The sequence below is a fragment of the Nostoc parmelioides FACHB-3921 genome, assembly GCF_014696625.1.
Taxonomy (GTDB): Bacteria; Cyanobacteriota; Cyanobacteriia; order Cyanobacteriales; family Nostocaceae; genus Trichormus; species Trichormus parmelioides.
Window position 1 is genome coordinate 1 of record NZ_JACJQL010000038.1, and the last position, 57,671, is coordinate 57,671.

At 39.8% G+C, this 57,671-nt stretch carries 44 protein-coding genes and 1 pseudogene (1 of these 45 running past the window's edge); 25 read left to right on the plus strand and 20 right to left on the minus strand.

What is annotated here, in order from left to right; all coding sequences use genetic code 11:
- The 3 genes and pseudogenes from H6G14_RS21495 to H6G14_RS21505 all read left to right on the plus strand — a co-directional run.
- Positions 1-2,220 (plus strand): annotated as a pseudogene (locus H6G14_RS21495) (hypothetical protein); the annotation flags it as partial.
- A gap of 103 nt (positions 2,221-2,323) precedes the next feature.
- Positions 2,324-2,704: a hypothetical protein gene (locus tag H6G14_RS21500; RefSeq protein ID WP_190569441.1), complete on the plus strand. Its 381-nt coding sequence runs from the start codon at positions 2,324-2,326 to the stop codon at positions 2,702-2,704.
- 317 nt (positions 2,705-3,021) lie between these two features.
- Complete coding sequence (locus H6G14_RS21505; protein ID WP_190569542.1) at positions 3,022-3,369, plus strand: hypothetical protein; 348 nt, start codon at positions 3,022-3,024, stop codon at positions 3,367-3,369.
- Positions 3,370-3,435: 66 nt separating this feature from the next.
- On the opposite strand, the gene H6G14_RS21510 is transcribed toward H6G14_RS21505, so the two are convergent.
- The 4 genes from H6G14_RS21510 to H6G14_RS21525 all read right to left on the minus strand — a co-directional run bounded on the left by H6G14_RS21510 (position 3,436) and on the right by H6G14_RS21525 (position 9,596).
- Positions 3,436-4,170: an energy transducer TonB gene (locus tag H6G14_RS21510; RefSeq protein WP_190569443.1), complete on the minus strand. Its 735-nt coding sequence runs from the start codon at positions 4,168-4,170 to the stop codon at positions 3,436-3,438.
- A gap of 416 nt (positions 4,171-4,586) precedes the next feature.
- Positions 4,587-5,594 carry an iron-siderophore ABC transporter substrate-binding protein gene (locus H6G14_RS21515; RefSeq protein ID WP_190569445.1) on the minus strand — a complete coding sequence of 336 codons (1,008 nt, stop codon included), beginning with the start codon at positions 5,592-5,594 and terminating at the stop codon, positions 4,587-4,589.
- Positions 5,595-5,626: 32 nt separating this feature from the next.
- A complete protein-coding gene (locus tag H6G14_RS21520; RefSeq protein ID WP_190569447.1) occupies positions 5,627-8,200 on the minus strand; it encodes a TonB-dependent siderophore receptor in 2,574 nt (857 codons plus the stop codon).
- Between the two features lie 352 nt (positions 8,201-8,552).
- On the minus strand, positions 8,553-9,596 hold the full coding sequence (locus H6G14_RS21525) for a helix-turn-helix transcriptional regulator (protein ID WP_190569449.1): 1,044 nt from the start codon (positions 9,594-9,596) through the stop codon (positions 8,553-8,555).
- A gap of 324 nt (positions 9,597-9,920) precedes the next feature.
- Between H6G14_RS21525 and H6G14_RS21530 the strand changes: the two genes are divergently transcribed.
- Entirely contained in the window at positions 9,921-11,702 is a 1,782-nt protein-coding gene (locus tag H6G14_RS21530; RefSeq protein WP_190569451.1) for an ABC transporter ATP-binding protein, read from the plus strand.
- Between the two features lie 129 nt (positions 11,703-11,831).
- The gene (locus tag H6G14_RS21535; protein ID WP_190569453.1) at positions 11,832-13,664 is read left to right on the plus strand and encodes an ATP-binding cassette domain-containing protein; all 1,833 of its coding nucleotides are present in this window, start codon (positions 11,832-11,834) and stop codon (positions 13,662-13,664) included.
- A 12-nt stretch (positions 13,665-13,676) separates the two neighbouring features.
- Here the strand turns inward: H6G14_RS21535 and H6G14_RS21540 are convergent, their stop codons facing one another.
- The 14 genes from H6G14_RS21540 to H6G14_RS21605 form a co-directional block, all read right to left on the minus strand.
- The gene (locus H6G14_RS21540) at positions 13,677-14,468 is read right to left on the minus strand and encodes a CPBP family glutamic-type intramembrane protease (RefSeq protein WP_190569455.1); all 792 of its coding nucleotides are present in this window, start codon (positions 14,466-14,468) and stop codon (positions 13,677-13,679) included.
- Between the two features lie 4 nt (positions 14,469-14,472).
- On the minus strand, positions 14,473-15,069 hold the full coding sequence (locus H6G14_RS21545) for a helix-turn-helix domain-containing protein (protein WP_190569456.1): 597 nt from the start codon (positions 15,067-15,069) through the stop codon (positions 14,473-14,475).
- A 110-nt stretch (positions 15,070-15,179) separates the two neighbouring features.
- Positions 15,180-16,151 carry an ABC transporter substrate-binding protein gene (locus H6G14_RS21550; RefSeq protein ID WP_190569458.1) on the minus strand — a complete coding sequence of 324 codons (972 nt, stop codon included), beginning with the start codon at positions 16,149-16,151 and terminating at the stop codon, positions 15,180-15,182.
- A gap of 29 nt (positions 16,152-16,180) precedes the next feature.
- On the minus strand, positions 16,181-18,754 hold the full coding sequence (locus H6G14_RS21555) for a TonB-dependent siderophore receptor (protein WP_190569460.1): 2,574 nt from the start codon (positions 18,752-18,754) through the stop codon (positions 16,181-16,183).
- Between the two features lie 179 nt (positions 18,755-18,933).
- Positions 18,934-19,917, minus strand: a complete 984-nt coding sequence (locus H6G14_RS21560) for a helix-turn-helix transcriptional regulator (protein WP_190569462.1) — start codon at positions 19,915-19,917, stop codon at positions 18,934-18,936.
- 211 nt (positions 19,918-20,128) lie between these two features.
- Positions 20,129-21,223, minus strand: coding sequence for an iron-siderophore ABC transporter substrate-binding protein (locus H6G14_RS21565; RefSeq protein ID WP_242053503.1), 1,095 nt, complete (start codon positions 21,221-21,223; stop codon positions 20,129-20,131).
- A gap of 23 nt (positions 21,224-21,246) precedes the next feature.
- Positions 21,247-23,847, minus strand: a complete 2,601-nt coding sequence (locus H6G14_RS21570) for a TonB-dependent siderophore receptor (protein WP_190569464.1) — start codon at positions 23,845-23,847, stop codon at positions 21,247-21,249.
- Between the two features lie 176 nt (positions 23,848-24,023).
- Complete coding sequence (locus H6G14_RS21575) at positions 24,024-25,022, minus strand: helix-turn-helix transcriptional regulator (protein ID WP_190569466.1); 999 nt, start codon at positions 25,020-25,022, stop codon at positions 24,024-24,026.
- A gap of 143 nt (positions 25,023-25,165) precedes the next feature.
- The gene (locus H6G14_RS21580; protein WP_190569468.1) at positions 25,166-25,558 is read right to left on the minus strand and encodes a DUF1636 family protein; all 393 of its coding nucleotides are present in this window, start codon (positions 25,556-25,558) and stop codon (positions 25,166-25,168) included.
- Between the two features lie 153 nt (positions 25,559-25,711).
- Complete coding sequence (locus tag H6G14_RS21585) at positions 25,712-27,016, minus strand: MFS transporter (protein WP_190569538.1); 1,305 nt, start codon at positions 27,014-27,016, stop codon at positions 25,712-25,714.
- A 68-nt stretch (positions 27,017-27,084) separates the two neighbouring features.
- A complete protein-coding gene (locus tag H6G14_RS21590) occupies positions 27,085-27,963 on the minus strand; it encodes a ferric iron reductase (protein WP_190569470.1) in 879 nt (292 codons plus the stop codon).
- Positions 27,944-28,939 (minus strand): iron-siderophore ABC transporter substrate-binding protein, encoded by a 996-nt coding sequence (locus H6G14_RS21595; protein WP_190569471.1) that lies wholly within the window; start codon positions 28,937-28,939, stop codon positions 27,944-27,946. Before H6G14_RS21595 ends, H6G14_RS21590 begins: the two co-directional genes overlap by 20 nt.
- Positions 28,940-29,059: 120 nt before the next feature.
- Entirely contained in the window at positions 29,060-31,630 is a 2,571-nt protein-coding gene (locus H6G14_RS21600) for a TonB-dependent siderophore receptor (RefSeq protein ID WP_190569473.1), read from the minus strand.
- Positions 31,631-31,837: 207 nt separating this feature from the next.
- The gene (locus H6G14_RS21605) at positions 31,838-32,857 is read right to left on the minus strand and encodes a helix-turn-helix transcriptional regulator (protein ID WP_190569474.1); all 1,020 of its coding nucleotides are present in this window, start codon (positions 32,855-32,857) and stop codon (positions 31,838-31,840) included.
- Between the two features lie 605 nt (positions 32,858-33,462).
- Between H6G14_RS21605 and H6G14_RS21610 the strand changes: the two genes are divergently transcribed.
- From H6G14_RS21610 to H6G14_RS21680, 15 genes are all read left to right on the plus strand, one after another.
- Positions 33,463-34,494 (plus strand): FecCD family ABC transporter permease, encoded by a 1,032-nt coding sequence (locus H6G14_RS21610; RefSeq protein ID WP_190569476.1) that lies wholly within the window; start codon positions 33,463-33,465, stop codon positions 34,492-34,494.
- On the plus strand, positions 34,491-35,531 hold the full coding sequence (locus tag H6G14_RS21615) for a FecCD family ABC transporter permease (protein ID WP_190569478.1): 1,041 nt from the start codon (positions 34,491-34,493) through the stop codon (positions 35,529-35,531). The genes H6G14_RS21610 and H6G14_RS21615 overlap by 4 nt, the downstream gene beginning before the upstream one ends.
- Before the next feature lie 31 nt (positions 35,532-35,562).
- A complete protein-coding gene (locus H6G14_RS21620; RefSeq protein ID WP_190569480.1) occupies positions 35,563-36,363 on the plus strand; it encodes an ABC transporter ATP-binding protein in 801 nt (266 codons plus the stop codon).
- A 16-nt stretch (positions 36,364-36,379) separates the two neighbouring features.
- Positions 36,380-37,378, plus strand: coding sequence for an AraC family transcriptional regulator (locus H6G14_RS21625; protein ID WP_190569481.1), 999 nt, complete (start codon positions 36,380-36,382; stop codon positions 37,376-37,378).
- 130 nt (positions 37,379-37,508) lie between these two features.
- A complete protein-coding gene (locus tag H6G14_RS21630; RefSeq protein WP_190569483.1) occupies positions 37,509-40,073 on the plus strand; it encodes a TonB-dependent siderophore receptor in 2,565 nt (854 codons plus the stop codon).
- Between the two features lie 14 nt (positions 40,074-40,087).
- Positions 40,088-41,041: an iron-siderophore ABC transporter substrate-binding protein gene (locus tag H6G14_RS21635; protein WP_190569485.1), complete on the plus strand. Its 954-nt coding sequence runs from the start codon at positions 40,088-40,090 to the stop codon at positions 41,039-41,041.
- An 87-nt stretch (positions 41,042-41,128) separates the two neighbouring features.
- Complete coding sequence (locus tag H6G14_RS21640) at positions 41,129-41,560, plus strand: EamA family transporter (protein ID WP_190569487.1); 432 nt, start codon at positions 41,129-41,131, stop codon at positions 41,558-41,560.
- A gap of 105 nt (positions 41,561-41,665) precedes the next feature.
- Positions 41,666-42,664, plus strand: a complete 999-nt coding sequence (locus H6G14_RS21645; protein WP_190569489.1) for a helix-turn-helix domain-containing protein — start codon at positions 41,666-41,668, stop codon at positions 42,662-42,664.
- Between the two features lie 106 nt (positions 42,665-42,770).
- Complete coding sequence (locus tag H6G14_RS21650) at positions 42,771-45,356, plus strand: TonB-dependent receptor (protein ID WP_190569491.1); 2,586 nt, start codon at positions 42,771-42,773, stop codon at positions 45,354-45,356.
- 14 nt (positions 45,357-45,370) lie between these two features.
- A complete protein-coding gene (locus H6G14_RS21655) occupies positions 45,371-46,324 on the plus strand; it encodes an ABC transporter substrate-binding protein (protein ID WP_190569493.1) in 954 nt (317 codons plus the stop codon).
- A gap of 100 nt (positions 46,325-46,424) precedes the next feature.
- Positions 46,425-46,652, plus strand: a complete 228-nt coding sequence (locus H6G14_RS21660; protein WP_242053504.1) for a transposase — start codon at positions 46,425-46,427, stop codon at positions 46,650-46,652.
- 189 nt (positions 46,653-46,841) lie between these two features.
- Complete coding sequence (locus H6G14_RS21665; RefSeq protein WP_190569495.1) at positions 46,842-47,864, plus strand: helix-turn-helix transcriptional regulator; 1,023 nt, start codon at positions 46,842-46,844, stop codon at positions 47,862-47,864.
- Between the two features lie 120 nt (positions 47,865-47,984).
- Entirely contained in the window at positions 47,985-50,621 is a 2,637-nt protein-coding gene (locus H6G14_RS21670) for a TonB-dependent siderophore receptor (protein ID WP_190569497.1), read from the plus strand.
- A gap of 129 nt (positions 50,622-50,750) precedes the next feature.
- The gene (locus tag H6G14_RS21675) at positions 50,751-51,725 is read left to right on the plus strand and encodes an iron-siderophore ABC transporter substrate-binding protein (protein WP_190569499.1); all 975 of its coding nucleotides are present in this window, start codon (positions 50,751-50,753) and stop codon (positions 51,723-51,725) included.
- A gap of 4 nt (positions 51,726-51,729) precedes the next feature.
- Positions 51,730-52,107, plus strand: coding sequence for a DUF1636 family protein (locus H6G14_RS21680; RefSeq protein ID WP_190569501.1), 378 nt, complete (start codon positions 51,730-51,732; stop codon positions 52,105-52,107).
- A 96-nt stretch (positions 52,108-52,203) separates the two neighbouring features.
- Here H6G14_RS21680 and H6G14_RS21685 read toward each other — a convergent pair whose 3' ends face one another.
- A complete protein-coding gene (locus tag H6G14_RS21685; protein ID WP_190569503.1) occupies positions 52,204-52,362 on the minus strand; it encodes a hypothetical protein in 159 nt (52 codons plus the stop codon).
- A 169-nt stretch (positions 52,363-52,531) separates the two neighbouring features.
- Between H6G14_RS21685 and H6G14_RS21690 the strand changes: the two genes are divergently transcribed.
- The 5 genes from H6G14_RS21690 to ftnA all read left to right on the plus strand — a co-directional run bounded on the left by H6G14_RS21690 (position 52,532) and on the right by ftnA (position 57,529).
- Positions 52,532-54,325 carry an ABC transporter ATP-binding protein gene (locus H6G14_RS21690; RefSeq protein ID WP_190569505.1) on the plus strand — a complete coding sequence of 598 codons (1,794 nt, stop codon included), beginning with the start codon at positions 52,532-52,534 and terminating at the stop codon, positions 54,323-54,325.
- Between the two features lie 213 nt (positions 54,326-54,538).
- On the plus strand, positions 54,539-55,159 hold the full coding sequence (locus tag H6G14_RS21695; RefSeq protein WP_190569507.1) for a FeoB small GTPase domain-containing protein: 621 nt from the start codon (positions 54,539-54,541) through the stop codon (positions 55,157-55,159).
- Between the two features lie 26 nt (positions 55,160-55,185).
- Complete coding sequence (locus tag H6G14_RS21700) at positions 55,186-56,649, plus strand: ferrous iron transporter B (protein WP_190569509.1); 1,464 nt, start codon at positions 55,186-55,188, stop codon at positions 56,647-56,649.
- 1 nt (position 56,650) lies between these two features.
- Positions 56,651-56,872, plus strand: coding sequence for a FeoA family protein (locus H6G14_RS21705; RefSeq protein WP_190569511.1), 222 nt, complete (start codon positions 56,651-56,653; stop codon positions 56,870-56,872).
- Positions 56,873-56,998: 126 nt separating this feature from the next.
- Positions 56,999-57,529 carry a non-heme ferritin gene (ftnA, locus tag H6G14_RS21710; RefSeq protein WP_190569514.1) on the plus strand — a complete coding sequence of 177 codons (531 nt, stop codon included), beginning with the start codon at positions 56,999-57,001 and terminating at the stop codon, positions 57,527-57,529.
- Positions 57,530-57,664: 135 nt separating this feature from the next.
- Here the strand turns inward: ftnA and H6G14_RS21715 are convergent, their stop codons facing one another.
- A protein-coding gene (locus tag H6G14_RS21715; protein ID WP_190569516.1) for a DUF7219 family protein crosses the window boundary here: on the minus strand, positions 57,665-57,671 show its end. 242 nt of this gene lie beyond the right edge of the window; the window shows 7 of its 249 coding nt (coding positions 243-249); the start codon falls outside the window, past its right edge; it ends in the stop codon at positions 57,665-57,667.

Consider the following 57,671-nt stretch of genomic DNA (forward strand, 5'->3'; position numbering starts at 1 on the left):
CAAATTGATAATGAACTGACAGATGATGGTAAACCTGCATATCGCAAGCTGGGGACAGTGAGTCAGCAGTCAGTGGCTGATTACAACCTCAAGCCAGGAATGGCTACCAATAATGCTCTACTTGTGGAATTGAAGCCAGAACTAAGCCGTAGTCAGACAAAGCTGATGTTTGATAAGGCAAACCAGTACGCCCAGAAGTTCCGAGAAAGTATACCATCAGAGCAGAGATTAGGAGCCGCCGCCGCCGCATGGAGTGTTGGTGCGGCAAGACAGGATGAACTGGAACGTAAAAATGATGGAGAGGAGGAAAATAAACAGTCTCAAACTGCAATCCAAAAGAAAATACCCAACTTTGTGTTTGCTGCATTTGGAGAAGAAATTGTTTCCCGACTGAGACAATTGCAATTTGATGAAATGACATTAGGGACATTGGGCAGCGAGGCGAACAATTTCAAAGATAAAGTTTGGCATCCCGACGAGAAATACCCGATTGAAATCAGGGCATCTCACCATCCAAGAGGACATGAGCGCCACGCTTCAAGATTAGTATTCGTACAGGATACTAATGGCGAGTACAAGGAATACGCATCGCTCGAACCAAGAACCGGACAGCTACCAATTGGTACTCAAGCTCTGGCTAATATTATCCCTGGTGAAACATACACAGCCAATGCCACGATTGCAGTTCCAGGAAAGCCGGAGGTAAATTTCACTATCAGAGAAATTGGCAAGTTCGCTTATGCAGGTCAAACCTTCAATGCTGAGTCGGTGAAATTAGAGATTGGCACAAAATCAGTACCTAGTCAAACGGTGAAAATCAAACTAGACGGTAAAACTCTAGGGGAATTAGATGCTGATTCAATCAAACAGCTGCAACCATTTAATCTTGTTAAAGATGGTCAACCCTTCAACCTCAAGTTAAAAACAATTTCTGACAAAGAAAATCTGGGATTTGTGCTGGCTGAATCGCCAAACGGAAATCTACTAAGAATCAATAATATTGGACAGTATGACTACAAAGGGCAAACATTTAATGATGAAAACTATCGCAAGCTGACGTTAGAAGTATCACAAACTCAGGTCAAAGATGCAGTGTTTCTCAATGGTCAGCCGTTGGGTGTGTTGTTTTTCAAAAAAGACAAGGCAGCTCTTAAAGAACTAGGCGCTTTACAACCGGGAAAGTTGACACAGGTGCAAGCAACCCTCCAAAGTAATTTCTCGACCACTGTACTCAAAGTAGACCCACAGAGTATTAAGTATCCCGAAGTTTGGACAAAAGAATCTCAGGCTTTTGACACACAAACACTCAACCAAGAACAGCAACTTCTTTTAGAGAAGACTGCACCGATATTGACCAAAATCAAAGAGCGTCCCACCATATTGTTCGCTAGTCCTGAAGATAAAATGCAAGGCATGACGCAGATGGCTGTTGATAATCACAAGGTGGAGGCTGTAACCAAGTGGTTGACCCAGAAGAATATTGCACTCACTCAGATGCCCCCAGAGGATTTTCCCCTAGAAACGAAAAAGGGACTGGCGGTATTTAACTTGGTTAATTCAACTATCCCTGAAGAAGTTAGTACGGCGATGACTAAGAAATTTGGCGCAGTGATTGAATCACTTCAAGAGTATCAGGATGTAGTGCGATCGCTGCCGAACCGCCCTGAGTCTTTACAGCCGTCACAGCCGTTTCCTCAAGTTGAACAACAGACTTCGCCAAATCCACCCGCATCCGCCACCCAAGAAGCTCACAGTCCAAGTGTCACAATTGAAGAATTGAGAAATTGGTACAACAATGCTCATAACTTAGGAAAGCCTGATGAATACAAAAAACGTATTGTGGAAATAGGCAATGATTTCAAAGCGGGAGCGCCCTTGTCAGAAAAAGCGATCGCGGCAATGCAAAAGGATAATCAAGACTTGCACAACATCAGTCGGCTCACCGAAATGGCGCAAAGGATTGGCATGGTTTGGGGACAGCCTGCCCAAGATGGTTTTACTATGGTTCGGGGCAAAGTTTACGATTTGGCTTACAACGGAGATCGCAAAGATTTAGTGATTGCCCAAAAAGATGGTGAAGTAGTTTTCAGGCTGGAATCTGGGAGAGTGCAAATTAATCAAGTTACACCACAGGTATTACAAGCTTTTGAGCAAGCGAATAATCAGGCTCAGGCAGTTTTGGCAAAGTCTAAGGTTCAAGAGACAGAAATTCAGCAGTAGTCTTTAGAACAAAATTAATTATGGCAGCAACAGATTTAGAACAAGCGCAGATTTTATAAAATCAAAATATGGAACACATTAACCCTAAAAACTTGGAGTTTGTATGAAATTATCTGATTTATCATTAGAAACTCTAGAAAAAATTAAGTCGGTTAGATGGGATAGGATTATTGAAAAGCACGAAGGCCCAGAAGATTGGGAATCTGTTTTGAAATATGAGGAGTCAGAATTTATCGAAATTGAAGGGTGTCCAGTATTATTACCTATAGATAAATCACATCATCCAAATATACGTGTATTGCGTGCAATTTGGAGCGAAGGAAAAAATTCTGTTACTTTGTTTCTCTCGGATACTACCTATGAAGATGACCCCTTTTTCTCTGGTTTTATGGCAGTATGCGATCGCTTGAAGAATGAGGAGTTTTTCATAGCGATTGTGTATCATGAATGGTTTATTATTGAAAGAGCAGAAGTTCTTCAATAGATATTCTAAAAGTGATAGGTCGATAGATAGAAGGCAGATATATTCTAGCGTGGCAAAACTAGCTAGAGCAAAAACTTAAACCTAGTAAGTTCGTTATTATTTAAAATTTTGGTTTACCTATTTACGCCTATTTCAATCATTAAAAATCTACTCTAGTAAGTTTTGCCGCTCTAGCTTATTTTGAGCGATTGGGGAGCAATAGCCCAAGCCATACAGGAAAAATCGCTATCACATCAAAAATTTAGCCACAAACTATACAAAACTCTCAAAACTGCATAGCAATAAGATAGCCCTGTCATCAGGAGGTACAAGAAGTTTTGCAACAGCTACGAGAAATACCCTGTACACCACAGTTTCGATTAAATGGGGAGATTCAGCGTACAGTTAAGCGGTACTGGGAGAATGTTCCTGGGGTGATCGCCTATCTCAAGGAGGCGATAAGAACTTGGAAGGGCATTAATTCACCGGAGGCTGTGTTTGTAGCGGCTTGTAAGGAGGGTAGGAAACCGGAGTCGGCACAGGTCAAATCTGCTGTGAAAGAATGGTTTGAGTGGGCTAGGCAGAAGCGGATTGTGATTGCGATGTCGGGTAAGGTTGTGTACACGGCGGATGGTGAGGCGGTGGCGTTGACCGAGATGATGCGGCGGTTTCCGGTGGGGGACTAATAGCACAAGGAAAGTGGAGATTGCTTCCCTAAAAAAATAACAGAAAATCAGGATAACTCAAGTTCGCTACTGCCTTCGCCTTCGATTCAAACCACGTTCTTGTAATTCGAGAGAACGGCAAGAATCCTTCAAAGTATCTTGCGTTCCTACAAAAACTCCTTGTCTACCCGTAGGTGATGGTTTTAATCTCCAAGTACGCGCTTGTCTCAAATGTTCTTCATCCACAACTCGGTTTCCGCTAGAGCGCAAAAGACGCACATTCGTAACATTGCCTTTGTCATCAGTATCAACAGCTACTTCTACTCTGCTTTCTATTGTTTGTCGTCTTGCTGCTTGTGGATTCTTAGAGCTACATTCGCCTTGAAAACAATCTGCACGACTGTTGCTTGAATGATGAATTTTTGGAGGTATTAGCTCTGTGCCTACTGACTGGCGATTTCCTGTTGTTTCATTTGTAACATTAGTGTTGCTACTTGCTGAATCTGTACTAATATTAAAAGGGCTGGAATTATTTAACTCAACCGGAATAGCGCTAACACTATTGTTTTGATTTATTCTAGAGTCTCTTACTTTCGTCAAGCATTCTACTAATTTTCTAGCATTTGTTTCTGGAGCCTGAACCTGCAAAAACTGTGTTTTAATTCCTGTTAATGGCTGAACTTGCTCAACTAGGTTGATTTGATATTTTTGAGAAGGTATTGGTAGTAAGTAAGTGTCTACTTCTGATGACAACACATTAGTCTGCAATAATATGACAGCAATAGCACCATAAGTTAAAGAAGTAACACTAGATAAGCTCATAATTTAATTTCACCTAGCTCAGGGCGCAAGTTACTAGTACAGGAAAATATTATTCCATTCACATAGACATTTGACTACAGTATTCACACAATTAATTGCCTCTAACGGAACAACACCAGGATTTTTTTTGTCCAGGTTTAAGCTCACTACAATCGCGCTCAGGATTATTTAACAAACCGACTGATCTATTCTTCAATTTTTGCAAAACGGTGGCTAGAGGCAAGAACACTGCCATAAAAGACATCAGCACTCCTTTTGAGTGGGCGCGGCAAAGGATTGTGATTGCGATGTTGGGTGAGGGCCGGATGGTGAGGCTGTGGGGTTGGCTCTGATAATGCGGCGGTTTCCGGTGCGGAAGTGACACTACAAGTTTTTCATGATAAATTATATAAATATGGATTGAATAAAACTAATCTTCAATGTGTACTAATTAGATACTTAAATAAGTCATCAATAATCGCATTTGCAGCTAAAATACCACTACCAATCCAGTAGTCTGAAACTAAATAAACTTTGTTTTCTTGCACGGCTTTTAAATTTTGCCAAAGTGGATTGGTTTTGAGTTGTTCTAATTTTTTAAGTGCCGTTTGTGTTGCTTGAGGTGTATTTTCACCTGTCCAGATGAAGATAACATCACCATCTGCTTTTTCGAGTAATTCATTACCGATAGACATTTGAATCGGATTACCGAATAACTTTGCTGCTTGTGATGCTGTAAAATTTTGAGATTCTGGGCGAGATAATCCAGCGTCTTGTAAAACTGTTCCGCAGAAAGAATCACGTAGATAAAGATTGATATTATTTGTATACACTCGCACTACAGAAATTTTCAGTTTTGATAAATCATTGCCCATTTTCTGTTTAAATTCTTCTAGACGACGATAATATTGAGCCATAACTTGTTGAGCAACTTCTTTCTTACCTAGTGCCACACTAGTATTAGTAAATATATCTTTCCATTTACCACTGTGTTCAAAGTTAAATAATACAGTTGGTGCTATTTTGGCAGTGAGAGAATAAATTGATTGTTGAAAATCAAGCCCTAAAATAAAGTCTGGTTTAATGACGAGAATACTTTCTAAATTAGGTTCGCCACTTGTCCCCATATTTTTTATTCCTGTAAGTCGATCTTGCAAGTATGATGAAAAATTAGAAATAATACCACCAACAGGTTTAATACCTAGTGCGATCGCATTTTCCAAGGAAGCTTCATCGAGAGTCACAAGTCGCTCAAACTTTTCTGGGATACAGGTAATTCCCAGAGCGTGTTCTACATCACGACAAGCTGCGTTGGTGTTTTGATAATTAATAGGTAGAGAACCATCACGATGACAAGCTACAGCCAGAAGTAGAGTACAAAATATGACAATGCCAAATTGCACCCAGCGAGTAATAATTTTGATTTTAATTAAACTGTCATTCATGATGGAATCTCATACACTGCAACCGATTTCCCTCAAAATTCAATCGCAAACGAACCAATCAATGTTAGAGGTTCACCGTAATAAATACCTAAACGACCACCGTCAGAACCAGTAAAATAAGTATTGTCAAAGAGGTTGCGGATATTTAAAGCAGCTCTCCAGTTATCGCGCTTGTAAAATACTGACGCATCGGTACGGACAAAACTAGGAAGAATATAACTGTTGTCTAAATCTCCAAAGCGATCGCCTACAAAAAATAATCCTAATCCAAATCCTAACCCTTGCAGATTTCCTTGTTGAAATTCATAGGTAGTCCAAAAGCTTGCTGCGTGTTCTGGGATATTATCGCGCCTGCGACCTTCTAAACCAGTAGTATCTTTGCTCACGAAAGCATCAATATAAGAATAGGATGCAATCACTTTCCAACCAGGGGTAATTTCTCCAGCAATATCAAATTCAATACCTCTACTAGTCTGTTCCCCTGTTTGAATTTGGTCGTTAGGATCGGATGAATTGGGGTCATCAACAGTCACGTTTTGCTTGCGGAGGTCATACAATGCTAAAGTTGCACTCAAATTGCGGGTAATATCAGCTTTTAAACCTATCTCAAATTGTCTTCCTGTTTCCGGTTTAAATGGTTTACCGTTACCATTACGACTCGCCCCAAAACTAGGTTCAAAAGAGTTTGCATAAGATGCGTAAAGTGAAATATTTCCAGATGGTTGATAAACTATTCCTAAGCGGGGGCTAAACTTAGTATCTGATTGAGACGATTCTTGCTTTTCTTCACCTAAATTGCGGGTGCTGCGGGTTTGCTCTAAAATATCAAATCTACCGCCTAGTAATAATTTGAGTTGAGGAGTTACTTCTATTTGGTCTTGGATATAAAACCCATATTTATCGAGAGTATCATCACGGAAAAAATTTAATATTCCTGCTTTTGGATACTCTAGACGACTGTATACAGGGTTAAATATATTAATAGATGGGTAAGCTTCAAAGTCCCCGAAAGTTCCATCTTCGGTGATTTTAGTATAGTCAAATCCCAACACAAGTTGATGTTTAATCGAACCAGTTAAAAATTTTCCTACTACATCTGTTTGCACTGCATAAGCATTATCTCGCCGTTGAGAGAAATAGCTCAATCTGCTTAATTCACCTGTCTCTTCATCGAGAGAATCTCTTAGAGGATAATAACGTTCTAAATTGACAAACTGAGCGCGAAAAGCGTTTCTAATTGACCATTGATCATTAAACTTGTGGTCAAGTAAATAGCTAAAATTAGTGACATTTATTTCCACATTCTGGAACGGCTCACCTAAGAAACGTTCCCGTGGTAAATTTGCCGGGCGATCGCCTATTGCCACAGTACCATCATCTGCTGTGCGTTTTTCTTCCAGCCAAGAACCATCTATAGTTAAATTGGTATTAGCACCAAGGGCAAACTTGAATTTAGGAGCAAGAACAACCCGTTCTGAATTAACAAAGTCACGAAAACTGCCAGCATTTTCATAGAAAGTATTGAAACGATAAAGTGCGCTCCTATTACTATTTAAAGACCCCGATAAATCTATCGCGCCTCTATAGGTGCTAAAACTGCCAACAGTTCCCTCAAAAGCATAAAACGGTTCAGTTAAAGGTGGTTTAGTAATCAAATTCACCAAACCACCAGGGGGTGCATCTCCAAACAACACTGATGCTGGCCCTTTCAGAACTTCGATGCGTTCAATATCGGCTGTTTCAATCAAGCCACCATAATTTTGATAAGAACGAAGTCCATCCCGAAATACATTAGCCGGAAAACCACGTAAAGAAAGATATTCGCTAAAACCTTGGTAATAACCAGCACTTGTCGAACCACTCACATTTTGTAGTGCATCTTGGACGCGAATTGTACCTTGATCTTTGAGGACTTCACGCGGAATCACTTGAATTGATTGCGGAATATCACGAATAGGTGTGTCTGTCTTCGTTGCACTTGATGCTTGTTCTGCACGATAACTACTTTGTTCCCCCGTAACTACCAGTTCAATTGGTTGTTCTGGCTGGGTTTCGCTACTGGGTTGTGGTTCTGGCTGCGTTGGGGTTGGTTGTGTCTGTGGTGTTTGGCTAGTAGTCACACTCGCTGTAACTCCGACAACCAAACCTTCATCACCATCAAATAACTCTACTTGCGGTGCAATAGTTTCACCAGTGATTGTGACGCGAATAGTGTTTGCATCTAAATTGTTAACTGCGACTTCATTAATCCCCGTGATGGGTTTTTCCTGGCGGAATGTATTACCGTTAGGTAGGCGTAATTGAGTATTGGGAATGTCAATGATATAACTATTACCCTCAGTTTTATTTATGAGTTGTAGTTGATCTGATTGATTGGTTTCTAAAATTATCTCTATGCCTTTATCTGTGGTTTGTAACGTGACATTTGTGATCTGCACAAGAGTTTGTGCTAACCATTGTTGAATACTGGTTGCAGGTTTTTCTATCTCACTTAATTGAGAAATTTTAGATATTGGTTTTTGATTTTCTTCAGCTGACACAGGTGAATTCACCAGCACCAAGGCCAATCCTGTCATCCAAGCTAGTTTTTGCAATTGATTTGACATTACTCTACTCACACGCAAATAAGGGACTGGGGATTGGGAAATCCTATTAAGGACTTTTAAATCTGTAGGGTGCGTCAGTTAGATCATTATTCGTACTGACGCACTTGACTAACTACCCAATGCCTCATATCCAAGAGTCTTGATGTTTGTAATTAATAATTACTATAAAGAAGATTACAGGAAAGCCTTTGATTATGGATATGTGCTTTGAACGCTAGACGGAATTTTTTGAACGCTAGACGGAATTTTTGTCTTTTTCCGTGATGGAATCAGGTTACTATTGCTTGTGTGTACAGAAGTTTCTACATAAAGTTTTGATGCTAAAAATTCAGACTATTTAATCTTTCTGTTATTACCCTATTAATTCATCAATATTTATAGATGACCTGGAATTAGCTAGCAAGAACTCTTTGGGATTGATGCCAAACTTTTTTCTAAAAGCACTAGCAAAGTAGCTGCGACTAGCAAAACCAACGCTACGAGCCGCTTTAGAAATACTTGTTTCTCCTGTGACTAACAGTTTCCTAGCTTGTTCTAATCTATGATGATGTAAATAGCTAAATACCGTTGTCCCAAATACTAAACGGAATCCACGTTTGAGGGTGCAATCATTCAATCCTACTTGTCTAGATAAGTCCATTAAAGAAGGAGGATTATCTAAATTACGTAATAAAACTTCTTTGGCATAGTGAATCCGTTCCACATCATCAGGCTTGAGAGAAAAGGTGTCATGTTTACCTTGACGTGCTGCTACATCTTCCTCCACCAGCAACACCAAGAGTTCTAAAACTTTACTTTCTAAATACATCCTTTTCATCATTCCCTGATAGGGACAATTTAAAATTTGTTGTAATGCTACTTCCATTGCTGGTGTATTAGTACCAGCACGAGAGTAATATTCTTGATGGGATTGTCTAACTAAATGAGCTAATTCCTGTGGTAGCTGATTTTTTTGTTTACCCATAAACAGGTAAAATATTTCCGGTTCTATGTGGACATTGATCTCAATGATTTTTCCTGATGTCAATGATTTAACTCTGTCTTTTGGTGCTAGTCCACTTCCGAATAATATGTTTTGTCCATTACTAGCAAAACAATTTTGCTCTTGATAATATGCTGCTAAATAAAAACTGTATTCTAAAGGATGTTGTCGCTCAGGGTTTTTGATAACTAAATCTTCATGTAATTCATGTTCTGAAATTGCTAAGTGTAACCCATTCCGTAATTCTATTTCTCCCCAAAATCCTGTACCTAAATTCTGTGGGAATGGACAAAAAGTATCAAAGATATTCCAGGATTTTCCTAACATCGGGGAGAGCATCTGTACACTTGCTTCTGTTTCCGGTATCTCTACAAATAATTCCCAAAATTCTTTTTGTGAAATGGTAATTGTCATAACTATGAGCAAGATATGTCAGTCAGTTTTCAATACAAAGCTGGTATAAGCAGCATTTGTGAGCAAACACAGCAAATAACAGCTTATTGAAATTAATTAGCACTAGATTAATTAGAATAGCTCCTCATTATAACGATTTTTAGTTACTGATTATACAAATTATTTGCATAATATTCTCAATTAGTGGAGGGAAATATTTAAAATGCAATAAATAGGCATAATTCGCCGTAGAATACGAAAATTAGCTGAGAAATATTCTCTACTGACCTCTGACAGCTTCTGAAATTAGCCTCCAAAATATGGCTTGTCTATAGCTAAAGCTTTATGAAAATCGGACTACAGCAATATTGGAACTTACTTGTAGACTATCTCAAGCCGCAAAAGGGTAGAGTAGTTAAGTTTGCGATCGCACTTCTTTTCAGCATCGGCTTACAAATTCTCAACCCCCAAATTTTACGTTATTTCATTGATACGGCGGTGAGTGGGGGCGATCGCCAAAAATTGTTCCTAGCGGCGTTGTTGTTTATTGGCGTAGCCTTAATCACCCAAGCAATGTCAATTACCGCCACATTCTACGGTGAAAACGTCGCCTGGACAGCTACTAATAATTTGCGTGCAGATTTAGTAGAGCATTGTTTAACACTAGATTTATCCTTCCACAAATACCGTACACCAGGCGAATTAGTGGAACGCATAGACGGCGATGTGCAGAATTTATCAGAATTTTTCTCAAAATTTACTATTCACATCTTGGGTAATTTGCTCATGGTTTTGGGTGTGATAGTAGTGCTGTTTATAGAAGATTGGCGAGCCGGTTTAGCTATTTTATTGTTTGCTCTTATCGCCTTGTCTACTCTGATTAAGTTGCGTCGTATTTCAGTTTTCCATTGGGGAGGTTATCGCCAATTTAGTGCTGAGTTTTTTGGCTTCTTAGGTGAACAGTTAACAGGGATGGAAGACATTCGTGCTAATGGTGCAAAAAACTATGTCATGCACCGCTTCTATACAATTATTCGTAACTGGCTACCCATCTTTCATAAAGCCCGCTTTGCCGATACAATTCTTTGGGTGACAACTAACGGTATATTTACGTTAGGCAGTGTCGTTGCTCTCATCGTTGGTGCTTACCTGTGGAGTCAACAGACAATTACCATCGGTACAGTTTACCTATTGTATTACTACACCAATATTCTCAGCGAACCGATTGAACAGATTCGCAACCAATTTGAAGACCTCCAACAAGCAGATGCGAGTATTTACCGCATTACAGACTTATTGCAAGTTCAATCTCAATTGCGTACAAGCGGCGAAAAATCACTTCCCCCAGGCGCGCTTTCTATAGCTTTTGATAATGTCTCTTTTGGGTACAATGACCGGGGATCGGGGACTGGGGACTGGGGACTAGGGACTGAAGATTTAGTATTGCAAGATGTATCCTTTAATTTACCTGCGGGTCAGGTTTTGGGATTACTGGGACGCACAGGAAGCGGTAAGTCTACTTTGGCGCGATTACTTTTGAGATTGTATGACCCGCAATTGGGTTCAATTAGGTTGGGGGGTGTACCTATCGACCAAACCCCACTTCAAGAATTACCGGAGAAAGTGGGATTAGTGACTCAAGATGTGCAACTTTTTCAAACTACAGTTCGCAATAACTTAACTTTTTTCAACCCTGACATTACTAGCGATCGCATCTATGAAACAATAGAAATGTTGGGCTTGTCAGAATGGTTGCGCTCTTTACCCAACGGCTTAGAGACAAACTTAGGCCCAGATAGTAGCGGCTTGTCAGCAGGACAGGCGCAGCTATTAGCCTTTACCCGTGTGTTTCTCAAAGACCCTGGTTTAGTAATTCTCGATGAAGCCTCTTCACGTCTTGACCCAATCACAGAAAGGCTCATTGAAAAAGCTATAGATAAATTATTGATGGGACGAACCGCCATTATTATTGCCCATCGTTTAGCCACTGTAGAAAGAGCCAATCAAATCTTAATTTTAGACAAAGGTAAAGTCAGTGAATACGGTGAACGAAAAGAATTAGCAAACAATCCTAATTCACGTTTTGCCCAATTATTAAAAGCTGGTTTAACAGATTTATTAGTTTAAATAAGGGACTGGGGACTGGGTACTGGGTATTAAAAGTAGACTCCTCTTCTTATTCCTGAGTCATCACCCATACTTTTTGATCTTTCTCAATCTCCGATCCCCAATCCCCAATCCCCAATCCCTAATATTATGATTTCATCAAGCAAAAAACTTGCTGGTTGGCAATTATTATGGCAATTGATTTGCTATAAACCAAAACTCTACTTAATTGATACTTGCTTCTGGATTTTTATTATGGGCTTACCTGCTCTACCTGGATTAATTATTCGAGAATTTTTTAATAGTCTCACAGGTAAAGCTCAATTTGGTTTATCACCTTGGGCATTTATTGCAGGTTTTGTTGCTTTAAATTTAGGGCATATTTTGGTGATATTTATAGGACGCATCACCAAAACTCAGCATCGTTTCACCATGAGGTCATTACTGAGAAGAAATTTATTAGAACGTCTCTTAAATAATCCTCATGCTCAAATTAAGGTCACTCAGGATGATACTGAAAATACTGTGTCCCAAGGTGAAGTAATTAGCTACTTTCGAGATGATGCAGAACACATTGAAGATAATGTGGCATGGATATCAGAAATATTTGGAGAAGGACTATTTGCTGTTCTTTCTTTAGTCATCTTATTAAGTGTCAATATACCTATGACACTATTTGTTTTTCTCCCCTTAGTGGGAATGGTAGTAATTATTCAAAAAGCAGAAACACGTATTAAAAAATATCGCCAAGCCAGCCGTCAAGCAACTCAAGAAGTGACCGGAATTTTAGGAGAAATCTTTAGTTCTGTACAAGCGATTAAAGTAGCTGGTGCAGAACAAGATGTCCTCACTTATTTTCGCACTTTGAATGACAAGCGGCGCGAGAGGATGGTTAAAGACAGCCTATTAAAAGCTATTCTCAATTCACTATTTCAGAACATGGTGAATTTCGGCACAGGTTTGATTTTGGTGATGGCTTCTTTTTTGATGCAAAGCGGTGGTAATCAATTAACAGTAGGTGACTTTGCTTTATTTGTTTATAACCTATCATTTGTCACAGGTTTTTTTGCCTCTGTAGGCGGCTTTATGGCTTTGTATAAACAAACAGAAGTTGCTTTTGAACGTATGGCTGCTTTAATTTCTGGTGCATCAGCAGAGACTTTGGTAGCCCCAAATCAACTTTATTTGCAAGAATTGGGTAAAAGTAGAAAAAATTTACCTCGATTAGAACAACCGACAGAAAATGAAAGTCATCATTTACAATCATTAAAGCTATCAAATCTAACTTATATTTATCCTGGTACTCATCAAGGAATTGTAGATATTAACTTACAAATACAACGCGGTAGTTTGACTGTCATTACTGGACGCATCGGTGCAGGAAAAACTACATTGCTCAGAGTATTATTAGGACTATTACCCAAACAAGCAGGGGAAATATATTGGAATAATCATCTAGTTGTAGACCCAGCTAATTTTTTCGTACCACCTCGCAGTGCATATACTCCCCAAATTCCTCAACTTTTCAGCTATTCCTTACGAGAAAATATCTTGTTGGGATTGTCTAAAGATGATGCTGATATTGAGACAGCATTAAAAATGGCTGTGTTTGAGCAAGATTTAGCAGCCATGAATGAGAAGTTAGAAACCCTAGTGGGAACAAAAGGTGTGCGGCTTTCTGGTGGACAAATGCAACGTGTAGCGGCGGCGCGGATGTTTGTACGTCAGCCAGAATTACTAATATTTGATGACCTTTCTAGCGCGTTAGATGTGGAAACAGAATTAACATTATGGTCGCGGATATTTGCTAATACAACTGAACAGGGAGAAAATCCTTGGACACCAACCTGTTTAGTAGTGTCTCATCGTCGTTCTGTTTTACGACGCGCTGATCAAATTATTGTGATGAAAGCTGGTAGAGTTGTAGCTCAAGGTAAGTTTGATGAAATTTTAGCTGATGAACAAGCTGATTGGATTTTTTAGCTTTTTGGCAACTTAAATAAATTTTGTCAGCAAAGCATTCAGGGCAAAGACATAAACATGAAAGCTGGCATGGGCTATCATTGCTGCTTCAAGAGAATATTGCCAAAATAGCCATCCACAAGCAATACCTACTATACCATTCAGCAGAATGGCGTAAACGATGACCCAACCTGTAATCGGTGTAAGACTAGAGATTAGCGGCAAATGCAACAGCCCAAAAACAACTGCTGCTAAAACGATCTCACTCTGATAGACTGCATGACTAGGCAATCCTAAGCCTTGTTTGCATAACTTCCAACCTAACCAGACTAGCAGCGACATTAACCCCCAACGCGTCAAAATTTCTTCCGTAATCCCTCCGTAAAATATCCCCGCTATAGCATCCATAATACTGGGTTGGGGCTGATTAGTAGCCCTCAATGCTTCTGGTAATACAGGTTCTAGCAATAAGCGAATCGATAGGGTTATGACTGTTGCTGCTGTACCAATACCTAGACCCCATTTCACATCATTGATCCAGGATATGGGGTTGGATGGATGAAGTACCCAATATTCAATTAAATGCGATCGCAATCCTACCACCGGAGTACAAAAGATACCAATCAAAACAGCGATCGCTAATAAAACTGCGATTTGGATTGCTTGCAATAGCAGTACAATCCATAAAGGTGGCACTTCTGCGGCTATTTCTGTTGGTAAGGTAGCTAACTGCTTTTGAATTACGGAAATCAAGGACGGAATCAGCAGTACAATTCCCCAACTACCTAACGTAAATAAAATTGCAAACTGCTTTAAAACCAACATGAGATTAATCTCCTGGAATCAAGATGCTGGATAGCAAAAATCGTTTCCTCTGCTTTGAGGGTTTTTGGTGCAAAAACTTCACTAGTACCTGATTGAGAGATTGTGTTAACTCAGCCAGTTCCTCATCACTCAAATGCAGTGCTATCTGACGATAGCCAACTCCATCTTTGACAAGATCAATCTCATCCCGTTGTAAATATGCTTCAAACTCAGTCAACAAGCTAACGACAAAGGCTGTGAAATGGCGTTGATGATCTGCACCTGTTAAGGCGGCTAGTTCTTCTGGTAAAAGCTCAGTGTTTTGCTCTTGTAGACTGTAAAACTTTTCCACAGTACCCCGAATGGGATGTTCTGCTACAACGGTCAGGAGTTCTGCCTGTACAAGCTTTTGGAAATGACGATACAACGTTGCTTGAGGAATATCGGGTAGTATTTCGCACAATTGCCGTGCTGAAAGATGGCGATCGCCTACAAAAGCTTGCAGAATCTTTAATCGGACAGGATGCAGAATTAGGTCTGCTTTGCTACCACTCAAATTTTTAGAGAAATAAATGTTATTGTTAATAGTAATATTATCATTATTGATAATAATGTCAAGCAATTGTATTAGGAGTCATATTTGACTTCTGTTGGCGTAGCCTGCGCTGGCGCATCAAAACTCCTTTAAGAGTTCCCTACTTACGCAAGCTATCGCAATAAGTGCGTAAGATTTTATACTTTATTGCTTGTCAGTAAATATTTAACTAAATCATCGAGAATAGCATTAGCTGAAAGGATGCTACCATGTACCCAATAACCAGAATCAACTTGATAAACTTTTTTATTTTTCACTACATTTAATGTTTGCCATAGAGGTGTTTTCTGATATTCTTGAAATGCCTCTATTGCTCCTGGGTCTACAGCTATAAATAAAGCATCTGAATCAAGTAAGTCTAGACGTTCTAAACTAAGAATTATCAAATAATCATCAGGACTTTTAATCAATTGGCGTTGATGAGGCGGCATAGAAATTCCAACTGAATGAACAATACCACCAGGAAATGAAAATTGGGAACTAAATTCAGGAACTTTCATCCCGCCGTGAATACGGCTAACAGTAACTTCTAGTTTCCCAAATTTATTTTCTAATTGCTCTCTAATAGTTTGAAATCGCTGTTCGTATTGAGTGAGCAATTCTTCAACTTTTTCAATTTTATTGACCACTTTACCAATTTCTCTTAATGGTGTTTGCCAATCAGATTGAAAATGTTTTACTTGCACTGTAGGAGCTATTTTTGACAATAATGGATAATTTTCTGGCTGTATCCCATAAACACTAACAATTAAATCTGGATTTAATTGCAATACTTTTTCTAGATTAATTTCTCCGGTTTTTCCTATATAGCTTATCCCTGCTATTTTCTCTTTGAGAAGATTAGCTTTGCTGTCAAAGAAGACATGATTTGCTGTCCCTATGGGTTTTAAATCTAATGCCACTAAAGCTTCTAATGCTATTTGGTCAACAACAATAATGCGTTGCGGGTTGAGGGGAACACAAGTTTCTCCTAATTCATGCTTAATTAATCGACATTCTGATGCTGGTGATTTTTTATCTACTAAGTTCGGGTGTGAATGGCGATAACAAGCAGTAACTATCACCAAAGTTATGATGAGTAATAAGTAATGCAATTTACGCCAATTCACATTATTTTCCCTCTAAACAAATTGAGCAGTTAGAACTTAATAGAGAATGTTCCCAAAACAGTAAATGGTGCGCCAGGAGAGAGTAAAAAGCCAGCAGAATCATAGTAACGGGTGTCAAATAGGTTTTTAAAGTTCAAACCAATTTGATAATTGTCTCGTCGATAGAAAATAGTAGCATCTGTTCTCACAAAAGAAGGAATGGTAATGGTATTTGGTAAAGTTGCTTCTCTATCGCCTACAAAAAATAGTCCTCCACCAAAACCTAAACCCTTTAAACTACCTGTTTGAATTTGGTAGGTTGTCCATAAACTAGCACTATTCCTGGGTGCATTTGTCAATCTATCACCAACTGGGAGGCTATTATCTTCACTCACATAAGCATCGTTATGAAAATAGGAAGCAATCACATTCCAACCTGGTAAAATCTCCCCAGCTATATCTAGTTCAATACCTCGACTTTTGACTTCTCCAGCCGCAATAGTAAAATCTGGATTGTTTAAATCTGTTGTCGAGACATTGTTTTTAGTAATCTCATAAACTGCTAATGTTGCTGTCAGTCTATCATCTAAAAATTTACCTTTAATTCCTACTTCGTATTGTGTACCAGTTTCTGGTTCTAATGGCCGACCACCAAAAGCTATGGCGTATTCATTTGGTTTAAATGCACGAGTGTAACTAGCGTAAAGTGATAGATTCTCTGTTGGTTGATATACTAAACCAATTCGTGGGGAAAATTTTTCATAATAACGCTCTGTAATGTCAGTCTGAGTGCTATTGATAATATCAGGTTTATATTCGTCTCGGAAATTGACAAAATCTAATCTTCCACCCATTAATAGCTTGAAATTAGGTAGTAATACTACTTGATCTTGGAAGTAAAGACCTACTCTATATGTATTAGTATTACCCTCAAAACCTTCCTCAAAAGTAGTGGGAATAGCTGCGCCATATACTGGATTTAAAATATCCAAAGATGGGACATTATAAGAAATGAAAAATGGATAACCAAACTCACTTCTACCTAACTCAAAACCTAACAGAACTTCATGTTCAATTGAGCCTGTTTTAAATTTTCCGATTAAGTCATTCTGCCAAGAATAATCTCTAGAGTAATCACCTACTTTGTTGTATCTTCTGGCAACTGTGCGACCATCATCAGCAAATGGGTTTTCAAAATCAACTGGCTGAAAGTTGGAACGTGCTGTGTCAACCGTTTGTACAGAAACCGCACTGCGAAATCGCCAATTTTGGCTGAATCTATGATCTAAGCTAACATTTACTCTATTTCCATAGAGTTCATAACTATCGCTGGGTTCACCAAAGTTAAAGCTAATTGGTAAATCAAAGGTTCTAGTTATTGGTGGTAAACCTCTGTCATAGGACTGGTTGAGGTTAACGTATTCATATTGCAAATCGAAATTTGTGCGATCGCTTAATTTCACACTTAAGCTAGGAGCAAACGTATAAAGCTCTTTATAAGCAAAATCTCGAAATCCACCAGAGTTTTCATAGGCAGCCACAAAGCGATACAAAATATTGTTATCTGGGGTGAGTGGCCCGGAAATATCTATTTCTGGACGATAGTAACTATAGCTACCAGCAGAAAATGTTGCAGAGTAGTAAGGTTCATTAAGAGGCTTTTTAGTGATGTAGTTGACAATACCCCCAGGCTCTAGTTGTCCATAGAGTACCGAAGCTGGGCCTTTCAGAACTTCTATCCTTTCAATTGTGGCAGTGTCAGTAAATGCTGTGAAACTATCCTGCCTAAAACCATTTCTGAGATTAGCATTGGTATCAAATCCCCGAATGGTATAGCCATCAGTGCCGGCGTAATCTGTTTTGACAGTGACACCACTGACGTTACGCAACACATCTGCAACCCTTTGCACTTTTTGGTCTTCGATTACCTGTCGAGGAATTACCTGAATTGCTTGGGGAATCTCTAACAAAGGTGTATCTGTTTTAGTTGCAGTGCTGGCATCTGGAACTTTATATCCTGAATCTTGCGAACCTGTCACCACTAGTTCAATTGGTTCATTGGCTGTTGGTTCTTCTGATGGCGTTTCTGTAGTGGGTTGATTTTCCTGCGGCTGTTGTGGTTGTGTTGCCGCAGTTGTTGCAGGTGTCACACCAAATATTAAACCTGCATCACCATCAAATAGCTCATAGCTAGGACTTCCCGTTTCACCTGTAATCGTGATTCTAATAGTATTACTGTCTTTATTGATGACGGTAACTCCAGTAATTCCTGCAAATGGGTTTTCTTGACGAAATGTATTCCCGGAAGGTAAACGCAATTGAGCATTAGTAATATCGGCAATTAAGCTATTCCCTTCACTATTATTTGCTACTTGCAATTGCTCGCCTTGGCGAGTATGTAAAATTACTTCTATACCTTTATCTGTAGTATCAATCCGTACTCTATCAATCACAATTGGAGACTGGGGAGTTTGAGATAGTAAATATTTAGTAGTTCTAGCGGTATGACTTTCTTGAGATAAGGGAATATGATTTTGGCTTGTTTCATTTCCCCAAGCTGGTTGAACAGCAAAGACTACCCCTGTTAACCATAAACCGATCAATAGTTGCGGTTGTTTCCACATAATATTTATCCCACTCCACAAGCAGCTGTTAGCTACCTAAATTAAGAATCTTTTTCAAAAACGATACATGAAATTAATTTTATTTTGAAGGCTTTTGTGGATCTCAAACGGATTTTTTTGAGCCTGAAACGGATTTCTAGGGTAGTCTGATAGCAAATAACTGTCTCTTATGGAAGAGTTCAGGCTTTTATCAACAAATCATAAGATTTAGGATTTATCCCAAATTGCTTGCGAAACGCAACTGCAAAACGACTTTGGTTTGCATAACCAACAGTACGCGCTATTTGTTTCACACTCATTTTACTTTCTAGAAGTAATTGGCGTGCTTTTTCCATTCTTTGTTGCTGTAAATAGGTAAATGCAGTTGTACCAAGAACTTGACGAAAACCCAACTTGAGTTTGTAGTCGTTTAAGCCTACTTTTCGCGCTAGTTCTAGTAAGGAAGGTGGATTATCTAGATTTTGAGTTAAAATTTCTTTAGCATAATGGATTCTGGCAATATCATCCCGCTTCAGCACAATTGCTTTTGTATAGTTTTTTTCAATGTTGGTCAATTGTTCTATTTTCAAAGCAATTAGTTCTAAACATTTACTTTCTAGATAAATTTTTTGAGTTAAACCTGTAAAGGGACAATTGATAATTTGTTTCAGTGCAACAAGCATTTCTGGAGTAGTAAGGCTGATTTGACGATAGGGTTCTTCGCTTGGCTCAATAAACCTCTGCAAAGTTTTTTGGGAAATTTGTATATCATTGGTAATAAAACCACTTAATATTTCAGGAGATTCTAAATGTATATCTACTTTTAAAATTCGTCTCTGTCCTAAAACTTCTACTTTACTATCTTTATAAATACCACTACCTAGAAAAAAGTTTTGTCCACTATCAGTTGCATTCCAATATCCTAATAAATGAAAACCAAATTCTAAACATCCAATAAATGTTTCTTCTGATGTGCCATCAATAATCAAATCTTCGTCAAATTCTGCATCAATAATTAATAAACTTATATCCCGTAATTTAATCCAACGTTCATAGCCATGACCGAATTTTTGGGGGCATTGGTTGATAATATCATCTGGGTCTGAGAGGTTTGCTTGTTTAATATTTTGATTGTGTTCTGTCCACAATTCTTGATAATCTGCCAGTGAAATGGTATTCCCCATGCTTTTCCTAAACTTACTCTGAATGCTGATTGACTGCAAACATTTATAGAGAAACTTTCTCAAATATTTCTAGAAATGAGTTTATCAGCGTTGAGCAATGGTGTCTAGAGATTAACGAAGCTGAAGCAAATGAAGCAAAAAATGTCTTTCCCCTACCTCCCTATACCTTTCTAGGACAGGCTTTTTAGACTTTGACCCAACAATACTGCTTTTAGGGTGTAGGGGTGTGGGAGTGTTGTCGGCTATGTGACAGTAAAAGAGATGGCAATTGTTCTAATATCAAAGAATTAGCAATAGGTGGGCCAATTACACTGCCCCATAGGGTGTAGTCTACAAAGTAAACTCGCCCTTCTCTCCATGCTTGTGAATTGTGCAAAAGGGGATTTTTAGCCCATTTTTCCTTGAGTTCTTGGATAGGAACTTTGTAAGTAGATTCACCATTCCAGTTATCTAGCCAAGTAGTAACGATGACAATATCTGGGTTGAGTTGAGCCAGAGTTTCTAGGTTAATCTGTGGTCTTACCCCTAATTTTCGTTCTACATCTGGCAGGAATACAGGTTGAAAGCCAATTTTTTCGAGGAGTTTAATAGTATCTCCGTTATATACAACCTCTATATAGTCCATTGCCTGGCTACAAGCAATATTTAGAACTCGTGGATGGGTTTTGACGAGAGGGGCTAATTGAGTGCGGACTTTAGCAACTTGTTGCTGTTGTGAGGTAATGATTGATGAGATATTTTTCTGACTATTCAGAGCTTTGGCAATAATTTTAATGTTTTCCTGCCAGCTTTTATCATTATCTACCAAGACAGTTGGCGCGATCGCACTAAATAACTGATTGTCCTGATAATTTAACCCCAGAATCAAATCGGGTTTGAGTAGAGTCAAAGTTTCTAGGGAAGGACTGGAGCGATCGCCTAAATTAATCGGCTGACTTGTGACATACTTACCCAGGTAGGGAATTTGTTGGCTAGGGTTGTCAAATTTAGGCGATCGCACTAAATAAGCATCGGCGTAAGCAGCAGGTTGCACATCAAGAGCTAACATCAGACTCAACATCTTTGGTTCGAGAACCGCGATTTTTTGAGGTTTACCACAAATTTTGGTTTTCCCTGCTGCATGTTCTACGACTCGACAATCAGCAGAAAGCGATGGCTCACTTTTTAAACTGAGGTTTTGGGGACTACCACCATGACAAGCTGTAATTAGGATGGCTGTCACTAGAAACCAGCCAATATATTTATAGGAGAAAGCGATGGCTACTCCCGCCAAAGGCATCGCATTGCGGCAAGTTTCGCGGAACATTGTGGAATCAATAAAAATCAAGGTTAGAACTGAATCGAAAACGAGCCGATGACAGTAAAAGGTGCGCCAGGATAGATTGTATTTCTGGCTTGAGATGTTTCATAGTAAGTTTCGTTGAAAAGATTGCGGAAATTCAGTGCTAACCTCCAGTTATCCTGTTTGTAATAGATAGCTGAATCTGTTCGGAAATAGCTGGGCATAATGCTGGTATTTTCCAAATCGGCGTATCTATCTCCCACATAGTAAAGTCCCAAACCAAAGCCCAAACCTTTTAAATCACCGCTTTGCAGTTCATAGCTTGTCCATAAACTCGCCGCGTGTTCGGGTACATTATCGATGCGATTACCAACAGCAATTGTATTGTCTTTTGAGGTAATTGCATCGGTGTAAGTATAAGATGCAATGATGTTCCAACCTGGCAGAATTTCACCACTAATATCTAATTCAATACCTATACTTCTTTGTTCTCCTACCTGTATGGAGAAATTGGGATCGGGATTGTTGGGGTCGTCAGTGACAACATTAGTTTTGGTAATTTGGTAGGCTGCTAGAGTTGCCGAAAGTTTTTCGCTGATATCTGCCTTGATACCAACTTCGTACTGCGTTCCTCTTGTTGGCTTAAAGGGTTCGTTTGTTGCCGAAAGTCCGAAAAATCGATCTGGTTTAAAAGACTGAGTGTAACTCGCATAAAGGGAAATCGGTTGAATTGGTTGATAAACAATACCAACACGGGGGCTGAAAGCACTGAGAGATTCTTCAGTTGTTGTTTCTGCAAAACCTGTTTCTTCTCTTTGGAAGGCATCAAAGCGACCACCAATCAAGACCTTGAGATTATCTGCAAAAGTAATTTGATCTTGGATATAAATCCCTAGAGTATCTCTACGAGTTGTGTAAGAGAAAGTTTGTTCATCAGGTATATCAGGTAAATCAACATCATAATTAGGATTGAAAATATCTAGCTGTATGAGGTCTGCCACATCGAATGAGGTATATTCCCAGGTGTTGCGTCTTAATTCCACCCCGATTAAAGGTTGATGGACAATCGTTCCTGTCTTAAACCGTCCGACTAATTCTGTTTGTAGGGTATAGATTTTTCGTGAGAAACTATCACGTCCTATAAATATTGGGGCAAATTGGTCATCAACTAGGTCATTACCACCAATGGCATAATCACCTGCTAATCGACCAGATACAAAAGAAAAGGCATTACGAAGTTGCCAATCCTGACTAAATTCATGCTCTAGTCTATAGCCAACCCGTAAATTGCTATCCTCATAAACACTTTGCGGCAGACCAATGAAGCGACTAATGGGGATGGGTGCGGGTCTATCTCCAATAGAAGGAAGTCCGCGATCAAACAGGTAACTATTGTTTAGATATTCTAGGTCGAATGTTAAGGTCGTGCGATCGCTAATATTCCAGGTAATTACAGGCGCAACAAATACACGTTCTGTAAAGTTATAATCTCGAAAACTCCCAGCGTTTTGATAAGCCACATTCAGCCGATATAACACTGAACCATCATCTGTGAGCGGCCCAGAAATATCAAAACTGGGGCGATAAAACCCATAATTGCCGATATTAAATTCAGCTGAATAATAAGGAGTACTAAGGGGTTGTTTTGTGACAATATTGACAATTCCTCCCGGTTCAGCCTGACCAAATAGAACAGAAGCCGGGCCTTTGAGAACCTCAATGCGATCGATATTTGCTGTGTCTACCGAAGAGTAAAAGTCATTATCATTAAAACCATTACGGAAGTTGCCATCTTGATCGAAACCACGAATTTTATATCCACCGGCATCTGAGCCGCCTAAGTTACCTTGTTTGCGTACACCACTAATATTCTCTAATGCCTCTTGTATGCGCGTCGTCTTTTGGTCTTCTAAGATTCGACGCGGGATCACTTGAATCGAACCCGGAATATCTCGCAAAGGTGTATCAGTTTTGGTTGCAGTGGTTGCAGTCGGTACGCGATATCCGTCTTGCTCTGCCGTCACCACCAATTCAATCGGTTCATCCTGCTGCGCTGCGGGTTCTTCTGGAGGTGTCTGAGTTGCTGGTTGTTCCGCCGTTGGTGGTGTTTCTGGTGGTTGTGCTGCTGTGGTTGTAGATGCAACAGCTAAAATCAACCCTGCATCATCATCAAATAACTCAACCGCAGGTAACGCTTTTTCCCCGACTATCGTCACCCGCACAGTATTTGCGTCAATATTCGCAACTGTTATCTCAGTAATTCCCTCTGTAGGTTTTTCCGAGCGGTATGTAAAACCATCTCCATTAGGCAACTTTAACTGCCCACCAGTAATATCTGCAATAAAATTATTACCAGTACTACGATTATTAACTTGCACTTGATCCCCTTGCTTGGTTTCTAAAATCACCTCCAACCCTTTCTCTGTGGAAGTTGCTTTTACTCCTGTAATGAGAATAATATTCTGTTTGCTGGGGGCTGGCGTTTGTGCCAAAATGCGAACATTGGTCACAGGAACTTTGATTTTATCCTCTCCCAGTGTCTCAGCTTTTGTGGGAGTAGCGACTAAAATAGCGATACCAGCAAAGCTGGTTGCCAAAGGTATTCCACTTGTCAACAGCAAGCTTGGAAATAGTTTATCTAACTTCATTGATCTCCCCACACAAAATAAAACTACTCGTCTTTAACTCAAATGGACGATTAATGCAGAAATAATTTTTTGAATTACTAGCTAAAAGATTATTAGTAACTATTCTCAGTAATCTTACGGCAAGTATGAGAAAAGCTGAAGTTAGGGATGTTCTCCAAACGGAATTTTTCTGTTCTTTAAACGGAATTTTTGCGGGAATAAACGCTAGGACTTTCGCCAAACTTTTTACAAAAAGCTGTCATAAAAGCACTGCGGCTAGCATAACCTACATATTGGGCTACTTGATTGACAGTTAACGTTGCATCCAAGAGTAATTCTTTTGCTTGTTCCATACGGTAGTTATGTAAGTAACCGAAAACGGTTGTACCGAATATTTGTTGAAAACCTTTTTTGAGAGTACAATCATTGAGATTTACTTGCCGTGCTAACCCTATTAATGTTGGTGGATCAGTAAAGTTATGAATGAGAATATCTCTAGCTTGATAAATGCTATCTATTTGTATTGGCTTGAGAGTAATAGTTGCATCTAAGCGAAGCGAATCTTGCAAATCTTCCAAACGAAGTGCTAATAATTCTAATACTTTAGCCTCTAAATAAAGTTGCTTTGTTAAATCTTGATATGGACAATTTAAAACTTGTTGCAATATAGTTTGCATTTTGGGTGTTGTCCTGCCAACTTGCCAGTAATCTACCTCTTCGCTCTTAGCGTTATCAATGATGTCTCGAAACTTAGTAGGAAGTTGAGCTAAATGAGCAAATATCAAACTTTTAAATAAAGTATATTCAATATGAATATCTAATTTTAAAACTCTTTCCTGTGCTTGCCATTCCTTCCAACTTTCTTCACCACTATCTAGCGCCAGTTGGATAAAATTTTGCCCTGTTTTAAAATCTATACTATGGTCATAACCAAAAAGATTAAAACCTAATTCTAAACAAGTACAAGGTTGATTTGTTGAATTTTTGACAACTAAGTTTTCTTGCAGATAGTAGTCTTCTAGCAAAAGAGAAATTCCTGGGCGCAAGTGAAACCAACGCCTATAACCATGACTCATCCCCTTGGGATCATGTAGCTGAAATTCGTAAGTTTTTGGCTGAAAATGACAATTATTATCCAGTTGAGTTGACGGCAATAAATGATAACAATCTGCTGGTTCTTGTAAAACAAGGGTCATGGAATTTGGGATTTAGTATTTTGAATTTATTAAATATATAGATGAGAAATAATATCATCAATTTTCTTAAGAAATGAGTAACAAGAGTTACAAATATTTTTTGAGTAAGTAAGCAACACCAAGCTTGATGCTGCAAATAATACTTAATCTTCAGGTTTCGTCAGTAAAGAAGGAATACTCGCAAAAATGGCAGATTCCAACTCTTTAGGGAGCTTTTCCCACATAAACGCCCCTTTGCGATTATTGATGTACATCTGTGTAAATTCGAGTAATGCTGAGGCATTTTCTGCATCTGGAGGTAGATCCACAAGCAGATAGGTTGGTTTTTCCGGGCTAGAAATCGCCACAACACAGCCACGGCTACAAGCCCACAAACATCCTACAGGCTGAATTTCTAGTTCTTCTATTGCAAATTTTTCTGAAAATAAACTGGTGATTTTGTCAAGTAAAACACTGCCATCAGAAAGCTGATTTTCTGCTAATTCTGCGGATGAACGGTGACAAGATTTGCAAACGAATAGGGTATGTTTGGTCATGGGTTCAATGTGTGTCCGTTAACATAAGAAATTGTGGCATTCTGCGGATTCTTGCAGAATATATAGTCATCTGAGTTAGGAAAAGCAAAAAGTTTATTGAGAAATAATATCATTTTCCTAGTAGCTATGAACATTGGATTAAACTGCGATTTATTACTTCAACTGGCTATGCTCCGCATCATGGTCGGGGATAATGTCTTCTACATCCCGCAGCACACGCACAAAAAAACCCAGCCCACCAACTAACAACATACACAACGCGCAGATCACATATAGCAATGCTATCCCTGCGCCAGTGCCAGTCCCAAATAATCCGCCGAGAATACCAACCAGAACACCGCCTGATTGCAAGGCTGGTGTAAAAACACGATCTGCCAATGGCCCGGCTATTAAATAGCCTATCGCAGAAGCGATTTGCAAAAAGAGCGATCGCGCCGCAAAAACCCTTCCTTGCACATTAGGAGGTACTTTCGCTAACCAAATAGCACTATCCGAACTGCCATTCAAAGGGAAATTAAAAGAAGAACAAAATTGCGCCGGAATCCAAACCCAAGGTGTTCTACCCAAACCAAAAACAATTTTACTTATACCTGCACCCATCATTCCCAATAAAAGACCTTTGATTTTCCGCTTAAAACCGCCCCAAGTGCTAACAACAATCGCCCCCGTTACACCACCAAAACCAGCCGCAGCAGCCAAGCTACCTAGCACTAAAGTATTATTATTAGTGCGCGATAAAATCATGGGCGAGTAAAGGGAATCTCCAATATCATGGGGTAGCCAAAATAATAAATTAACTATTAACAATGCCAGTAAACCTTTGTGAGCAGTAATATAACGCCAACCCAATCCCAAATCTTGCCAAATATTAACTATGTTTTCGTTTTTTGTGGTTGGTATTGGTTGAGGAATACTCACAAATAATAAGCTTCCAATTGCTATAAGAAACGTCGAAATATCAATCAACCAAATTCCTAAAAAACCGATGATTGTGTAAAGATACCCCGCCAAAGCAGGTGCAATAATATTACTACCATAACCAGATAAAAATTCTAAACTACTAGCGCGGGTATAGTGCTGTTTAGGAATCATCAGTGATACTGATGCTGAGTACGCCAAAGATTGAAATTGGTTGAAAGTTCCGATAATCGCGCCTGTTAAATAAAAGTGCCAGATTTGTAAATTATTGGTGAGATGCAACAACAAAATTACAATTGTGCTGAGAACTGCAACTGTATCACCCACCATCATTAAAAATTTGCGGTTAAATCGGTCTACAATTACACCGCTAATGGGGGTAATAATAATACTTGGTAGTAAACTAAAAAAACCTACCAGAGTCAGGGTTGTAGCTTTCCCTGTAATTTCCCATGCCCAAATTTCAATCGCAAAGCCGGTCATGTTACTACCAATGGTAGAAACTAATTGACCAAGCCAAACGATAAAAAAATTACGCATACTGGCTGGATTTGGTTGTTGCATTTTTATATGAAGGGAATGGGTAATTTTTCGGTATTAGTATGATCTCACTCAACTTCTTTCATATATTCCTTGATTTGGGCAATTCGTTCCTGCGGTTTTAATAAAGGACAGTTTGTACACTTTTCATCAAATGGAGGAATGAAAGCATATAAACAACAGGTAAGACGTACTGTGGTTGTAGCTGGTAAACTGGGTTCATTAAGTTGTTCGGTGCGTAATAAGTTGTAAAGGGGATTGCGTCCGGGCATAACTGAACTGTAGGGTTGTTCATATAAGACGGAATAATCTGTTTGTATTGCTTCTAGATTTGTACATTGGCTAAGTTCAGTAAACTGTCCTTCCGAAGCGTTCACCGCATTACCCCACATAGTTTTTTTGGAGAGTTTGGTTAAAATATGAACCCTGTGTATCATGAGTGCAAAATTGTGTTGGAATAAGTTAGTAAATACATTTTGGTGTAAGGCTTCCACGCTATTTACTATTTTTCCTTGATAATCTTCGGGAATGGGAATAGGTAATCTCTGAGGATAAATTACAGTACCACTCAAATCATGAAACCATAACGCCTTGGGTTCACCGTCTTCTAATACAAAACTCACATTGTCAAGCCCAGCATCTAGTCCTACACCAGCCCAAGTCATCAAAGCTAAAACACCCGGTAATGTTGTCCAGCTATAAACTTTGTTCCAGATAGATGCAGCAATGTGAATATCTTGAGTTTTTTGGTATATCTCGCTGGCTTGCAATTGAGATAAAAGTCTATCTGGTTGTAAATAATTATTTAATGAAATTACCTCAACACCATCAGGCGGCTGAGGTAAAATTATGCAGTCTGTATAGAAACTATCTAAAGTGTTTTGAGCAAGAGTAAATACTTCTTGTAAGAAATTTTGTACACTATTGTTAGTTATTAGTTGAAACATTATTTTTTATTAAGTATTTATATATGTCATCTAAAATGGTATTAGCTGATAGAATATTGCCAAATATCCAGTAACCAGAATCAACAGTATATACGCGATTACTTTTTACTACATTGAGGGTTTGCCACAGAGGACTATTTTTATATATTTGAAAATTCTCTTCTGAACCTGGGTCTAGTGCAATAAATATTGCGTCTGATTCTAACAAGTTTACACGCTCTAAACTAACATTGTTGTAACTAACACTAGCACCACTACTAACTTGCAGTTGTGCCAAGGGAATCGATAAATTTAATTCCTCTAAAATACTTACGGGAAATGATAATTTATTCAAAAATTGTGTGAATTCAAGAGTTGTATAAAATCTCATGACGGAAACTTTTTTATTGCCCAGTTTTTGAGCAAACTCCCATCTTAATTTTTCAACTCTTTGTTGATATTCGGCTAGTAGCTGTTCTGCAACCTGAGTTTTATCAACTATATTAGCAACCTTTAATAAAGGTTTTCTCCAGTTATTTTCTGTAAATTCAATAGAAACTGTTGGAGCTATCTGAGAAAATAACTTATAATTTTGAGGATTTATATAAAGACCTAAAATTAAATCTGGGTGTAATTGAACAACTTTTTCAAGATTGGGATTACCTTCCTTACCTAAATCAATAATTTCATCAAGTTTATCTTTCAGGATAAGTGTTTTATTCCCTGTTCGATTTGCTCTTGTTGTGGCTATTGGTTTTAAACCCAATGCTACTAACATTTCTAAACTATCTTGGTCGGTCACAATGATCCGTTGGGGATTGAGAGGAATACAACTTTCTCCTAATTCATGCTTAACTGTTCGACATTCTGATGTGAGCGTTTGGGATTTTGATAAATATGTTGTCTGGTTAAAAAAGCTATAACATCCCTTGATAAATATTAGAGATAGGGTAACTATCAAAAATAATTTGATGTGATCCAACCATTTACTAATCATTATATGTATGTGATTGGGTAATGAATGTGGGCTTGATACAGCCCTCAGATAATTTAAGGGCTGTAGTAATTCGTCGTAAATCGTCAGGGCAAATATCTAACTACGTGAGCAATTTGTCAATTATAATTGCCAACCCAAAGTAAATTTGACTGTGCGGGGTGCGCCAGGAAAAACGCGCAGAATGCTTTCACCTGTTTCAAAATATTCATTATCAAACAAGTTCTGCACATTCAAAGCTGCACGAAAATTATTTTTGCGATAAAATAAAGTGGCATCAGTCCTTAAATAGCTGGGTAAACTAAAGCTATTGTCTAAATCTCCTTGTCTTTCTCCTACATAAAAAAGTCCTAAACCAAAGCCTAAACCTTGCAAATTACCCTGTTGAATTTCGTAGGTACTCCATAAGCTAAATGCGTGTTCTGGGACGTTGTTAATGCGGTTTCCCGCAGGAATATCATTGTCTTGAGTAACTTGTGCATCGGTGTAAGCATAGCCACCAATTATTTTCCATCCTGGCGTAATTTCACCTGTGATATCTAATTCAATACCTCGGCTTCTTTGTTCTCCTGTCTGGATAGAAGAATTTCCACTGGGATCTCTGAGATCAGTAGTGAGAACATTTGAGCGTGTGATTTGGTATAAAGCTAGAGTCGAAGAAAGATTATTTGTCCAATCTACTTTCATGCCAATTTCATACTGAGTTCCCCGTTCTGGTTCAAATAGTCTATTCTCGAATGTTGTCCCAGTTACCTGTTTGAATGAGCGGCTATAGTTGGCGTAGAGTGAAACCGCTTGACTAGGTTGATAAACAACACCAATTCGAGGGCTAAATGCTTCATCTTGCTGAGAAGAAGTTGTTTCGCCTTGAGCATTTTCTATTTTTTGGGCGACGATATCAAATCTTCCCCCTAGAACCAATTTCAAGTGATCTGATAAGCCAATTTGGTCTTGCAAGTAAATACCTAAACCATCAGAAGTAGAAGGTTCATCAGGAAATTCTTCCAGCACTGCGCCGACACTATCACGCCGATAAATAGGGTTAAAAATGTCTATAGAACCGAGTTCTCGTAAACGTCCTATACCTTCGTTATAATAAACTTCTCTTGATAAATCTACACCAAATAAAATTTGGTGTTCAAAATTACCAGTTTTAAAATTGCCTACAATATTTGTATCTAAATTGTAAGTACGATAGGCAAATTTAGCAGTAACTAGACCTCGTTCTAATGTGCGATTGTCATCTAGTAGTTCTGAAGGAAATAGAGAATTTTGGGTGACACTCAAATAGGTGAAATTAAAGTTATTATGTAACTGCCAATTTTCGTTAAACCGATGCTCTAAATTATAACCAACTCGCAGCGATCGCCTGTTATTTTTATCAATTTCGTCAAAAGGCTCACCAATAAAACGATTACGGGGGATTTTACCATTGGGGTTAGGTAAAACTGTACCCACAGCAGGTAAACCCCGGTCATTGGGTTGTCGTTGGTCTGAATACTGAGCTTCTAAAGTTAATTTGGTGTTTTCACCCATCAGCCAAGTCAAGCTGGGAGCAACAAGATAACGCTCTCTTGTAAAAAAATCAACAAATGTATCTGTTGTGGATGCAGAGGCAATAAAGCGATATAGTAAGCTTTTGTCATCGTTTAATGGCCCTGTAAAATCTAAAGTCCCGCCGTATGTGCCGAAACTGCCAATAGTTCCCTCAACAGAATAAGACGGTGTGCTTTGGGGTTTTTTCGTGACGATATTAATCGTACCTCCAGCACCCCCTGCTCCAAATAGAACTGAGGCTGGCCCTCGTAAAACTTCTATCTGCTCAATGTTCTCCGTATTCACATTACTTGTGATGTTAGTATCATCTCTTAGTCCGTTGCGGATGATATTACGGTCACTAAAACCACGAATGGTAAATCCTTCAAAGGGAGAACGTTCTGAACCATCAGGTATTACACCTGCTGCATTTCGCAATGCTTCATTTAAATTCCTCACTTGCTGGTCTTGTAGGACTTGTCGAGGAATCACCTGAATTGCTTGGGGTACATCACGCAGGGGAGTATCTGTTTTTGTGGCGGTGCTGGCTGTAGGTATTCGATAACCATCCTGTTCACCTGTGACAACCAATTCAATAGGTTCATTAGTTTCGGCTGTTGGTGGGGTTGTTGGTTGTTCTGGTGGTGTTTCACTTGTTGGCTGTTCTGCTTGCTGCGTTGTTTCAGCTACGGCTGCAAGTGCAAAAATTAAACTTTCATCACTATCAAATAATTCTGCTGTTGGTAAACCCGCCTTACCCGTTACCGTTAGCCGTACAGTATTAGCATCAGCTTGAGTGACACTTACAGAGACAATCCCGCTTACTGGATTAGCAATACTAAAATCTTTACCTTCAGGTAGTGCTAACACCGCATTAGGGAAATCTGCAATATAATTATTCTCTGCACTTTTAATAGCAGGTTGAAGTGCTTCTGGATTAGCACTTTCTAGAATAACTTCTATACCCTTATCTGTATTATTGACTTTTACGCCTGTAACTTGCACAGATGCAACATTGCTTTGTTGCACCAGTAGTAACTTTGCCGTACTTATAGAATGATGTGATTTAGTTTCCGCAACAGCTGGTTGTACAAGCAATGATACAAATGCCAACACAATCCCGGCTGAAATAATCTCTTTCGATGGTCGAGACTCCATACTCCTCACTCCAAAAAGACAAGCTCAATATTGCAAATAATTTGCAACTGTCTGTGGAGAGAGTTTATGTAATTTACGAGGTGTAAGTCTACATAGTAGACGGAGAGTTTTGAACCATAGAGGGAGTTTATGATTAAGTTCTAACATGAACCCGCAAGTAAGCAGCCAATAGCTGATAACAAGACTTGGGAGTAGAAAGAATTTTCATTACACAGCTTTTCTCCCTAATCGACAATCTTGGGGCGTGATACCAAATTTACGTTTAAATGCGGCGGCGAAGTGACTTTGATTTGCATAACCAACTGTGTTGACTACAGTTCTCACGTTCTGCTTTTGTTCCTGTAGCAGCTTTCGCGCTATTTCTAGGCGATAGTCACGCAAATATCCAAATACTGTAGTACCAAATACTTCACGAAAACCGTACTTGAGTTTGTTGTCATTTATGCCGACTTTTTTCGCTAAGTCAATTAATGAGGGTGGGTGATCATAATTTTTGGTTAAAATATCTCTGGCATGATAAATTCTCTCAACATCACCAGCTTTGAGATTAATCAAGGGTTGTTTATCGCCCTCAGCCTCTATCAGTTGAGCAAACTGCAAAGCCAGTAATTCTAGTACCTTGCCTTCTAGATACATTTTTTGTATCATCCCTTGATAGGGTACTTTGAGAATTTGCTGTAATGCTGTCTGCATGGGAAGGCCAATCTTACCCACTGGACGGTGAAACAGAGGCGGAGAGTCACTTTCCAAGAAAGGCTGTAACTGTTTTGGTAGATGTTCTAGTCCATCGATGAAGGATTTGAGGAAGTCTATATCTATACAAATTTTAATTAAATAGATGCGATCGCCTGCAAAATATTGCTCTGTTTCCTCAATATCTGGTAGGTAAAACAAGTAGTTATTCCCTACTGTCTCTTGGTAATTTTCCTCGACTCCTGCAATACCAGGGCAAATTACATGATGGTTGCCTGATAAATAAAATTTGGCTGTTAGTGCATCTAAACCATAGTGGTCAATTTTACAACTAACTTGCTGGTAGTAACGATCATCAGAAATTTCTAGGCTTAATCCTGGACGGAATTCGACTACTTGATAAAAAGTATCATATAAACTGTTATGGAATCTCTGAATTTTGTCAAAACCTTGATTGTTATACGATATATCTAAATTTTCTAGAGTTTCCTGTTCAATTTGATTAATTTGCTCTTCCGTCAAGATATTAGTCATTTGTAACGGCAATTTTGTTAATAAATTAATTGCGATAGTTTCTTAACTAACAAACGTATAACGCTTAATTTACAACAATATTGGGAATAGTAGCAATAAAAAATTATCTCATTAGTTAGTGCTATCTGATAACTTCATCATGTTATACACGCAAACTAAGTAGAGTAGTGTCAATATTTGTAGTTGGGATAAGGTACGAAGAAAGAAGGTTTTGGCTCGATTAACCTTTCTGAACATAGCTTTGTTTTTTTCCACTTACTTACAACCAGTCAAATCCTTTATAGACGGAATGAGGATTTTTCACGCAACTCCCTAAGCGCAATAAACAGCAACTAACTAACTTTCCCAAGTATTTCATAATTATTTCTGTTTATTCATAGAACAAAGACGCAAGCAGTTGAAAAAGTCTACTAATAAGTATAAAGTAGAATCTTGGAACTTCCTGCTTACATCAGTGGGTAAATCCAGATATTTCGAGAATATATCTTGCTGAAATACTCAATAAGTGTATAAAGATTATCAATTAAGATGTTGAAATTGCAAATGTCACAGAAGGCACAACTAGCTTACTTAAATGACTATATTTATCAACTAACTACAAGATAATGACAAGAGCAACCACAGCATCACCCAAAAACTGGAATCTACCCAAAATATCGCCATTAGCGGGTTTAATTCTGGGCATACTGATTCTGCTAACTTGCTTGGTGTATAGTGTCACATTGGGTGCGGCAGAAATACCGTTAAACAAAATTCTGGAATCCTTTATCAGCTTTGATGGTTCTTATGAACATTTAGTGATTCAGACGGTGAGATTACCGCGATCGCTCGTTGCGCTACTGGTAGGATCAGCTTTGGCAGTGTCCGGCGCATTAATGCAAGGTTTGACACGCAACCCCCTAGCAGATCCAGGGATTTTAGGGATTGAGTCAGGAGCAGCATTAGCTGTAGTTGCCACAATTTTTGTGTTTGGTAGCTCCTCCTTAAGTGTGTTAACCATTGTGGCCTTTGTGGGTGCAGGAGTCACAGCAATGTTAGTCTACTTCCTTGGTTCTTTGGGAAAGGGAGGAGCTACACCATTAAATATCACCGTAGCCGGGGCGGCGTTAACGGCTTTGATTTCTTCTCTTACCACAGCTATTCTCATCGTCAGTCAACGCACCTTAGAAGAAATTCGATTTTGGTTAGCTGGTTCTTTGGCTGGACGGGATTTCAACATCTTATTGTCAGCCTTACCTTTCGTGATGATTGGCTTAGTAGTTGCCTTTGCCCTTGGTAGACAAATTACAACTATGAGTCTGGGTGAAGATGTGGCTAAAGGCTTGGGTCAACAGACAGCTTGGGTCAAAATTACGACTGCCATCAGCGTGGTTTTACTGGCGGGAAGTTCCGTATCCTTAGCCGGGCCAATCGGCTTTATTGGCTTAGTTGTTCCTCATATCGTGAGATTTTTCATCAAAGCTGATTACCGTTGGATTTTGCCATACTCCGCAGTAGTGGGTGCAACTTTACTCTTAGTTGCTGATGTCGCTGGGCGTGTATTACTCAAACCCCAAGAATTACCCGTGGGAGTAATGACAGCATTGGTTGGCGCACCCTTTTTTGTCTACTTGGCTAAATCAAAGGTGAAAAAATGAAGGTTGATTGGCTTGTTATCCGTTCTGAGACGATATCTTTTCGCATAGACAGACGTGTACCACCAATACTGCTATGTTTGGCAGTGGCAGTTGTGGTAGCAATGGTGATGAATTTAGGCCGGGGTGAATATCCTATTTCGCCCTTAGATATCGTCAAAACTGTATTGGGTATAGATACAGGCAACCCAGATCATGCTTTTGTGATTTATAATCTGCGTCTACCTCGTACCCTGGTTGCTTTCATGGTGGGAATGGCGCTGGCCGTTTCTGGGGCTATCTTTCAAGGCATCACACGCAACCCATTAGCTGATCCCGGCATTATTGGCATCAATGCGGGAGCAGGTCTAGCAGCCGTTACAGTCATTGTATTATTTCCCTCAGCACCCATTTACACTTTGCCTATATCAGCCTTTGTCGGTGCTTTATTGATGGCTGCTTTAATTTACTCCCTAGCTTGGAACAATGGTAGTTCCCCCGTTCTGTTCATTTTAATGGGCGTGGGTTTGTCTGCGATCGCTGGTGCTTTCACCAGCCTATTAATTACCTTTGGCGATATTTATAACGTTAGTGATGCTTTGGTGTGGTTAGCTGGTAGTGTTTACGGACGCACCTGGGAACAAGTTTTTTCCTTTTTACCTTGGTTAATCGTTTTTATCCCGATGGCGTTGACATTAGCCAGACATTTGAACGCCTTAAATTTGGGAGATGATGTTGCCAAAGGCTTAGGTAGTCGGGTGGAATGGCAACGTGGTTTGCTGGTGCTAGTGGGTGTAGCCTTAGCAGGTGCAGGAGTCGCCACAGCCGGAATGATTGGTTTTGTAGGATTAATTGCACCTCATATAGGCAGACAGTTAGTAGGTACAAATAATGAAGGCTTGATCCCTACCTCTGCACTGTTAGGAGGAATGCTTGTTGTAGCGTCAGACTTCTTAGGAAGAACCCTCTTTGCACCTATCGAAATTCCTTGTGGGGTGGTGACTGCTGCTATTGGTGCGCCTTATTTTCTTTATTTGTTAATTCGTAATCGCAAGAAATAGTCAACAGTCAACAATCAAAATGGTATCAACTATGAAAGGATTATCAACCAAGGGTCTGTCTTTAGCTTATGATGGTGCGCCAATTATTCGAGATTTAAATTTATCAATTCCCACCGGACAAATTAGTGCTTTAGTGGGTGCAAACGGTTGTGGTAAATCAACTTTATTACGAGGTTTAGCCAGATTACTTAAACCCTATGGTGGTACAGTTTATCTTGATGGGCAATCTATTTTTAATCTTTCTACTAAGGACGTAGCGAAGCAATTAGGGATCTTACCGCAAGGGCCAGTTGCACCAGAAGGATTAACAGTCAGAGACTTGGTAGCACAAGGACGTTATCCTTATCAAAATTGGTTGCAGCAGTGGTCAGAAAAAGATGAAAAAATTGTCCAACAAGCACTCTTAATTACAAACTTATTAGAGTTGGACGACAGAGGATTAGATACTTTATCTGGTGGACAACGACAACGTGCTTGGATTGCAATGGCATTAGCACAAGATACAGATATTTTACTGTTAGATGAACCGACTACTTTTTTAGATTTGGCGCATCAGATAGAAGTTTTAGATTTGTTATATGAATTGAACCAGCATCAGGGCAGAACTATTGTCATGGTGCTGCATGATTTAAATCAGGCTTGTCGTTATGCTGATTACTTGGTTGCTGTCAAACAAGGAAGAATTTTTACTGCTGGAGAACCGAAGCAGGTAATGACTGAAGCGATGGTGCAAGAGGTTTTTGGCTTAGAGTGTCGTATTGTTCCTGACCCGGTTGTAGGAACACCAATGTGTGTACCAATAGGGCGCAAGGGAAGAGTAAAAATAACTTAATTCTTTAATATCAACTATGCCTATCTCCATCACCAGCCAAGTTTTCGACCAATTACTGAATCAGGGGAAAGTTGAGAGTTCCCAACATCCAGACCCCGATGATCAGTTAGATGTGATGTACAATTACCCAAAGCTATTGGGACAAGGTTTCTGGCGGCAAATCAGGCTGCGTGACGGTTTAGATTTGTGCATTGGCGATTTGAGTTTGAGCGATCGCATAATTTTTGAAGATCCACAAACAGAAACTTCTTTACATTACCACTTCCATTTTTCAGGGGGACACACAGATCAATATACATCCATAAGTGGCGGACAGTATATTTTCCACGGCAGTGGTTTAACTCCTCAAATACGGTCAGAAACTTATCATGAACAGCCATTTCTTGAGGTGGAATTTACATTTGAGCCTGAGTTGCTGCTTTCTTTCGCTGGTAACAGTGAAGGGCAATTACCAAAAGAGTTACAGCACTTAATTCGACCAGATGATCAGCTAAAATACCATCGCTGTGGCACAGCTACTTTACCGATGCAGAGAATTGCACAGCAAATTTTGCATTGTCCTTATCGGGGTATTGCGAAACGGATGTACCTGGAAGGGAAAGTACTGGAATTGATGGGAATCCTTATAGAACAAGAGGTAGAGATTCGTGACGGTAAAAGCAATAGTCAGCCTCTACAGGCAGATGTGGTAGACAGAATTCACCATGCTAGGGAAATTATACTGCAACGGTTGGACAATCCGCTATCTTTGAACGAATTAGCGCGACGAGTTGGGTTAAATGAATGCACCCTCAAACGTGGCTTTCGTTCTTGTTTTGGCACAACAGTATTTGGCTATCTGCGTCGCCACAAACTTGAGCAAGCACGACAACTACTAGAAGCAGGAGAGATGAAAATTACCGACATTGCTCAGGCAATAGGTTACAACAGTCGCAGTCCCTTTGCTGCTGCATTCCGCAAACAATTTGGCCTTAACCCCAAGGAATACCAGAAATTGCAAAAAAATTCCGTTTAGCTATCGAAAAAATTCCGTCCACCTATCAGATTAGTTTTATGTCACACCCAGTTTAACGGTATCTTGTTGAAACTAATTATTATTAATGGTGTGAGCAGTGGTGTCAAATTATTGCTGGTTGAAGGTATTGATGCTTAGTTCCTTCTGGGGATTGCTTACCTTACCATCTGTAGCGGAAACTAATTTAAACCGTACTAATTCTGATGCAAATATATATCCTGTAGCAACTGCGGCTAAAAATCTCAACGAAGTTGAACGTCCAGCAACTACGGTTAAACAGTGGCTTTCCCAAGGCATAATTCAGGTAACGGGTGTCAAGTTAAGACAAACAGACAAGGAACTGGAAGTAATTTTAGAGAGTACAGGTTCAGATAAGTTGCAGCCTGTAAGTAAAAGTGAGGAAAATAATTTTATTGCTGATATTCCCAATACTCAATTAAATTTGCCATCTGGTAGTGAGTTTCGTCAAGAAAATCCTGCTACTGGAATTACGCTAGTGACTGTAACTAATCTCGATGCTAATACTATTAGGTTAACAGTCACAGGTGTAGCCAGTCCTCCCAAAGTAGAACTATTTGATAGTGATGAGGGTTTAATTTTGGGTGTAATGGTAACTGAGACAGCGACAGTACCACAGCCACCGACAACAGAGCAACCGACAAGTGAGACACAACCACAGACACCAACAGCAGAACAAGAGGAGCCAATTGAATTAGTGGTGACAGGGGAACAGAATGGCTATTTTGTCCCAAATACTACGACTGCGACAAAAACTGATACACCCTTGCGTGACATTCCCCAATCAATTCAAGTAGTACCACAGGAAGTATTACGCGACCAACAAGTGACTCGCATAGAAGATGCTCTGAGAAATGTTGCTGGTGTGAATCAGACTTTTAACTTTGGGCCATTAGCCTTCTATAGCATTCGCGGATTCGATGTCACAGAGACGAATCTGCTCAGGGATGGACTGATTGACACATTGGCTGGACAAGTGAGTGAACTTTCCAGTATTGAGCGAGTTGAAGTTCTCAAAGGCCCTGCATCAGTGCTGTTTGGTTTGGGTAATCCAGGGGGAAGCATCAACTTAGTGTCGAAACGTCCTTTGCGTGACCCTTTTTACACTGTTGATGCAACTATTGGCAGCTATAGTTTTTATCGAGGCGCGGTTGATTTTTCGGGGCCGCTAAATGACTCGAAGACAGTTTTATATCGTCTCAATTTAGCATACAGAAATTCAGGTAGTTTTGTCGATTTCTTTAATGGTGAAAGTTTAAATATATCGCCCGTAGTCAGTATAGCGCTGGGAAAGAAAACTAACTTGACCTTGGAGGCAGAATACATCACTACAAGGGATACGATCGCATCTGGTGTACCTGTGATTGGGAGTATATTACCTAACCCCAACGGCAAGGTGTCCCGTAATCTTAATCTGACTGAACCTTCTGACAGTTTTGAGCAGACAATTTTCAGGCTGGGATACCGACTAGACCACAAGTTTAACGAAAATTGGTCATTAAACAATGCGTTTATCTTCGCATTTCGCGATCTCTTTCAACGCCGCACCGATTCTAATGGTTTAGAACCAGATAATCGAAGTTGGAGGCGATCGGCTTCCGAAGGCTCTTCTGAAAATAGAAATTATGCGATGACGACTAATCTAATCGGTAAGTTCTCCACAGGTTCGATTCAGCATCAGCTACTATTTGGAGTTGATTTAAATCGCTTTGACAACTACAATCCACCAATTGATGAATTCGAGGCGGTATCAATTGATATCTTCAATCCAGTATATCGGCAACCGCGTGGAGCAAAAGTCCCTTCTTCTTTTGCAGTTCGACAGCAGACAAACTCATTAGGAATTTATCTGCAAGATCAAGTTGCATTGACGGATAACTTAAAAGTTCTATTGGGTGGGCGGTTTGACTTTATTGATCGAAAATATGAAGATTTAATCAGTAATACAGAAAGCAGTGGGACAGATAGTGCATTTAGTCCTCGCTTTGGCATTGTCTATCAACCCATCCCTGCTATCTCCCTATATACCAGTTACACAAGTTCATTTACTCCACCAGGCGGCTCATACTTTTTTGGTGTTGACTCCACCTTCGAGCCAGAACGCGGTAATCAGTATGAGGTTGGGGTAAAAGCAGATTTGAGCGATCGCCTTTCCGCAACACTTGCATTATTTGATTTGACTCGTACCAATGTCACAACAGAAGATCCCAACAGACCAAACTTTTCTATCCAAGTAGGTGAACAGAATAGCCAAGGGGTTGAACTGAATTTAGCGGGCGAAATTTTACCAGGATGGAATATTTTTGCAGGCTACGCTTATATCGATGCCCGCATTACTAAAGATAATACTTTGACCCCTGGAAACCGATTGTCAAATAGCGCCAATCATTCTTTTAACTTGTGGACAAGCTATGAAATTCAAAAAGGTAACTTACAAGGCTTAGGGGCAGGAATCGGCTTGTTTTTTGTAGGCGATCGCGCTAATTTTGACAACAGTTATACTGTACCTAGCTATCTTCGCACAGATGCCTCTCTTTTCTATAAACGAGAGCAACTCAGAGTTGCCCTCAACTTCAAAAATCTATTTGATGTAGACTATTTTGAAAGTTCGCTAGGTAATCGTGTTTATTATGGGCAACCTTTTACAGTACAAGGCACAGTTTCCTGGCAGTTTTAACCATCAAGATCATCATGCGACATTTGTTTTACTGGCTAATATTAGGCATCTTCGGATTTACTCTAGTTACATCTGGCAATCCTTATGCACCTCACAATACATCCTTTATACCTAAACCAACAGCCGCAGAATGTCGCATGGTTAAACACACAATGGGGGAAACCTGTGTCCCCATAAATCCCCAGCGTGTTGTCACCTTATCTTCATGTACTTTAGGCAATGTCCTAGCTCTGGGAGTTAAACCCATCGGCACAACTAACGAAGTTTATGTAGAGGGGGGTTCTCTATCATCTACGAATGCAAATACGGAAGGAATCAAGCTACTGGGACTTTCACAACCAAATTTAGAAGCAACATTACTACTCAAACCAGATTTAATTATTGGTGTAGATTGGTTCAAGCCAATTTATCCTTTATTATCTAAAATTGCCCCTACTGTATTAGGTGAAATTGATTATATAAGCTGGCAAAAACATCTGAGCTTTGTTGCTGAATCACTGGGGAAACAAGATATTGAAAAAGCAATTTGGCAACGCTATTATCAGCGAATAGAAAAGCTAAAACAAGCATTAGGAAATCGCTATGAAGGTAAAAAAATATCCTTCATAACTGTTGGACGTGGTGAGATATACATTGATTCCAAAAACTCATTTCCTGGTTCTATTCTCAGTGCTGCACTTTTACAGCGTCCAGCCGCACAAAATCTCGATTCAACCTATGGATCATTTCCTATTTCTCTAGAGGAACTAAAAAAAGCTGATGGTGATATTTTGTTTGTGACAACTTTTTCAAAAACAGGCAAAGAATTTCTGGCAAAAAAACAACAAGAGCCACTTTGGAAGACTCTGAAAGCTGTGCAAGAAAATCATGTTTATTATGTTGATTTTATGGCATGGGCTGGAACAAATATGCTGGCGACTGATGTAGTAATTGATGACTTATTTAAATATCTTGTTAATGCTCCTTAATATAGCTGCTCTAAATAACTCATAAGAAAATGCTTATATATAGTGATATTATTTCTCAATAAAGACTGATGCGATCGGGGGCAATAAATGTCAGAGAATGAAACGAATGCAATATTTTTCGCCCTATTATCGGCATTTTTTGCAGCCTTGACGACTATATTTGCCAAGATTGGAGTCGAAGCAATTAACTCCAACTTAGCAACCGCAATCCGCACGGTAGTAATTCTCATCATGATTTGGGGTTGGGTGATCGCGAAAGGACAACTAGACACACTATTGACAATTAGCCCCAAAACCCTGCTATTTCTCGTCTTCTCTGGGATATCAACGGGTTTATCTTGGTTATTTTACTTTCGTGCTTTACAAGTCGGTAAAGCTTCTTTAGTCGCACCTTTGGATAAATCGAGTTTGCTCTTGGTGCTGATTTTTTCGCTACTTTTTCTTAAGGAACCGCTAACGCTGCAAGTGATATTGGGAACTGGCTTGATTTTAACTGGTACACTTGTTTTGATTCGTTGAGAGTCAAATTTTACCAGATATCCAAGACTGCGATCGCCTCACTATCTTTACCTAATTTAATGAGATAATTTCTTAATTAGGGGATAAACTAGACTTGATCAGAATATGACTATCACCATTTCTCAACAAGCCTTCGACGAACTGTGGCACCAGACGCGGATTAATGGAACTAGTCGTTATCCTGACCCCAAGGACAAGTTTGATGTGATATACAAGTATCCACAACCGTTGGGACAAGGCTACTGGCGAGAAATTCAACTACGGGAAGGTTTTAATTTGACTGTTGCTGAGTACACAGTGCGCGATCGCCTAATGATAGAATTCTCCGATCTAGATACATCTGGGATAGAGTATCATTTTCATCTGTCTGGACAAACTCAGTGTCGGCAAACTTACCTGGAAGCTGGAAGATACGGTGTTTATGGTCAAGGAATAGAAACAAAATCACGAGGTGACATTTCCACCAGACAGCCTTTTTTGGAAGTGATTATCGAGATGTTACCCGAAACACTATACTCTCTAGCCGGTCATCCAGAAGGCGAAATACCAAGAGAATTACAGCATTTAGTCAGAACATCTGCACAACCATGTTACTGTCGTGATGGTATTGCCACACCAGCTATGCAAACCGTCGCCAGGCAAATTATCCAGTGTCCTTATCGGGGAATCGCCAAGCGGGTTTATCTAGAAGGGAAAGCTTTGGAGTTGATGGGAATGTTGTTAGCTGTCGAAACCGAAATACAAGATAGTAATCGCAATCCTCATCCATTGACAGGCGATTTAGTAGACAGAATTTATTATGCTAGGGAGATTTTGCAACAAAGACTAGATAATCCACCCACTCTCGGAGAGTTGGCAAGGCTGGTAGGGTTAAATGAATGTACTCTTAAACAGGGTTTTCGCCAGGTGTTTGGTACAACAGTATTTGGTTATCTTCACGGTTATTGCATGGAGCAAGCATGGCAAATGCTGCAAACGGGAACATGGAAAGTCGGTGAAGTCGCCAATATGGTTGGTTACAATGATTTAACTGCCTTTGGGAGAGCCTTTCGGAAAAAGTTTGGCATCCGTCCACGGGATTGTCTGAAAAAGTTTTCCGTTTGAGCCGAATAAAAATTCCGTTTGAGCCGAATTATCTCTATCTTCACCTTGATAGTTTTCCCTAAGCTAATTAGGAAAAGTTTTTATTAAGCTTCAAGGTGTGGGAGTGATGGTCAATTTTTCACCACTGCGGCGTAGACGCATAGCGGCTTGTCGGCAGACATCGTTATTGCTGGGTGTATTTTTTCTTCTAGGAATGCAAGCAACATGGGCAGAGGAAACGAATTCTTCTAGCAACTCTCAAATTTTGGTACAGTCACCAACACCTGTATCAGAAATTATCCCAGTCACCGGAGTTGAGGCAAATCCGACTGAAAAAGGTGTAGAGATAATTCTCCAAACTACCCAAGGGGACGGGCTACAAATTACAAATCGCAGTACGGGTAATAATTTTATTGCAGATATTCCTAATGCTCAGTTGCGTTTACCCAACGGCAATGCTTTTAACTTCCGTTCGGAAAAACCACTTGCGGGAATTACTGAAATTACGGTTATCAATGTAGATGCTAATACTGTGCGGGTGACAGTGGTAGGTGAAACAAGTTTACCAACAGTCGAGTTATTTGATGACAATGCAGGACTGGTGTTTGGTATAAATCCTGCTACAACCGCCATACAGCCACCACCACAGCAGCCAGAAACGCCACAAGCCGAACAAAACCCAACAGAACCAGCAGCGCAGCAAGATGAGCCGATTGAGTTGGTGGTGACAGGAGAACAAGATGGGTATCGTGTACCGAATACCTCAACTGGGACAAGAACCGATACACCTTTAAGAGATATTCCCCAATCAATTCAAGTAGTACCGCAACAGGTATTGCGCGACCAGCAAATAACTCGTTTAGATGATGCTTTGAGAAATATTCCTGGTGTGACTCAGGATTTTGGCCCTGGTCAGTCTATCTTTTACAGGATTCGGGGATTTGAAAACACAGGTAATAACTTCCTCAGAAATGGACTACCCGATCCCGGTGCTGGAGAATTAGTTGAACTTGCTAGTGTGGAACAGGTTGAAGTTCTCAAAGGGCCAGGATCAGTGCTATTTGGTTTAGGTAATCCTGGAGGAAGTATCAATTTAGTCACTAAGCGTCCCTTGAATGAACCTTTCTATGGTGTGGATGCGACTGTGGGTAGCTATAGCTACTACCGGGGTGCGATTGATTTATCTGGGCCATTGAATGACTCGAAAACAGTCTTGTATCGTCTGAATACAGCCTACAGAAACTCAGGTAGTTTTGTCGATTCCTATACAAGTGAAAACTTCAATATTTCACCCGTGATTAGTGTCGCAATTGGCAGGAATACTAACTTAACCATAGAAGGGGATTACATCAATGCAAAAGATTTTTTCCGATTACCTGGTGTACCAACAATAGGGACGATATTTCCTAACCCTAACGGCAAAATACCCCGTAATCGTAACTTGGCTGAACCTTCCGATATCATTGAACAGACGGTTACAAGAATAGGCTATCAACTAGAACACAAATTTAATGACAGTTGGTCATTACGCAATGCTTTTGTGTATAACTATCGTGATTATTACGATAGAATACACCTTCCCTCTGGCTTAGATGCAGATAATCGCACTCTGAATCGTTTTTACCGAGAATTTGACTTTGTAAGTACAGCTTATACTTTCACTACAAATACTGTTGGCAAGTTTTCTACTGGTGCAATTGAACATCAACTATTATTTGGAGTTGATGTGCATCGTTTTGAAAACAGAACACCAAAATTTAGAGGTGCAGCATGTGCGCCAATTGATATTTTTAATCCTGTTTACGGTCAGCCACGCCCTCAGCTTGGGGATGAATTTAGCGATGCAACTACCACCAACTCATTAGGAATTTATTTACAAGATCAGATTGCTCTGACAGATAATTTAAAGGTGCTATTAGGTATACGGTTTGATACTTTTGATCAGAAGGCAGAAGATTTTACTTTTCAATTAGCAAGTAGTAAGTCAGATAGTGCATTTAGCCCTCGTTTGGGAATTGTCTATCAACCCATACCAGCGATTTCACTTTATGCCAGTTACGTTAGTTCATTTGCTCCCGCCAACGGATTAATTTTACCTGGTGATGCTTTGAGTAATTCCTTTGAACCGGAAAGAGGGAGACAGTATGAAGCTGGGGTAAAGGCAGATTTTAGCGATCGCCTTTCGGCAACATTAGCATTCTATGACCTAACTCGGAGTAATGTTTTAACAGCAGATCCCAATAATCCAGGTTTTCAAATCCAAACTGGTGAACAAAATAGCCAAGGTATGGAACTGAGTCTGACAGGGGAAATTTTGCCCGGATGGAATATTATTGCAGGCTACGCTTATACTGATGCACGGATTACTGAAGATAATACTTTTCAGCCAGGAAACCAATTGCCAAATACGCCATATCATTCTTTCAATTTATGGACAACCTATCAAATTCAACAAGGTAATTTACAAGGTTTAGGCTTTGGTTTAGGCTTGTTTTTTGTAGGCGATCGCGCTGGAGATTTAGCAAATACTTACGATGTTCCTAGCTATCTTCGCACTGATGCAGCAATTTACTATAACCGAGATAAATTTAGAGTCTCACTCAATTTTAAAAATCTCTTTGACGTAGAATATTTTGAATATGCCGTGAATTCAACTCGCGTTAACTACGGACAGCCTTTGACGATTCAAGGAACAGTTTCCTGGCAGTTTTAATAACTAAATCAATCATGCGATATTTTTTGGGTTGGTTAATATTAGGCATCTTGGGATTTACTCTGCTTACAGCTTGCAATCATCACACACCTCAAAATATATCCTCTTTACCTAAACAACCAACCACAGAATGTCGCATGGTTAAACACACAATGGGGGAAACCTGTGTTCCCATTCACCCCCAGCGTGTTGTCACCTTATCATCATGTACTTTAGGTAATGTTCTAGCCCTTGGGGTTAAACCCATCGGTACAACTAACGAAGTTTACGTTGAGGGACAATCTCTGACATCGATTAATGGTGACACAGAAGGAATAAAACTACTGGGACTTTCACAACCAAATTTAGAAGCAACATTACTACTCAAACCAGATTTAATTATTGGTGTAGATTGGTTCAAGCCAATTTATCCTTTATTATCTAAAATTGCCCCTACAGTATTAGGTGAAATTGATTATATAAACTGGCAAAGACATCTGAGTTTTGTAGCTGAGTCTCTGGGGAAAAAAGATGTTGAAAAAGCACTTTGGGAACGATACTATCAGCGAATAGAACAGCTAAAAAAAGCACTAGAAAATCGCTATCAAGGCAAGAAAGTATCCTTCGTAACTTTTGGGAGCAATCAGATATATATTGATTCCAAAAATTCATTTCCTGGTTCTATTATCAGTGCTGCACTTTTACAGCGTCCATCTGCACAAAATATTGATGCAATCTATGGATCTTTTCCTATTTCCCTAGAGGAACTAAAAAAAGCTGATGGTGATATTTTATTTGTGACTACTTTTGCAAAAACAGGTAATGAATTTCTAGCAAAAAAACAACAAGAGCCACTTTGGAAGACTCTGAAAGCTGTGGAAGAAAATCATGTTTATTATGTTGATTTTATGGCATGGTCTGGAACAAATATGCTGGCAACTGATGTAGTAATTGATGACTTGTTTAAATATCTTGTTAATGCTCCTTAATATAGCTGTTCTCAGAGGATGTTTTAAAAGTGGGGGTGTATTGTAAGAAAGCCCACAAGGTTTATGCTGAGATTTGTAGATAACAGCACCTTGTGAGCGAATGACTAAAGCATACAGTAGCAATTTGATATGGGAACAGTGGAAATTGATTGCAGGAGAGTTTGCATCAGAAAAAGCTGGTGGTCTTCCAAGGACTGTAGCTTTATTTGCTGTAGTCAACGCCATTTTCTATGTGCTTTGTGAGGGATTTACATCGAGAGGCTTACCAGGAGACTTTCCACCTTGGCATCGGAAACATTCATTTATATTGCCACGATCCGAATCATGATTCGACGGCTTGCATAGTTTTTAGCTCTTTCTGACTTTCAAAACATCCTCTCACCTAGTGGTACACAGATTACTCTCAAGTCTTTACAAGAGCAACTATCATCCTTGGCTAAAACAGTAAATCAAAAGTAAGGTGTGGTATGATTATTGCTAATAAATAGCAATAATTTGGTTTTGTGTCCGTAGCCCCATGATATTAATATTCAATAAATTAGAATGGGACGAGATGTGGGAGCAGAATGTCAGCCCTGAACTGCAAAAGTTTGGCTCTGATGCGTTTGAGGAAGTTTTGGAGATGCCGCAACTTGCTGGTCAGGGTTATTCTTGCCACATAGAACTATCACCTGGGGTATTGTTGGGTTTTGCGGACTGCGAATACCACCAGGATTTGATGATCAAGACACCTGCCCACAAACATTTGATTCAAATTAATATTTTGTTATCGGGATTCCTTGACTGTGATGGAGTTCACCCACGTTTGGGTGGAACGCGCAGTTATTTTTCTGGTAGTGGGATTTCGCCTGCTGTCACCGACAAGCATCAAGGGGGAGAGCGTTTGAGTTTTGTGAATGTGGAAATTGAGCCACAGGTGCTGGAATCGTTTTTGGACGATGGACAACGCCAGCTAGACAATATCAAGCAACTATTCAAGGGTGAGGATTGGAAGGTGGCGTTTTACCCAAAGGTGACAGCAAAAGTGCGCTCGCTCGCTCAAGAATTATGGCATCCACCCTATCGCGGTGCAGCCAAACGCCTCTATTTACAAGCCAAGGTGTTTGAGTTATTAGCCTTGTATCTAGACTTAATTGCTGACAATCAAGAACCAGTTTGCAATCTACCAAGGCTCAAACCAGATACAATTGCCCGTATCCACCACGCTAAAGAAATTTTAACCGCTCAAATCGAGCATCCACCGTCACTATCAACACTAGCTCAACTGGTGGGCGTGAGCGATCGCACCCTACAACGCGGTTTTCAAATACTTTTTCAAACAACGGTGGTGGGCTATTTGACACAGTTGCGGTTAGATAAAGCCGAACAATTATTACGCCAAGGCGATGTCCGCAACAGGCAACGCCAACCAACAGTAGCAGAAGTAGCAAATCTCGTAGGCTATGGGCATTTAGGTCATTTTTCGGCAGCATTTAAGCGGCGATTTGGCATCACACCTAGACAATGCTTGGCAGGTAACAAGACGGTTTTTGGAGGATAACTGGCGGTTTTTGGATAGACACCCTGGGATGGACTTTCCTATACTACTGTAACTGCTATTAAGAATTATTAGCAGTAAGATAGTTGATTTTGATAAGTTTATTGTGTGGTGTGAGGAACAATGAAGCGTTGGTGTTTGTCCCCTAGTATTCATTTTTGGTTTATCATCAGCCTTTGTGGATACTTCAATATAATTGCAGTACAACCGGGATGGGCAAAGGATAAACCCAATTCCCAAGATACAGAAACACTAGATATACCCTCTTTATCCCAACAACAAAAAAACAATTCTCCAATTCCCCAACTAAGTGAAATTGAACTGCCGGGGACTAGTGCCATCATGTTAGTACAGACACCAAGCGGGGATATTGTACCAATTACATCTGTCAAAGCTAATCCCACCGAGAAAGGTGTCGAGGTAATTTTAGAAACTAATCAAGGGGAAAAACTGCAAATCACAAATCGCAGTGAAAATAATAACTTTATTGCAGATGTTCCCAATGCTCAGTTGCGTTTACCATCGGGAGAAGCTTTCACATTTCGTTCCGAAAAACCAACTGCGGGAATTACTGAAATTACAGTTATAAATATTGATGCTAATACTGTACGCGTCACCGTGAACGGTGAGACGGCTTTGCCCACAGTTGAGTTATTTGATGGGGATGAAGGGCTGATTTTTGCAGTAGCATCTACGACAACAGCGATGCAGCAACCGCAAGAAAAACCAGCAAGTGAAACACCACCAGCAGAACCAACAGCGCAGCAGGATGAACCAATTGAGTTGGTAGTGACGGGAGAGCAAGATAGATATCGTGTCCCCAATGCCAGTACAGTGACAAGGACGGATACACCTCTGCGAGATATTCCCCAATCGATTCAGATTATTCCCCAAGAAGTTTTGCGGGATCAACGCGCCGATATATCCAGCGCACTGCTGAATGCTCCCAGCGTGCGTAATGCCGCACCTTCTAATTTTGATTCGTTGCGATTGCAAGTACGGGGATTTTTTAGCCAACCTACATTGAATGGGATTAAAGAGACTAACGGTTTAGCCTCTAACGTGGGGCCTGATTTGACAGGAATTGAAAACATCGAAATTCTTCTAGGGCCAAACTCCGTTTTACTGGGTTCAACATCTCCAGGTGGAACAGTCAACTTTGTCACCAAACAGCCGTTACGAGATCCTTACTACTTTATTGAAGCTACTGTGGGTAGTTTTGATTTTTATCGTGGTGAAGTGGATTTATCGGGGCCTCTAGATGATGAGAAAAAAGCCCTATATCGGCTGAACGCATCTTACAGAGATCAAGGATTTTTTACTGATCTGAGCCAAACTAGAAACTTAGTAATTGCGCCTGTTTTGAGTCTGGAACTGAGCAAAAATACAAATTTGACCATTGAAGGAACTTATAAGTACCTAGAGCAAGACAACTATAATTTAGGCTTACCTGCAATTGGGACGATATTTTCTAACCCTAATGGGGATATACCTCATACCCGCATTACTAATGAAGGTAGTCTTGATGTAACAACTGCCAGGATTGGATATAGGTTAGAGCATAAATTTAATGAGAATTGGTCATTAAATAATTCTTTTCGATATGGATACCTGAACTATGAAGGTACTGGTGTTAACGTTGGAACAAGGCTTTTAGCCGATAATCGTACCCTACTAAGAACCGCTAACGATTCAAACGATCGCTATCGAGACTATAGACTGACAACAAATGTGATTGGTAAGTTCACCACAGGTGTAATCCAGCATCAATTACTCTTTGGTATTGATTTAGGAAGGTTGAACAATAGCTTAAAATTTACGGGTAGAGCAGCAGCATCCATTGACTTATTTAATCCGATTTACGGTCAACCAGTGGGAGCAGTCACATTTGAGCTTGATACTAACACCGTCACTGATGAACTTGGCATCATCATACAAGATCAGGTAGTGATCGCCGATAACTTAAAATTACTCGTCAGTGGTAGGTTTGATACCTTCACCCAAACCAACACAGACCTGCTAACCGCTACAGAAACAAGTCAATCAGTAAGTGACTTTAGTCCCCGTATGGGTATTGTATATCAGCCGATTCCACCTATTTCCCTCTATGCTAACTATAGCCGTTCCTTTGAGCCAACTATTGGTCAAGCCTTTGATGGTAGTGAATTTGAGCCTACAAGGGGTACGCAGTTTGAGGTGGGAGTAAAAGCAGATTTAAACCAGAGACTTTCGACAACACTAGCTTTCTATGACATTACCCAGTCCAATATTTTAACTGACGACCCAGATAACCCAGGCTTTTCCATTCAAACCGGAGAACAGCGCAGCCAAGGTATTGAACTCAGCCTTACAGGTGAAATTTTACCCGGATGGAATGTGTTTGCGAGTTACGCCTATAACGATGCTCGTGTCACAGAAGATAATAGCATTCCCGTAGGCAACCGCGTACAACGGACAACTCCCCATGCTGCTAGCTTATGGACAACCTATGAAATTCAGGGAGGCAATTTGCAGGGATTGGGTTTTGGTTTAGGATTGTTTTATGTAGGCGATCGCGCTGGGGATACTGGAAATACATTTGAAGTGCCTAGCTATTTAACAACTAATGCAGCTATCTTCTACAAAAAAGACGGATTTCGTGCGGCGATTAATATCAGAAACCTCTTTGATGTGGACTATTTTGAAAATGCGTTCAATCGCTTGCGCGTCTCTCCTGGTGAACCATTTACAATCCAAGGAACTGTTTCTTGGACATTTTGATAGTCCCATGATTTTCTAACTCACACTGGAGGATAAAAGCTGACAGGACTTATTTAGACCTTTTCAGAAACAATAACTTTCTCAATTTCTGGAGATGTGTACCAATCCTGTTTTCTCAAGCACAAGTCTATGAAAATAATTTCCCGCCGCTTTATTGTCCTATTTTTATTAGGAATTTTGCTATTTACTGCTCTTTGGGCTGGTAGTAAAAGTTTTACTTATAAAGCTACAAAATCAATATCTCAACAACAAAGTGCAAAATGTCGAATGGTACAACACGTCAAGGGAGAAACTTGTATTCCCTTCAACCCACAACGAATTGTCACCTTAGATTTCAATAGTTTTGCCGCAGTTTTGGCTTTAGACACCAAACCCATCGCCACTTGGATTACAACTGAAATAGAAGATGAATTTCGTTACTTTCAAGGAAAAGCCGATGGAGTTGAAATTTTACATAGTTCCAGTGGTCAAATTAATTTAGAAAAACTTGTATTACTCCATCCCGATTTAATTATTGTGATTTCCCATCCAGGATTTGCAGAAGTCTATAGATGTGCTGCACAAATTGCACCTACAGTAGTTCTACCTTGGGTCGAGACTAGAGGAAACTGGAAACAACACATTCAAGATGTTGCAAATGTTCTGCAAAAAACAAATACAAGTACTCAACTAATAGATAAATATAACCGACGTGTTCACAAATTAAAACAGACAATTAGTAATCATCGGGAAATTCGCACATCATTTGCTTATGTTGCTGCGGGACGATTAGTTATTACTCGTCAACAATCTTTTGCGGGAGGAATTTTAAATGATATTGGCATATTAAATCCTATATTTGCAGAATCTGGTGACAATGATTTACCTATTTCTGAAGAACTCCTACCCAAGATTGACAGCGACATTCTATTTATTGCACTACTACGAAAAGATGACTACTCCGTCATCAAACAGCTTCAGCAAAAGCCTTTATGGTCTAAAATCAAAGCTGTGCAGCAAAATCAAGTGTATCCAGTAGATTTTTCTGTTTGGCGTGGACTCAATATTCTTGCGGCTCAAGAGATGCTCAATGACCTTGATAAATACATAGTTAACATCACTTAATATTATGTCGAAATATAATCTATTTGTTTGCAAATCTTGTCACCGTTCCTCCCAAGAAAGACCAGGAAATCCCCCTTTTGATGGTAATATTTTCCTTGATAAACTCAATGATTTATGTATTGATAAATTTTCATGCAATGAACTTGAGATTCAAGCTGTTGAATGTTTGTGGGCTTGTAATCAAGGCTGTGTTGTAGCTGCTTCTCATCCAGATAAACCTACCTATCTTTTCGTAAATTTGACTCCAGAACAAGGTGCAGCATCATTACTGGAATTTATGCAGTTGTATATCAAGAGTCGCAAAGGTGTAGTACCTTGGAAACAATTGCCAGAACTGTTGCAAGCTGCTATTTTCGCGCAAATTCCGCCTGTGAAATCATAGCTAGAGATTATTAGGGACTTCCAGAAAATAAATTATCCAATTTACTCAGATAATATTTTTCTTTCTCCCCCTGCTCCCTGCTCCCTGCCCACCTGCCTACTCAGCGATGGGATATTTTTTTAGTTGGAAGTCCCTTAAAGCAACAGCGATCGCCCTTATCTTCACTAAAAAGTCAGAAAATAACCAAATTAACCCAAATAACGCGCAATTGCTGGTATAAGCACCAACTAATTTTCCTGCGGATGCGATCGCCATCACATCTGTGTGTTACAAAAATCACCTCTAAATTGCCTTTTTGGGATAGAAATTTGCCGTTTCTGGATAGAATTCACATATCAAAAAATAGTAATATTTATATATTTTGGTTGACTGCAATTGCAACGACTAACTAGAAAATATAAATCTCTGAATTTGAACTCAGATAATGACATCTACATTTCATCATGTATCAAATAAACTCTCTCCTTTACAACGGTTACTCAACTACGGACAAAAATATCGTGGACAGATTTATCAAGCCTCTACTTACTCAGTAATTAATACAACTTTAGATATAGCCCCGCCTTGGTTAGTGGGTATTGCTGTAGATATATTAGTCCAACAACAAAGTTCTATAATTGCTAAATTTGGTATTAAAGAAGTAGTATGGCAATTTGCACTACTTTCATTAATTACCATTATTATTTGGGTCTTTGAATCACTTTCTCAATATGCGTATGACCGACTTTGGCGCAATGTCGCTCAAAATATCCAGCATAATTTACGCTTAGATGCTTACAATCATTTACAACAATTAGAATCAGCTTATTTTGAAGACAGCAGTACAGGCGGTTTGATGTCGATTCTTAGCGATGATATCAACCAACTTGAAGACTTTTTAAATGGGGGCGCAAATGAAGTTATTCAAGTGACAACTTCCTTGATGATTTTGGTTATTGGTGCATTTTGCATTTTACCAATTAACATTACTCTGGCAGCAATGTTACCTATGCCCTTTATTCTTTGGGGTTCGTTGATATATCAAAAACGTCTCGAACCACTTTATGCTAATGTCAGAGAAAAAGTTGGCTTTCTTAACTCACGTTTGGCTAATAATATTAGTGGAATTACCACAATTAAAAGTTTCACGGCAGAAAATTATGAAAATGCCAGGTTAGCAGAAGAAAGTGAAGCTTATAGAAAAAGTAATACCAAAGCTATTAAACTTTCTGCGGCTTTTGTCCCCTTAATTAGAATGTTAGTTTTAGCTGGGTTCACTGCTTTATTATTTTTGGGAGGTATGGCTGCATATTCACAAAAAATATCCATAGGTAATTACAGCGTTTTACTGGTACTTGTGCAGAGATTATTGTGGCCGTTGGTATTTTTAGGCGAAACTTTTGACCACTATCAAAGAGCAATGGCTTCTACTAAGCGGGTGATGGATTTGTTAGATACTCCTATCCAAATTACTACGGGAGATATGCCTTTAATTGTGGAACAAGTGCGGGGTGAAGTTGATTTTAAAAATGTCACTTTTGCTTATCGGAATAGTGCCACAATAATTAAGGATTTATCATTACATATTCCGGCTGGAAAAACTATTGCTGTTGTTGGTTCTACAGGTTCGGGTAAAAGCACATTAGTCAAACTTTTGCTGCGATTTTATGATGTTTCTAGTGGTGCAATTACAATTGATGGGATTGATATTCAAAAGTTAAATTTATCTGATTTGCGTCGTAGTATTGGTTTAGTTAGTCAAGATGTCTTTTTATTTCATGGTACCGTGGCAGAAAATATTGCATATGGTACTTTTGATGCGACTGAAGAAGCCATCATCAATGCTGCGAAAGTCGCTGAAGCCCATGATTTTATTATGCGGCTTCCCCAAGGTTATGAAACAATAGTTGGGGAGCGCGGACAAAAGTTATCTGGGGGGCAACGCCAACGGATAGCTATAGCTAGAGCAGTTGTCAAAAATCCGCCGATTTTGATTTTGGATGAGGCCACATCTGCGGTAGATAATGAAACAGAGGCAGCAATTCAACGCTCTTTAGAAAAGATTACTGTAAATCGGACGACTATTGCGATCGCACATCGTCTTTCCACCATCCGCAATGCTGACTGCATATATGTGATGGAATCAGGACAGTTGGTGGAATCGGCAACCCATGAGGAATTATTAGAGAAAAATGGGATTTATGCGAGTTTATGGCGGGTACAATCGGGCTTGAGGTAGTTGTCAGCGTTTACCAGCTTCAATTAATCACGGTGCATAAGTGGACGTAAACCGTTTTTTTGACTGCCCTTATTAGTAGTTATGCAATTTAGACGCGCATTAGCTTAATACAGTTCAAATCAGCAACCTTCCCCGAAAGGCATATCTTTCCTCACAAGATCCTCACATTTTTATTTGAGAATTAGTTGCACTAAAGCTCAACAATAAATTTCTATGGAATGCCATAAATGTCAATCACAGGGTCAAAGTTGTGGAAAAAAATCGGGCGGATTACCATTATTTCGCAAAAAGCAGCAATCTGGGAATAGAGAAGTTTGTTCAAGTCTCCCAATTGCTCTGGTAGGAATGCCTAATGTGGGTAAGAGTGTATTGTTTAATGCCCTGACTGGAATTTATGTCACAGTTTCTAATTACCCTGGGACGACGGTAGAAGTGAGTCGGGGACTAATGCAGATAGGGGAACAAAGCATAACAGTAATTGATACACCAGGGATGTATTCACTGCTGCCCATCAGCGAAGAAGAAAAAGTTGCCAGAGATTTATTACTAACAGAACCTCTAGCATCTGTAATTCATGTGGTAGATGCGAAGAACTTGGGACGAATGCTGTCTCTCACCTTTCAACTCATCGAGGCGGGATTGCCGGTTATACTTGCCGTCAACATGATGGATGAAGCGCATCATTGGGGGCTAGATTTGCGGCAAGAGGCACTGGAAATAGAGTTGGGAATTCCCGTAGTTTGCATGGCGGCAGCTTTGAACCAAGGGATAGATGAATTGAAACACAGGATTACGCCATTCCTGCCAGTTGAAGCTGTCATGATACCAGCGTAAGTTTTGGAGATCAGGAGAGAAGGGGTATGATTAATCAACTTATCTATCCAGAACCAATTGAAGCCGCGATCGCACAACTCGAATCATGGTGGCAAACTTTAGGTAATCGCTATTTATTTGGGAATCACTCACTCTCACCCCGTAGTCTAGCTTTATTATTGTTACAGAAAGACTCAGGACTATGGCAAACTTTGCAACAGGATCAAGAACAGTGTCGTCATCTGGAAGTCTTGATTACTGTCACGCAAAATCAACTCAGACAACCCATTGGATTAGCGATCGCCAATACTCGCCAAAGTCAGTCTCATGCTATAGAAAGAACAGTTTTGCATGAAACCAGACTGGCGCGATCGTCATTCACGGAAACAATCCACAAACTCACAGTCAACCCGATTACAGGCTTCCCGATTCTTGTCGTCATCCTGTACTACGGAGTCTACAAATTCGTCGGTGAATTTGGTGCAGGGGAACTAGTTGATCGCATCGAAAGCTTTTTTGAATCACAAATCAATCCCTTCGTCAACCAAATCACCGCGCAAATTATTCCCTGGAAAGCAGTTCAAGACTTGATTGCTAATGACTATGGCATCATCACCTTGGGGATTCGCTACGCTACGGCGATCGTCTTACCAGTGGTTGCTACTTACTTCTTGATGTTCTCGTTGCTAGAAGATAGCGGCTATCTCCCACGTCTGTCATTAATGCTGGATCGCTTATTTAAATCGGTCGGCTTATCTGGGCGCGCAGTCATTCCAATGGTGTTAGGCTTAGGCTGTGACACAATGGCAACGATTGTCACCCGTACCTTAGAAACCAAACGAGAACGGTTAATCGCTACCTTTTTACTCTCCCTGGCTATACCCTGTGCAGCGCAGTGGGGTGTGATTGTGGGCTTACTAGCACAAAAACCCGCCGCCTTACTGTTTTGGGGAGGCTTTATCACTGCCATCTTCTTAGTAGTTGGCTATCTCACCGCCAGATTATTACCCGGTACTTCTGGCAGATTTTATATGGAAGTTCCGCCTTTACGTCTGCCCAAATTGCAGAACGTCCTCATTAAAACCTGGGTACGGATGAAGTGGTATTTTTTGGAAGTATTGCCGTTATTTATTTGGGCTTCAGTCTTGATTTGGGCGGGAAGATTAACCGGATTATTTGATGTGATTATCCGGGCAATTGAACCTCTGACTTTGGCTTTAGGAATGCCAGCACAAGCAGCACCAATATTCCTCTATGGCTTCTTTAGAAGAGATTACGGTGCAGCCGGACTGTTTGACTTGCAGCAACAAGGGAGCTTGTCAGGTAATCAGCTAGTGGTGGCGGCGATCGTTTTGACTCTCTTTCTACCCTGCATTGCTCAATTGCAAATGCTGATTAAGGAACGGGGAACTAAAACTACTATAGCGATCGTGCTGTTTATTTTCCCCTTCGCTTTCCTGATGGGATATGTCGTCAATCTCGGCTTAACCTTATTTGGAGTGAACTTTTAAGATGAACGCCTTATCAACAGTCAAAATTGGTCAACCGCAAACCGTTGTTTGTTTGCGAACTCAAGATGATGCGATTTTACAAAAGCTAATGGCATTCGGCATTTTACCAGGTAGCAATTTAGTGCTAGAGCAACGCTTTCCATCCTACATCATCATGGTCGGCAGAACCCGCACCGCCTTGGATCAGGAAACAGCGCAAAGTATTTATGTGGAATCGCGTTGAATCTCTTTTGGGGACTGGGAAATATTGAGATTTCAAGTTCCTGATTCTCTCTGCATCTGTGTATGAGAAATCATCCCACAATTATGCAACACGAAATCTAAAATAGTATCGCAAGGAATCAGAAATATGCTATCGCAAGCAATGATTGATCGATTGAATCAACAAATCAACTTGGAAATGTATTCTTCCCATCTTTATCTGCAAATGAGTTCTTGGTGTGCTTATAAAGCTTTGGAAGGGTGCGCTACTTTTCTTAGTCAACACGCCGACGAAGAGATGATGCACATGCGTCGCTTGCTCAATTATTTACATGAAACAGGTTCATTAGCGGTAATTAGTGGAATGCAAGCTCCACCAAGTAATTTCTCTTCGCTGAAAGAACTGTTTGAACAAATCTATGAACATGAACAGTGCATCACGCGGAAGATTAATGATTTGGTGCATTTAGGGAATACAGAACAGGATTATTCTACCCTGCAATTTCTGCAATGGTATGTTGCAGAACAACATCAAGAAGAGTTTTTGTTTAAAGGGATTCTCGATAAAATTTATCTGATTGGCACGGAAGGACAGGGTATATTTTTCATTGACCGAGAAATTGCCAATCTAGCAGCAACCAAGGGCAACGAAGCTACTGCTATGACTGCATCTGCATAATGATAAAGTAAATATTAAGTAGGGTGTGTTACGGCAGTGTGAGGATTTGAGTATGAGCTACAGTATAAATTGCCGTAACGCACCCTAAAATTTAAGCTTTACTTTATAAATCATCTCTAAGTCCTAATAGGGAAATTAGTTA

What these genes read in the sequence shown, in the direction of transcription:
- H6G14_RS21635 (WP_190569485.1), top strand. Translation starts at nt 40,088, where the DNA reads ATGCGACATTTGTTTTACTGGCTAATATTAGGCATCTTCGGATTTACT.
- H6G14_RS21540 (WP_190569455.1), bottom strand. Translation starts at nt 14,468, where the DNA reads ATGTTGGTTTTAAAGCAGTTTGCAATTTTATTTACGTTAGGTAGTTGG.
- H6G14_RS21580 (WP_190569468.1), bottom strand. Translation starts at nt 25,558, where the DNA reads ATGACCAAACATACCCTATTCGTTTGCAAATCTTGTCACCGTTCATCC.
- H6G14_RS21500 (WP_190569441.1), top strand. Translation starts at nt 2,324, where the DNA reads ATGAAATTATCTGATTTATCATTAGAAACTCTAGAAAAAATTAAGTCG.
- H6G14_RS21510 (WP_190569443.1), bottom strand. Translation starts at nt 4,170, where the DNA reads ATGAGCTTATCTAGTGTTACTTCTTTAACTTATGGTGCTATTGCTGTC.
- H6G14_RS21675 (WP_190569499.1), top strand. Translation starts at nt 50,751, where the DNA reads ATGAAAATAATTTCCCGCCGCTTTATTGTCCTATTTTTATTAGGAATT.
- H6G14_RS21570 (WP_190569464.1), bottom strand. Translation starts at nt 23,847, where the DNA reads ATGAAGTTAGATAAACTATTTCCAAGCTTGCTGTTGACAAGTGGAATA.
- ftnA (WP_190569514.1), top strand. Translation starts at nt 56,999, where the DNA reads ATGCTATCGCAAGCAATGATTGATCGATTGAATCAACAAATCAACTTG.
- H6G14_RS21630 (WP_190569483.1), top strand. Translation starts at nt 37,509, where the DNA reads ATGCTTAGTTCCTTCTGGGGATTGCTTACCTTACCATCTGTAGCGGAA.
- H6G14_RS21625 (WP_190569481.1), top strand. Translation starts at nt 36,380, where the DNA reads ATGCCTATCTCCATCACCAGCCAAGTTTTCGACCAATTACTGAATCAG.
- H6G14_RS21700 (WP_190569509.1), top strand. Translation starts at nt 55,186, where the DNA reads ATGATTAATCAACTTATCTATCCAGAACCAATTGAAGCCGCGATCGCA.
- H6G14_RS21670 (WP_190569497.1), top strand. Translation starts at nt 47,985, where the DNA reads ATGAAGCGTTGGTGTTTGTCCCCTAGTATTCATTTTTGGTTTATCATC.
- H6G14_RS21585 (WP_190569538.1), bottom strand. Translation starts at nt 27,016, where the DNA reads ATGCGTAATTTTTTTATCGTTTGGCTTGGTCAATTAGTTTCTACCATT.
- H6G14_RS21590 (WP_190569470.1), bottom strand. Translation starts at nt 27,963, where the DNA reads ATGTTTCAACTAATAACTAACAATAGTGTACAAAATTTCTTACAAGAA.
- H6G14_RS21595 (WP_190569471.1), bottom strand. Translation starts at nt 28,939, where the DNA reads ATGATTAGTAAATGGTTGGATCACATCAAATTATTTTTGATAGTTACC.
- H6G14_RS21515 (WP_190569445.1), bottom strand. Translation starts at nt 5,594, where the DNA reads ATGAATGACAGTTTAATTAAAATCAAAATTATTACTCGCTGGGTGCAA.
- H6G14_RS21660 (WP_242053504.1), top strand. Translation starts at nt 46,425, where the DNA reads ATGACTAAAGCATACAGTAGCAATTTGATATGGGAACAGTGGAAATTG.
- H6G14_RS21605 (WP_190569474.1), bottom strand. Translation starts at nt 32,857, where the DNA reads ATGACTAATATCTTGACGGAAGAGCAAATTAATCAAATTGAACAGGAA.
- H6G14_RS21555 (WP_190569460.1), bottom strand. Translation starts at nt 18,754, where the DNA reads ATGTGGAAACAACCGCAACTATTGATCGGTTTATGGTTAACAGGGGTA.
- H6G14_RS21685 (WP_190569503.1), bottom strand. Translation starts at nt 52,362, where the DNA reads ATGGCGATCGCATCCGCAGGAAAATTAGTTGGTGCTTATACCAGCAAT.
- H6G14_RS21525 (WP_190569449.1), bottom strand. Translation starts at nt 9,596, where the DNA reads ATGACAATTACCATTTCACAAAAAGAATTTTGGGAATTATTTGTAGAG.
- H6G14_RS21655 (WP_190569493.1), top strand. Translation starts at nt 45,371, where the DNA reads ATGCGATATTTTTTGGGTTGGTTAATATTAGGCATCTTGGGATTTACT.
- H6G14_RS21680 (WP_190569501.1), top strand. Translation starts at nt 51,730, where the DNA reads ATGTCGAAATATAATCTATTTGTTTGCAAATCTTGTCACCGTTCCTCC.
- H6G14_RS21620 (WP_190569480.1), top strand. Translation starts at nt 35,563, where the DNA reads ATGAAAGGATTATCAACCAAGGGTCTGTCTTTAGCTTATGATGGTGCG.
- H6G14_RS21565 (WP_242053503.1), bottom strand. Translation starts at nt 21,223, where the DNA reads ATGTTCCGCGAAACTTGCCGCAATGCGATGCCTTTGGCGGGAGTAGCC.
- H6G14_RS21640 (WP_190569487.1), top strand. Translation starts at nt 41,129, where the DNA reads ATGTCAGAGAATGAAACGAATGCAATATTTTTCGCCCTATTATCGGCA.
- H6G14_RS21695 (WP_190569507.1), top strand. Translation starts at nt 54,539, where the DNA reads ATGGAATGCCATAAATGTCAATCACAGGGTCAAAGTTGTGGAAAAAAA.
- H6G14_RS21520 (WP_190569447.1), bottom strand. Translation starts at nt 8,200, where the DNA reads ATGTCAAATCAATTGCAAAAACTAGCTTGGATGACAGGATTGGCCTTG.
- H6G14_RS21615 (WP_190569478.1), top strand. Translation starts at nt 34,491, where the DNA reads ATGAAGGTTGATTGGCTTGTTATCCGTTCTGAGACGATATCTTTTCGC.
- H6G14_RS21535 (WP_190569453.1), top strand. Translation starts at nt 11,832, where the DNA reads ATGATTTCATCAAGCAAAAAACTTGCTGGTTGGCAATTATTATGGCAA.
- H6G14_RS21610 (WP_190569476.1), top strand. Translation starts at nt 33,463, where the DNA reads ATGACAAGAGCAACCACAGCATCACCCAAAAACTGGAATCTACCCAAA.
- H6G14_RS21690 (WP_190569505.1), top strand. Translation starts at nt 52,532, where the DNA reads ATGACATCTACATTTCATCATGTATCAAATAAACTCTCTCCTTTACAA.
- H6G14_RS21600 (WP_190569473.1), bottom strand. Translation starts at nt 31,630, where the DNA reads ATGGAGTCTCGACCATCGAAAGAGATTATTTCAGCCGGGATTGTGTTG.
- H6G14_RS21560 (WP_190569462.1), bottom strand. Translation starts at nt 19,917, where the DNA reads ATGGGGAATACCATTTCACTGGCAGATTATCAAGAATTGTGGACAGAA.
- H6G14_RS21530 (WP_190569451.1), top strand. Translation starts at nt 9,921, where the DNA reads ATGAAAATCGGACTACAGCAATATTGGAACTTACTTGTAGACTATCTC.
- H6G14_RS21650 (WP_190569491.1), top strand. Translation starts at nt 42,771, where the DNA reads ATGGTCAATTTTTCACCACTGCGGCGTAGACGCATAGCGGCTTGTCGG.
- H6G14_RS21645 (WP_190569489.1), top strand. Translation starts at nt 41,666, where the DNA reads ATGACTATCACCATTTCTCAACAAGCCTTCGACGAACTGTGGCACCAG.
- H6G14_RS21705 (WP_190569511.1), top strand. Translation starts at nt 56,651, where the DNA reads ATGAACGCCTTATCAACAGTCAAAATTGGTCAACCGCAAACCGTTGTT.
- H6G14_RS21665 (WP_190569495.1), top strand. Translation starts at nt 46,842, where the DNA reads ATGATATTAATATTCAATAAATTAGAATGGGACGAGATGTGGGAGCAG.
- H6G14_RS21575 (WP_190569466.1), bottom strand. Translation starts at nt 25,022, where the DNA reads ATGACCCTTGTTTTACAAGAACCAGCAGATTGTTATCATTTATTGCCG.